This is a genomic window from Amycolatopsis mediterranei, from assembly GCF_026017845.1.
GTDB lineage: Bacteria > Actinomycetota > Actinomycetes > Mycobacteriales > Pseudonocardiaceae > Amycolatopsis > Amycolatopsis mediterranei.
In genome coordinates this window covers 4,929,176-4,984,748 of record NZ_CP100416.1, presented here as the reverse complement: position 1 = coordinate 4,984,748, position 55,573 = coordinate 4,929,176, and the positions used below count along the sequence as shown (strand labels likewise).

Below are 55,573 nucleotides of genomic sequence, written 5' to 3'. Positions count from 1 at the left end.
GGCCACCCTGCCGGCCGCCCGGGGCCCGCTCTCGGACTCGGTGCTCGCCACGTTGCTGCGGGAGCACCCGCGGGCGGACCTGGACTTCGACGGCCTCGCGGACGCCGACCCGCTCGGCGACGACCTCCAGCTGGCCCTGCACCTGTGCTACGAACTGCACTACCAGGGCCTGCCGGGCGTGTCCCCCGATTGGGAATGGGACCCGGAACTGCTGCGCCTGCGCGGCGCGCTCGAGGCGCGGTTCCTCGCCGCGCTCCGCGACAACGTGACCGGCGGCGACGACGTGCCGGCCGCACTCGACGCCCTGCTGGTCGAACCGATCGACGTCGAAGGTGTTTCGCACTACCTGCGCGACCACGGCGACTGGACGCAGCTGCGCGAGTACTTCACGCACCGCTCGATCTACCACCACAAGGAAGCCGACCCGCACGCGTGGGTGATCCCCCGGCTGCGCGGCCGTGCCAAGGCCGCGCTGGTGGCGGTGGAGTTCGACGAGTTCGGCGGCGGCCGCGCGGAGCTGATGCACGCGCGCCTCTACGCCGACCTGCTGCGCGCGGCCGGCCTGCCCGACGGCTACCTCGAGCTCATCGACCAGGTTCCCGGCGCGATGCTGGCGGTGGTCAACACGATGTCGATGTTCGGCCTGCACCGGTCGCTGCGGGGCGCGCTGTGCGGGCACTTCGCGGCGGCGGAGATCACGACGGCACCGTCGGCGCAGCGGATGGACCAGGCCCTGCGGCGCCTGGACGCGCCGGAGGCGTGCCGGTTCTTCTACACCGAGCACATCGAGGCGGACGCGGTCCACGAGCAGGTCATGCGCCACGACGTGCTCGGCGACCTGCTGCAGCAGGAGCCCGAGCTGGCCGCCGACGTCGTGTTCGGCATCCAGGCGACCGAGTTCCTCGAGGGCCGCTTCGGCGAGCAGGTGCTGAGCCGCTGGAAGGCCGGGAAGTCCTCGCTGCGCACCTGACGCGTTGACGAGGGTGGCCTCCCGGATCGTTCCGGGAGGCCACCCTCGTCAGTCGTCTGCCTGGGTGCGGACGCGTTTGCGGTGACTGGTGTCGCAGAACGGGAACCGCTTGCTGCGGCGGCACGCGCACACCGCGACCAGGAAGCGGTCGGACCGCACGAGCTCACCCTCGGGGGTGCACAGCTCGACCGGTCCCTCCACCAGCACCGGGCCGCCCGGGACAACGGTCACCCGGCGGGGACCCCGCTCAGCGGTCGGCACGCAGCACCACCAGCTCTTCCACCCGCTGGCCCGGCTCGATCAGCCCGGCCGCCTCGAGGAACTCCGTCCGTCCGGACAGGACCGGGCCGAACGGGATCCGGGTGCGCCGCACCACCGACACCCGCAATCCTCGGGCAGCAAGCATTTCCCGCGACTTGTCCACATCGGACAGTGTGGAGTGGACGAGCAGCATGGTCCCGCCCGGGCGCAGCAGCGTGCCCGCGGCGGCGCACAGCGGGTCCAGCAGCGCGCGGCCGTCCGGGCCGGCGTCCCAGCCCCGGGTGGACCGGACCGTCGGCGCCGGGGACGGCACGTACGGCGGGTTGGCGACGACGACGTCGAACGGGCCCTCGCGCAGGGCTCTGGCGAGGCCTCCCCGGCACGGGCGCACGGCGAGCTGCCGGACCAGCGCGTTGAGCCGCGCCGAAGCCAGCGCCCGGCGCGAAAGGTCCACCGCCAGCACGGTTCCCGCACCACGGCGGGCCAGCGTGATCGCCTGCGCACCGGTGCCGGTGCACAGGTCGAGCGCACGCGCGCCGGCCGGGATCGCCAGTTCGGCGATCGCCGACGCGAGCAGGGCGGTGTCTTCCTGCGGGCGGTAGACGCCGGGCAGCCGCAGCATCCGCGGAGCGGCAGGCACGGGCTGGTGGATGACGGACCGGGCGGCCAAGGGGCCCGTGCGGACGGGTTCCGCCGACGTGGTCATCTGGGTCTCCTTCACTCGCCGCGGTCCCGGCGCGATCGCCGGCGGACAACCGCGTCGACCCGGCTTACCCGGCGATCATCACGGCAAACGCCCACGGTTGAGCCGGGCGTGGCCGGGTACCCGGTACGGAAAGGACCGTGGAAGGAGAGGCACGAAATGACATCCGAAGAGCGCACTCAGCACCCGACCGACCCCGCCGAAGGCCCCCGCGGCGACGACCCGCACGGCGACACGCCGGAAGCCCAGCGCGAGACGCTGCGCGGCGAGCAGGGCACGTCGAGCGGCGACGAGCACGACGACAGCGACCCGCAGTCGGGCTGAGCGGACGCCAAAGCGGGGGTCGTGTTCGGACTGTCCGAACGCGACCCCCGCTTTTCGCGTGCCGGCGTCAGGCTTCGGCGAACTCGAACGGCAGCGCGTCCACGCACGCCTGGTACTTCTGGATCATCTCGTGTTCGGTGTGCGCCGCGACGAACAGGTGCGCCAGCTCGAAGCTGTAGCTGTCCTGTTCGGGCAGGTCCGACAGCCGCTGCCCCGCCTCCGGCACGATCTGGATCTGGGTGCCGTCGATGCGGTCCTGCACCGCGGCGATCTCCTCGGGCGTCGGCACCCGCGTCACCACGCCGTCCTCGAACCGGCGCAGGTACCACTTGCCGGCGATCTGGTAGGTGCCCTTGGTGGGGCGGCGGCCGGGATCCTGGCCGAGGCCCAGGCGCACCATGATCTCGTGGTTGGCGATGCCGTCCACGAACTCGAACAGCTCCGCGTGCGACTGCGAGTGCCGCGGGTTGATCTCCAGCAGGGCGACCTGGCCGGACTCGGGGTCGCAGAAGAACTCGATGCTGAAGGTCCCGTTGTCGAAGCCGATCTGCTTCATCACCCGCTCGGCGACGTCCCGCATCCGCTGGACGGGCTCCTCCCCCAGCTGCGCCGGGTACTGGTGGCGCAGGAAGGACGAGCTGTCCGGGTAGTTGATCGAGTCGAGGGCGCCGTAGACGGTGACCTCGCCCTGGTAGACGTACCCTTCGATGGCCGCCTGGACGCCGTGCAGCGCTTCTTCGGCCAGGCACGCGGCGCCCCCGACCCGGGCGATCTCCGGCGGGAGCTCGACCTGTTCGAGCACGTAGCCGAACGGCTCGCCCACGCGGCCGACCCCGGCGCGGATCTCGGCCACGGCGTCGGCGAATTCGGCGGCGTTCTCGGCCTTGAAGGCGAGTTCGGAGGAAAAGGACTTCACCGGCTTGAGCCACATCGGGTAGCCGACGCCCTCGGGCGGAGCGGGCTGTTCGTCGTCGAGGTCGACGATGCCGAAGTTCGGCAGCTCGTCGATCACCGTTCTCTGCTCGAGCCGGCTCCAGTACTTGTGCTCGCACTTCAGCACCGCTTCCAGCGAGACGCTGGGCAGGCCGTAGCGGGCGCACAGGATGGGCACGAGCGAGGCGGCGGGGAAGTCCCAATAGCTGACGATCGCGCCGATCTCGCCGTCGAACGCGTCCAGTTCGTGCTGGGCCGTCTTCAACAGCGCTTCGAAGTCGATTTCCCCGTGCTGCAGCTCTCCGGGGGTCAGCAGGCCGTGGAACCGGTAGCCGCCGGCCCACGGCAGGCGCTCCAGTACGCGCTGGTTCTCCTCGTCCAGGCCGATCACGAAGATGTCGGTACTCATGCGCAGGGGCTACCCGACGTGCTGAGCGCGCCAAACGGGCCGGATGGCCCGTTTGATCGGGTCCTGAGCGGGCATTCGCAGGCATGACAGCTCTGCCCGAACCGCTCTCGCTGTGGGTGGAAACCGCCCCTTCCCCGGACCGCACCGGCGTGCCGGTGCCGGAGTCCGCCGACGTCGTGGTGCTCGGCGCGGGCATCGCCGGGCTCACCACCGCGCTGCTGCTCGCGCGCGCCGGCCGGTCGGTCGTCGTGCTGGAGGCCGAGCGGGTCGCGGCCGGGGTGTCCGGCCACACCACCGCGAAGGTCAGCGCCCAGCACGGGGCCAAGTACGCGGATCTGATGTCCCGCCACGGCGCCGGCGCCGCGAAGGCCTACGCCGGAACCCAGACGGCGGCGCTCGAATGGATCGCGGCCACCGCGGCGGAACTGGGCATCGACTGCGGTTTCACCCGCGCGGACAGCTTCGTCTACACGACGCGGGAAAGCACCGTGAACGCCCTCAAGCGGGAAGCGGACGCGGCCGCCGCGGCGGGCCTGCCGGCGTCGTTCACCGAGGAAGTCGCGCTCGACGTGCCCGCGCTCGGGGCCGTGCGGACCACCGGGCAGGCGCACTTCCACCCGCGCCGGTGGCTGCTCGGCCTGGCCGCCGAGATCGAGCGGGCGGGCGGCACCATTGTCGAGCACGCCCGGGCGACCGCACTCCACGGCCAGACCGTCCGCACTTCGCGGGGCGACGTCGTGGCCGGCGAAGTCGTCGTCGCGACCCACTACCCCGTGCTGGACCGCGGCCTGTACTTCGCCCGGCTCGACCCGGTGCGCGACCTCGTCGTCGCCGGCCCGGCGGCGGGCGGCACCGCGCCCGAGGGCATGTTCCTCGACGCCGACACGCACCACTCCGTGCGCGGGTACACCGAACGGGGCACGCCGATGGTGATCGCCGGCGGCGAGCACTACCGGGTGGGCGCGCACGTCAACGTCGAACGCCGGTACCGGCGGCTCGCGGACTGGGCGGACGCGCACGCGGGCGTGCACCGGGTGACCCACCGCTGGTCCGCCCACGACATGTCCACGCCCGACCTGCTGCCCTACGTCGGCCGCTACCTGCCGGGGACGAAGGACCTGTGGGTGGCCACCGGGTTCGGCCAGTGGGGCATGACCGGCGGCACGGCCGCGGGCCACGTGCTGGCGGCGCGGATCCTCGGCGAGCCGCACCCGGCCGCGGACCTGTTCGACCCCAACCGCTTCGACGCCCGTTCCGTGCTCGAAGTGGCCCAGGACAACCTCACCGTCGCGAAGTACCTGGTCGGCGACCACCTCGCCGCGCTGTGGCGGTCCGAGAAGCTCGACGACCTCCAGCCCGGTGAGGCCGAAGTCGTCCGCGTGGGGGGCGAGCTCGTCGCGGCCCACCGCGACGACGCAGGCAAGCTGCACACGGTCGGCGCGCACTGCACCCACCTGGGGTGCCTGGTTTCGTTCAACGACGCGGAGAAGACCTGGGACTGCCCCTGCCACGGCTCGCGCTTCGGCGTCGACGGCGAAGTGGTGCAGGGCCCGGCGGTCCGCCCGCTGCGCCGCGGCCCCGCCTGAGCCGGCGGAGGACGTTCCTCCCCTCTGCACCGAGGAACGTCCCCCGCCGGGCCTGGGTCACCCGGAGGCCAGTTTCTTGCCGGCGTCGTACAGCAGGTGCAGGGCGTCGGCCACGCCGACGGCCGTCAGCACCGTCGCCGCCAGCCGGGTCGCGCGCGGCGCGATCACCAGGCCGGCGGCCAGCCCGGTGCCGACCCAGACGTTCAGGCAGAACGGGCACGAAACCAGCTCGCCGACGGCGTGCTCGACGTGTCCCTTCGCGGGGACGGATTCGTTCAGCTCGTCGTCGCCGGCCGGCTCTTCGTACCGGGTGAACGGGGCGCGCAGCGGGCTGGTGACCGCGTCCTTGGCCAGCAGGCGGCTGGCCTTGAACGTCGCCGCGCCCAGCAGGAGCGTGTCGCCGGCGCCGAACCGCTGCGGCAGCCGGGCGCCGAGGGCGCGGCCGAGCAGCGTCAGCCCGCCCACCAGCCCGCTGTAGGCGCCCATCGCGAGGACGTACCCGCCCAGCGGGCGGTCCTCGTCGCCGGCGTAGCTGCGCTGAACGCGCTTCGCCTTCTCGGTGACTTCCTCGACCATGCCGGTCATCCGTGCTCCTTCCGGTGCTCCTGCGCTGGCTACCCACCGCCGCGGGCGGCAATCATGGTTTCCCCGTACGCCGGGCGGGTATTTCGCGGCGGTGGGACGCATCAGACTCCGGCGCAGTGACCTGCGCGGCCCGGGCATCAAGCGCATCCGCCGCGGCCGCGGGTTCTCCTACGCCATGCCCGACGGCTCGCCGGTGACCGACGCCGAGCTGCTGGCCCGGATCAAGGACCTCGTCATCCCGCCCGCGTGGAAGAACGTGTGGATCTGCCCGTACCCGAACGGGCACGTCCAGGCGGTCGGCACCGACGACGCCGGGCGGCGCCAGTACCTCTACCACGAGCAGTGGCGGCGTGACCGGGACGAGGAGAAGCACGACCGCGTGCTGCAGATGGCCCGCCGGCTGCCGCAGTGGCGCGCCTCGGTGGCGGAAGACCTCACCGGACCCGGCCTGACGCGCAAGCGGGTGCTGGCGGCGGCGCTGCGCATGCTCGACCGGGGCATCTTCCGCACCGGCGGCGAGGAGTACGCGGAGGAGAACGGCACCCACGGCGTCGCGACGCTGCTGCGCTCGCACGCCGCGGTCCGGGGCGACGAGTGCCGGTTCTGCTACGTCGCCAAGGGCGGCCTGGACCGCGAGGTGGCCATCTGCGACGCCGAGCTGGCCGCGGTGATGAAGTCGCTGCTGCGCAGCCGGTCCGGCAGCGACCGCCTGCTGGTCTACCGCGAGGGCGGCACGTGGCACGAGGTGCACGCCGCGGACATCAACGAGCGGTTCAAGGAGCTGGCGGGCGAGGACTGCACGGCGAAGGACATGCGGACGTGGAACGCGACGGTCCTGGCGGCAGCGGCGTTCGCCGCGGCGGACCCCCCGACGTCCGAAACGGCCCGCAAGCGCGCGGAGGCGAAGGTGATGAAGGAGGTCTCGACGGCGCTCGGGAACACCCCCGCGGTCTGCCGATCGTCCTATGTGGACCCCCGGCTGGTGGAGGCTTACCGCGCCGAACGGACGATCGCGCCCGCGCTCAAGCGCGCGGCGAAGCTCGACGGGGACGACGCACGGGCGGTGCTGGAGAAGGCGTGCGCGCGGCTGCTGAAGGCGTCGTGACGGTGCGTCGTGACGGTGTGGAGTGGGAGGCCCGGTGGGATCCATCCGAACGTGTACTGGCCCGCGGCCGCGGTCGTCGGGGAACCTGGAGAGGATGACTTCCTCTCGAGTGCGCTGGCGCGCGTCGATCAGCCTCACCGTGGGCGACGGCGGGCCGGTCTCGAGCATCGTCGAGTCCGACCACGGGAGTGAGGGGTCGGCACGGGAGTGGATCGAGCGGAAACTGCCTCGCACGCGGTTCCCGGCGTGGATCCCGGCCGCCCGGCGGCGGGACGGGGTGGAGTTGTTCGGCCGGGTGGCCCGGGGCCGGATCGTGCCGGACCAGCTGATCCCGACCTGGGAGCCGGAGGCGGCACCGGTGTGGCACGCCGACCGAGCCGGCGACCAGGTCCAGTGGCGCCGCTGCGCGGCCGACGATCGCTGAAGTCCGGTTCTGGCCGCTGAGGCGCTCGCCCGCAGCGGCAGTCGGCTTCAGGCCTCGCCCACGTCCGTGCGCAGCAAGCAGAACTCGTTGCCCTCCGGGTCCTGGAGCACCACCCACGACTCCTCCCCCGTCTGGCCCACGTCCGCCGGGCGGGCGCCCAGCGCCGTCAAGCGCGCCAGCTCCGTCTCCTGGTCGACCCCCGCCGGGCTCACGTCGAGGTGCAACGGGAGCTTGCCCCGGCGGGGGTTCTCCGTCCGGGCCAGGATCAGGGTCAGCGGGCCTTCGCCGAACCGGGCGCCCGCCGGGCCCAGAGCGAGACCGTCCGGCTCGTGGCCGATCACCTCGTAGCCGAGGACCGCGCACCAGAACTCCGCGAGGCGGTCGGGGTCGTGGCAGTCCAGCACCAGTTCGGTGATCCGGCAGGCCATCCGCTCACTTCCGTTCGGACTCCGCCACCGCCGCGGCTTCGTCGTCGTCCATCGCCTTCGTGTCCCGCGGCGGCAGGAACGGCTCCGCCTGGTCCTCCACGCGGCCCGCCTCGATCGTGCGGCCGCGGGCCAGCTCCGCGTCCAGCTCGGCCCCCAGCAGGATCGCGAGGTTGGAGATCCACAACCATACAAGGAACGCGATCACCCCGGCCAGCGAACCGTAGGTCTTGTTGTAGGAACCGAAATTCGCGACGTACAGCGCGAACCCGGCCGACGCCAGCACCCACAGCACCACGGCCAGCAGCCCGCCCGGCGTCAGCCACCTGAACCCCGGCTGCCGCACGTTCGGCCCCACCCAATACAGCAGCGCGAACGCCACGCTCACCAGCAGCGCGATCACCGGCCACTTCGCGATCTCCCACACCAGGACCCCGGTCGACCCCAGCCCGATCAGGTCGCCGAGCCGGCGGGCCACCGAGCCGGTCGCGACCACGCCCAGCGCGCAGAGCGCCAGCAGCACCACGATGGCGATCGTCAGCGCCACCCGCAGCGGGACGACCTTGTAGATCGGCCGTCCCTCGGGCATGCCGTAGATCGCGTTCGACGCCCGCATGAACGCGCCGATGTAGCCCGACGCCGACCACAGCGCGCCCAGCAGGCCCAGGATCGCCAGCGGGCCGGCCAGGCTGCGCGAGCCCGTCAGCTCCTTGATCGCGCCGACGAGGATGTCCTTGCCCTGGCCGGGGACGAGCTGGTTGACGTTGTCGATCACCGTCTGGATCTTGTCCGGGCCGAGCAGGCCCAGGATGGCGGTGAGCACGATGATGCCCGGGAACAGCGACAGCGCGCCGTAGTAGGTGAGCGCCGCCGCCCAGTCGGTGAGGTTGTCCCGGTTGAACTGCTTGAACGTCCGTTTGAGCGCCGCACCCCACGACCGCTTCGACAGGTCCCCGGGTCCTTCGGGTTCTTTTCCGTGTCTGGCCACCATCGCCACCTCCTGCTCGGTCCGGGCGGGCATACCCCGTCCGGGAGTGGGTATGCCTGTTTCGTCACCCCGAACCAGGAGGAAGCCGTGTCCGAGGTCAGCCGCGTGATCGACGTACCGCCCGACGCCGTGTTCGCGGTGCTCGCCGACGGCTGGCTCTACGCCGGCTGGGTGGTCGGCAGCTCCCACATCCGCGACGTCGACGAGGACTGGCCCGCGGTGGGCTCCCGGATCCACCACAGCGTGGGGCCGTGGCCGGTGCACATCCAGGACGTGACGGTGGTCCGGGCGGTCGAGCCGGGCCTGTCGCTGTCGTTGGAGGCGCACGGCTGGCCACTGGGCGCGGCCGCGGTCGGCCTGACGCTGGTCCCCCACGGCGACGGGCAGACGCTGGTCCGGATGACCGAGCACATCGTCCGCGGGCCCGGCAAGGTGCTCCCGGCGGCGGTGCAGGCGCTGATCGCGAAGCCGCGCAACACGGAGTCCTTGGCCCGGCTGGCGGACTTGGCGACGGGCAAGTACGCCCGCGCCGAGCACGGCCACCCGGCCCCCTGAGCTCGCGCTGGGGTGGGCCGGCCGGAACCGTCCCGGCGCGGGACGCCGGAGCAGCGGCAACGCCGTTTTTGTCGGTGTGCGCCGATACGCTGGATCCGGGGGGCGCCCCCGCGCGGGAGGTGAGGTTCAGCCGGGCCCACCGAACCCGGCGGGGATCGAGATTTGGCGGCGGGGGACTGAAGCCCGGTGGGAAGCAGGGTTCGACTGCGCAAGGCTGAATCCAGCTGGAGGCGAGTTCGGCCGCGCCGGAACGGAGCCCCTCGACTGTGCCGGGCAACCGCCGATCACCGGCGCCCCGGCCTCAGCCGTAGACCGGCGCGGCCAGCCACTCCACCGCTCAAACGCTCCCGGCCTGAGCCATGGACCGCGCACCCGGGCACCCGAGCCCCGCAAGCGTCGCCCGGTCTCAGCTGTAGATCGCCCGGTGGGCCGCCCGGATCACCGCCGCATAGCCGCCGCCCAGCATTCCCGCCCGGGCCATTGCCGCGCGGGCCGCGTTCGCTCCCGGGCCGCCGTGGACCGCTCCTCCCGGGTGGGCCGATGCTCCCGCCAGGTACAACCGGTCCACCGGCGTGTCCGCGCGGCCCGTGCTCGGCACCGGGCGGAAGAACAGCTGCTGGTGGATCGCCGTCGTCCCCCCGTTGATCGCACCGCCGACCAGGCCCGGGTTGTGGCCCGCCAGCTCCGCCGGTCCCTGGGGGTACCGGGCCTTGATCAGCTCCGTGAACCCCGGCGCGTTCGCTTCGACCATCTCCTCGATCCGCTTGACCCGCCGGTCCAGCGTCGCCCGGTTCTCCACCGTGCCGCGCGGCACGTGCGTGTACGCCCACGCTGCTTCCGTGCCCGCCGGCGAGCGCGTCGGGTCGCTCGTGGTCATCTGGCCGAGCAGCAGGAACGGCCGGCGCGGGGTCCGGCCGCGGGCGAGCTCGCCCCCGAACGCCGAGAGCCCGTCGAGGTCCGTTCCGAGGTGGATCGTGCCCGCGCCGCGCGCCGCCGCGGCCGTCCACGGGATCGGGCCGGACAGCGCCCAGTCGACCTTCACCGTCGCACTGTCCCACTCGAACTTGCCGAGGTCCTCGAGCAGCCGGGACGGCAGCCACTCCTCCCCCACCAGTTCGCCGTACAGCACCGGGGCCGGCACGTCGGCGAGCACGGCCTTGTGCGCCCGCACCGGGTCGCCGGCCGCGTCCCGCACCCCCAGCGCCCGCCCGCCGCCGACGAGAATTTCCCGCGCCGGACGTCCGAAGTGGACTTTGCCGCCCCGCGACTCCAGCCGGCGGACCAGCGCCGCGGCGAGTTCGCCCGCTCCCCCTTCGGGCACGGGGAAACCCTCGTCCTGGCCGATCATCGCGAGCAGCCAGCCGAACACCGCGCTGCCGGCGTTGTCCACGGAAAGGTCGCTGTGCGCGGAATTCCCGGCCAGCAGCAGCTTCGCGCCTTCGCCGGCGAACAGTTCGTCGCCGAAGCGGCGCGCGGGCAGCGTCAGCATCCGGGCCAGCCGCAGGGCGTCCCCGGTCCCGGTGCGGCGCAGCAGCTTCAGCGCCGGGCGGACCGGCGGGAACGGCGTGAACATCGCGTCCAGCAGCGGCTCGCGGATTTCGCGCCACTGCTCGAACAACCGCCGCCACGCGTCGCCGTCGCCCGGGGCGAACTCGTCGGCCGACGCCGCCGTGCGGTCGATGTCCCGGGAAAGGACCGCGCACCGGTCGTCGGGCAGCACGTGCGCCAGCACGTCGGGCGCGTGCCGCCAGCGCAGGCCGTGTTCGTCCAGCCGCAGGCCGCGGATCACCGGCGACACCGCGCTCATCGGGTAGAAGGCGCTGAACAGGTCGTTGCGGAAGCCCGGCTCGGTGACCTCGGCGGTCTGGATGGCACCGCCGGCGTGCTCGGTCGCCTCCAGGACCAGCACCGACCAGCCCGCGTCGGCCAGGAGGTTCGCCGCCACCAGGCCGTTGTGCCCGGCGCCGATCACCACGGCGTCGACGGCTTCCGTACTCACTGCGGCCTCCCGGCTGCTCAGGCTTGCGACTGGTGGCTCGGCCCGACCCGGGTGAGCGAGCGGAGCCGGGCCAGGACCCCGTCGCGGCGCGGCGGAGCCAGGGGCGGGCTCGCCGCCCCCGCGCCCGACCGGAGCCCGGCGACCAGGTCGGCGAGCGCGGCCGCGGCGTCATACCGAGGTTGCCAGCCCAGCGCGGTCTCCGCCAGCGTGGTGTCCCCGAGCGCGGCGCGGTCGGCCAGCTCGAGCCAGCCCGGGTGCACCGGCAGCACCCCGCCCAGCCAGGCCGCCCGGGTCGCGAGCCGCACCACCGGCTTCGGCACCGGGAGGCGGGTTCCGCCGAGGACACCGGCCAGCGCGTCGGCGTCGAGCACCTCCGGCGCGGCCAGGTTGACCGCGCCGGTGAAGCCGGTGTCCAGGATCAGCCGGATCGCCTCGGCGACGTCGGTGGTGTGCACCACCTGCGCGCGCAGGTCCGTCCACAGCGGAACCGGCAGCCGCCGTCCGCCGACGAGGTGGGCGGGTACCGCCGGGCCGAGCAGCCAGCGCGCGAACTCGCCGGCCGCGCTCCGGTGCAGGATCGCGCACGGCCGGATCCGCGCCACCTCGACCTGCGGGTACTCCTCTTCGAACCGGTCCAGCAGGGTTTCCAGCGCCGCCTTGCCCCGGCTGTAGGCGCTCCCGGGGACGCCGTCGCACGGCCAGTCCTCGGTCACCTTCTCCCAGCGGGGCGCCGGCCCGTAGGCGGCCACCGACGACGCGATGACCACGTGCGGCACCCCGGCGCCCGCCGCCGCGGCGAGCACGTGCCGGGTGCCGTGGTCGTTGGTCCGCCACATCGGCGGGTCGCCGCGCACCGGCGAGATCGCCCACGCCAGGTGGACGACAGCGTCCGCACCCGCGAACACCTCCGCCAGCTCCTCCTCCGCACCGGGAAGGCCGACGTCGACGGCCCGCCAGCTCGCCCGGCGGTACGGCTCGGCCGTCGTGTCGGGCAGCCGCCGCGCGAGCCCGGCCACGTCGTGGCCGGGCTCGAGCGCGTCCAGCAGGGCCGTTCCGACGTTCCCGGTCGCCCCGGTGATCACGATGCGCACACCCGGTGCGTACCCCGTCACGCGTTGGTGAAACTCAGACGAGGTCCCGGGGAATCCGCCGGTGCCAGTTCCGCGAGACGATCCGCCGCGCCCCGTCGTAGCCGTCGAGCTGCGCATCGACGACGAACTCGGTATCGGTGCAGGACACCCGCGTGCGGGTCTCGCTGCGCGCCACCCAGTCGCCGCGCGCGAAGGTGACGTCCCACGCGGTTTCCGCCACCGGGGAGCAGAAGTCGTCGGCGACCCAGCTGTACCGCTCGCGGACGTCCCGGGTGACCTCCAGGTCGAGCTCGTCGTACCGGACGGTCCCCGCGTTCTTCACGATGTCCAGCGCCGACCGGTAGCCGACGAGGTCCCGCGAGACCGTCCAGCGCTGCTCCCCCGGCGTCAGGGCCGTCACGGACATCGGCGGCGCGCCTTCGGGTTCCCCGAACGGCCGGGCCGGCAGTTCGTCCGGCTCGGCGACCGGGCGCACCGGCAGCTCCAGCGCACTCTGTCCGGTGTGGACACTCAGGAGCACGGGCGTCGGCGGCGGCCAGGCCAGCGGCCAGTAGGACGTCGACAGCGAGAGCCGGATCCGGTGCCCCGCCGGGAAAACCTGCGCCACGGCGTTCAGCTCGATCTCGACCGAGCAGCGCTCACCCGGCTCCATCGGCGCGGGCTCGTCGTGGCCGTCGCGGTGGGTCAGGTTGAGCAGCCCGTAGGTGACGCGGGTGGCCCGCCCGTCCGGCGCGACGTCGGACAGCCGAGCCGCCACCATCGCGACCGGCCGGTCGGCCGAGACCACCAGCCGCACCTTCGGGGAGCCGAGGATCTCGCAGCGCTCGGTGAGCACGTCGGTGTCGAAGACCAGCGACCCGCCGTCCTCTTCGCGCTGGTCGTAGGGCAGGTCCGGCGGGGCGCTGTAGGACGCCCACTTCCCGGAGAACTGCCCGACCGACAGCGGCGACGACACGGTCAGCGTCTCGTCGGGCACCGCCTCCCCCGGCCGCGCGAGGCGGTGCGGGGCCAGCGGCAGCTCCTGCGGTTTGACGTGCGGCGACGGCCAGGTGGCCTCCCCGACCCAGCGGCCGGGGCGGTCTTCGTAGGACGTCGACGGCGGCACGCTCTCCTGCATCCAGGTCCGCAGCATCGGCCCGTCCATCGCGCCGTTCTCTTCCCCGCGCAGCCAGTGGTCCCACCACCGGACGACCTCCTGGAGGTAGCCGATCGCCGGGCCGGGCTCGCCGAGGTGCGGGTACTTGTGCGACCACGGGCCGATCAGGCCGCGCCGCGGCACGTCGAGGTGGGCCAGGAGCCGGATCACCGCGTTGGAGTAGCCGTCGGCCCAGCCGCTCGAGGCCAGCACCGGCACCTGGACGTCGCTGTAGTTCTCCGACACCGACGCGTGCCGCCAGTAGTCGTCACGCCGCTGGTGGCCGAGCCAGTTCTCGATCCACAGGCTGCAGTTCTCCAGCCGCTCCAGCCACATCTCCCGCCACCGCTGCCCGACGATCGCCGGATCGGGCGGCAGGGTCGCGTAGGCGAACATCGTGCCGGACTCGGCGACGTTGTCCGAGAGCAGGCAGCCGCCCATGTAGTGCATGTCGTCGGCGAAGCGGTCGTCGGTGAACGACGAAATCACGATCGCACGCAGGCTCGGCGGTTTCCGCGCCGCGACCTGCAACGCGGCGAAGGCACCCCAGGAGATCCCCATCATCCCGGTGTCGCCGGTGCACCACGGCTGCCCGGCGATCCACTCGAGGACCTCTTCGGCGTCGAGCTGCTCGCGTTCGAGGTACTCGTCGGCCAGGAGGCCCTCGGACTCACCGGTGCCGCGGATGTCCACGCGCACGCAGGCGTACCCGTGCCCGGCGAGGTAGGGGTGGTGGATGGAGTCGCGGGGCGCGGTGAGGTCGCGCTTGCGGTAGGGGATGTATTCGAGGATCGCCGGCACCGGGTCGGTGTCCGACGAGACCGGCCGCCAGATGCGGGCGGACAGGACGGTCCCGTCGGACATCGGGATCCGGACGTGGTCTTCCTCGGTGATTTCGGACGGCAGCGAGGTGACGGCTCGCAAGAGCAACTTCCTCCCGGGGTTACTTGGCGGGCTGCAGCAGGATCTTCTGGGCGCCGTCGAGCTTCTTCTGGAAGATCTCGTACGCACGCGGCGCTTCTTCCAGCGGCAGCTTGTGCGTGGCGAAGCCCTCGACGCCGAGCGGGTCGCCGTCGCCGGTGAGCACCGGCATGATGTCGTCCAGCCAGTGCCGGACGTTGGCCTGGCCCATCCGCAGCTGGATCTGCTTGTCGAACAACTCCATCATCGGCATCGGGTCGACCATCCCGCCGTAGACGCCGGACAGCGAGATCGTGCCGCCGCGGCGGACGCTGTCGATGGCGGCGTAGAGCACGCTGAGCCGGTCGATCCCGGCCTTCTCGGTGATCTTCTCGCCCAGCGGCTGCGGCAGCAGGCCGACGAGGGTGTGCGCCAGCTTGCCGACCGGGGCGCCGTGCGCCTCCATGCCGACCGCGTCGATCACCGAGTCCGCGCCCCGCCCGTTCGTCAGCTGCCGGATCGAGTCGCCGATTTCCTTGTGGTCCCGCGTGTCGAGCGCGGTGGCGCCGTGTTCACGGGCCCGGGCGAGGCGCTCGGGCACGAGGTCGACGCCGATCACCTGGCCGGCGCCGCGGTGCCGCGCGATCCGGCAGGACATCTGCCCGATCGGGCCGAGGCCGAAGACGACGACCGTGCCGCCGTCCGGAACGTTCGCGTACTCGACGGCCTGCCAGGCGGTCGGGACGACGTCGGAGAGGTAGACGAACCGCTCGTCCGGCGGGCCGTCCGGCACCTTGATCGGCCCGTAGTGGGCCTGCGGCACCCGCAGGTATTCGGCCTGGCCGCCGGGGACCTGACCGTAGAGCTTGGTGTAGCCGAGCAGCGAGGCACCCTTGCCGTGCTCCCTGACCTGGGTCGTTTCGCACTGCGACTGCAGGCCGCGCTCGCACATCCAGCAGTGGCCGCAGGAGATGTTGAACGGGACCACCACGCGGTCGCCGGGCTTGAGGTTCGTCACCTCCGGCCCGACCTCCTCGACCACGCCCATCGGCTCGTGACCGAGGATGTCGCCCTCGGTCATGAACGCGCCCAGCACCTCGTACAGGTGCAGGTCGGAGCCGCAGATGCCGGTCGAGGTGATCCGCACGACCGCGTCCGTGGCCTCCTCGATCTTCGGATCCGGCACCTCTTCGACGCGGACGTCGCGTTTGCCGTGCCAGGTCACTGCCTTCATGGCTCTCCCTTTCCGCGGACGGGTGTCTCCGCCCCGGCTTCCCGCGGGTGGCGGCCGACAAACTCAGGTGATCAGGTCGGCCACCAGATACACGGCCGCGGCCACCGCCGCGGCGGCCGGGAAGGTCAGCACCCAGCCCAGCACGATGTCGCGCGCGATCCCCCACCGCACCGCCGACAGCCGCCGCGTCGCGCCGACACCCATGATCGCCGCCGTGATGACGTGCGTCGTCGAGATCGGTGCCTTCACCGCGAACGCCGTCACGTACAACACCGACGACGCCACCGATTCCGCGACGAAGCCGTGCGGCGGGTCGAGCGGGAAGACCCGCCTGCCGAGCGTCCGCATGATCCGCAGACCACCCGAATAGGTGCCCAGCGACAAGGCCGCGGCGCACGCCAGGGTCACCCACAACGGGACCGCGAACGTCGACTGCTGCCCGGCCGCGACCAGCGCCAGCACGATCACGCCCATGCCCTTCTGGGCGTCTTGCAGGCCGTGGCCAAGCGCGAGCGCCGAGGCGGAGACGAGCTGGAACCGGCGGAACACCCGGCCGCTGCGGTGCGGGTTCGCGCGGCGCAGCAGCCACAGCGCCGCGACCATGGCGAAGTAGCCCAGCGCCAGGCCGAGCAGCGGCGACGCCACCATCGGGATCAGCACCTTCTCGGCGATCCCGGCCCAGTGCACGGTGCTCGCGGCGGCCAGCGCCGCACCGACCATGCCGCCGATCAGCGAGTGCGAGGACGACGACGGGAGCCCGAAGTACCAGGTGATGAGGTTCCAGGTGATGGCGCCGGCCAGTGCCGCGAAGACCACGGTGAGCGCGTCCGGCCCCACCGGGACGTCGATGATCCCCTTGGCCACCGTCGCGGCGATGCCGGTCGACAGCAGCGCGCCCGCCAGGTTCATCACCGCCGCCAGCACGAGGGCGGCCCGCAGGGTCAGCGCCCGCGTCGACACCGCGCTGGCGATGGCGTTGGCCGCGTCGTGGAACCCGTTGGTGTAGTCGAAGACGAGCGTCAGCACGATCACGGTGACCAGGGCGGCGGTCCCCGTCACTCAGGACTCCTTGACCGCGATGGTCTGCACCACGTCGGCCAGGTGTTCGAACGCGTCGGCGGCCAGCTCGAACTGCTCGACGACCTCCTTGGTCTTCAGCACCTCGAGGGCGTCCCCGCCCGGCTCGAACAGGTGGGCAAGGATCCGCCGGTAGACGCGGTCGGCCTCGTTCTCGAGCTCGTTGATCTCGATCCAGAACGGCTCGAGCTCACCCACCTTGGCCAGGCCGGGCATCGACGAAGCCGTCAGCTCGGCGGCCCGGCAGAGCACCCGGACCAGGACGTCGGTCCCCGGCGGGAAGGTGCCGATGCGGTACAGCACGGCCAGGTCCGCCGCGGTGTCCATGAAGTCGAGGACGTCGTCGATCTTCGCGGCGAGGGCCTGGATGTCCTCGCGGTCGAACGGTGTCACGAACGAGCTGTTGAGCTCCACCATGATCGTGTGCGTCAGCTCGTCGCCCTGGTGCTCGACCTCGTGCAGGCGCTTCGCGATCGATTCCCGCCCGGCGGGATCGGCGGCGACGAGGTCCCCGAGCAACGCGGTCGCGGTGACGAGGTTCTTCGCCGCGTCGGCGAGCAGGTCGAAAAAGCGGGTGCCCCGTGGGGTGAAGCGCATGGATGGCAGTCCCTTCGTCGCGCACACCGGACGCGCGCCGAGTACCCCGTCCGGCCGGACGTTTAACGGCCGATCTCCGGGAAATCAGGAGTCATGACCGATCCCGGATCCCGGCGCCTGAGAGTACTGCTCTGGCACGTCCACGGCTCGTGGACGGACGCTTTCGTCCGCGGCCGCCACGACTACCTCCTGCCGGTGTCACCCGATGGTGCACCCTGGGGTCTCGGCAAGGCGGGGCGGAACTGGCCGTCGGTGACCGAGGTGCCGCTCGACCGGCTGGCGGAGGCCGAGCCCGACGTCGTCGTCCTGCAACGCCCGGAGGAGCTCGACTTCGCCGCGCGGCTGGGCGTTCCGGCCGTCTACGTGGAACACAACGCGCCCCGGCCGTACGCCGCGTCCAGCGAACACCCGCTCGCCGGCCGGTCCGACACCACCGTCGCGCACGTGACGCACTTCAACGCGGCGATGTGGGACTGCGGCCGCGCGCCGGTGACCGTGGTGCCGCACGGCATCCCCGATCCGGGACCGCGCTACACCGGTGAGCTCGCCGCCGGCGTGTCGATGATCAACGAACCGGTGCGGCGCCGTCGCGTCACCGGCGCCGACCTGCTCGGCACGCTCGCCGGGGAGGGCCCCGTCGACGTGTTCGGTATGGGGACCGAGGAGCTCGGCGCGCCGCTGCGCGGGCTGGGTGACGTCCCGGCGCCGAAGCTGCACGACGAGATCGCCCGCCGCCGCGTCTACCTGCACACCGCCCGGTGGACCTCGCTGGGGCTGTCCCTTTTGGAGGCCATGCACCTGGCGATGCCGGTCGTCGTCTTCGCCGCCACCGAAGCGGTCGAGGCGGTGCCGGACGACGCCGGTGTGCTCTCCACGGACGTCTCGGTGCTGGCCCGCGGTTTCCGCGAGCTGCTGCACGAACCCGACTTCGCCGCGCTGGCCGGCAAGAACGCCCGCGAACACGCCCTGAAGCACTACGGGCTGGACGCCTTCCTGACCGCTTGGGACCACCTCCTCGCCGAGACGGCCCGTTGACCTGTGAAGGGAACGCCTCACCGATGAAGATCGCGATGGTGTCCGAGCACGCCAACCCGTTGGCCGTGCTGGGCGAAGCCGACGCCGGTGGCCAGAACGTGCACGTCGCCGAGCTGTCGGCCGCACTGACCCGCGCCGGCCACGACGTCACTGTCTACACGCGCCGGGAAAGCCGCGACGAACCGCCGGAGGTCCGCGCGCCGCAGGGCTTCCGCGTCGTGCACGTGCCGGCCGGGCCGCCGCGCCGGGTGCCGAAGGACCAGCTCCTGCCCTACATGGGCGAGTTCGGCAGCTTCCTGCGGGACCGGTGGGCGCTCGAGCGGCCGGACGTGGCGCACGCGCACTTCTGGATGTCCGGCCTCGCGACCTCGTTGGCGGCGAGCGCGACCGGCACCCCGGTGGCGCAGACCTTCCACGCCCTCGGCGTGGTCAAGAAGCGCTACCAGGGCGACCAGGACACCAGCCCCGCCGACCGCATCCGGCTGGAGCGGATCATCGGCCGCCAGGCCGGGCGCGTGATCGCGACCTGCTCCGACGAGGTCTTCGAGCTGTCCCGCCTCGGCGTCCCGCGGTCGCGGATCTCGATCGTGCCCTGCGGCGTCGACCTCGCCCGGTTCTCCCCCGACGGGCCGGTGGCCCGCCGGCGGCTGCCGCACCGGCTGGTCGCCGTCGGCCGGCTGGTGCCGCGCAAGGGGTTCGACATCGCGATCACCGCCCTCGCCCAGCTGCCGGACACCGAGCTCGTCATCGCGGGCGGCCCGGAGCGGGGCAAGCTGTCCCAGGACCCCGAGGCGGCCCGGCTGCGGCAGCTGGCCGACCGGCTCGGCGTCGGCGACCGCGTCCGCTGGCCCGGCCAGGTGTCGCGCGACGACATGCCGGCCCTGCTGCGCTCGGCCGACGCCGTCGTGTGCACGCCGTGGTACGAGCCGTTCGGGATCGTGCCCCTGGAGGCGATGGCCTGCGGTGTCCCGGTGGTCGCGGCCGCGGTGGGCGGCTTGACCGACACCGTCGTCGACGGCGTCACGGGGCTGCTGGTCCGCCCGCACCAGCCGAAGGAGCTCGCGTCCCGGGCACGCCGGCTGATCGACGACCCGGCGCTCTGCCACGCCTACGGCACCGCGGGCCACGACCGCGCGGTCGCCCGCTACTCGTGGGACCGCGTCGCCGCCGACACCCTGCGCGCCTACCACAAGCTGGTCCCGGAGACGGCGATGACGGCCGAGGCCCGCTGATCGCGACGCCCTGAATGACTCATTCCTGACGTCTGGCGTCAGGAATGAGTCATTCATGACATGCGGTCAGCCCACTCAGCCCACTCAGCCCACGTAGCGGCGGGCCTTCGACTCGCGCTGGGGTGCTTCCAGCAGGCGCAGGCCGTGTTCGACGTGGTGCGGGACCACCCGGCGGTCCCGCAGGACCGACGGCAGGCCGCGGGCCACGTCCAGGAGCGCCGCCGCGGTGGCCCCGTCGAGCGGCGCGGACCGCAGCACGTCCCGGGCGCGGCGGAAGACCGCCGGCCAGGGGCGGCGCAGCAGGAGCGTCCACAACGTGTTGCGGATGCCGAGGCGACGACGGTGGCGGGGGTCGCGCAGCTTCGACGGCGCGTGGTGGATCACGACGTCCTCGGCCCAGCACATCCACCACCCACGCGCGGCGAGGTCCAGGGCGAACAGCTCCTCCTCGCCGCCGAGCCACATCCGCGTCGAGAAGCCGCCGACCTCGCGGAACGCGCTGACGCGCACCGCTGTCAGGCCGGCCATGATGCCGAGCAGCGCCGGTCCCGGCAGCCAGTCGGGGCCGGGCACCGGCGACTCGCGCAGTTCCGGGGTGATCGGGTCCTCGGCCAGGCCGGGCTCGACCAGGCAGCGCCCGGTCACCGAGCCGAGCCCCGGAAACTCGTCCAGCAGGTCGGCGGCGCGGGTCAGCGCGCCGGGCTGCCACGTCGTGTCGTCGTCGCAGAAGGCCACGTACGGCGTCGTCACCTCCTCGACGGCGAGGTTGCGTGCCACCGCGCCGAGATTTTCCGGCAGCCGGAACAGGCGGACGCCGGGGAACTCCCGGGCGACCATGTCGGCCGTGCCGTCCGCGGACCCGTTGTCCGCGACGAAGACCGGCGCGGCGTCCGGCAGGGACGTCATGTGCGCCAGCGTCTCGCGCAACTGCTCGCGGCGGTTGCAGGTGATGATCACGACCGAGATTCGCGCCATTCGGCGGTCCTTTCCAGAGTCCGGGCCTGGTGTTCGACGTGGGCGGGCAGGACGCGCCGCGAGCTCAGCGCGCGCGGCAGCCGCGGCACCGCGCCGAGAACGGCCCCGGGGGCCCGCACGAGCGTGCGCGCCACCTCGCGGCGACAGACCCGCGGTGGGCGGCGCAGCACGGCGATGAGCAGCCGGTTGCGCAGTTCGGCCCGCCGTCGCCACGACGACGGCGGCCGCGACGGCGACGGGTGGTGGTGGGCGCGCAGGCGCCCGACGTAGCAGACCTCCCAGCCGCGCGCGGCCAGGTCGTAGGCCAGCAGCTGTTCCTCCGCACCGAAGTGCAGCAGCGGGCTGAACCCGCCCACCTGCAGGTACGCCGTGCGGCGCACGATCGCGGAGCAGGCGAGGAAGCCGAGCACCAGCGGCCCGGGCGCGCCGGCCGGGTGCCCCAGCGGGCTGCGCTCCATTTCGGGCGTCACCGGATCGTCCCGGCATTCCGGCCCGACGAGGGTGCGCGCCGCGAGCAGGCCGGTCCGCGGGTGCTCGTCGAAGATCCGCTCCGCCTCGGCCAGCGCGTCCGGCGCCCACCACGAGTCGTCGTCGCTGAAGGCGACGTACGGTGTGTCGGCCGCGATGACGCCGAGGGTGCGCGCGGCCGCACCGAGGTTCTGCGGCAGGCGGATCACGCGCACGTTCTCGTGCCGTCCGGCGACGTCGGCCGTGTCGTCCTCGGAAGCGTTGTCCAGCACGACGACCGGCGGCCGGGGGTCCAACGCGGACAGCCGCGCGAGGGTGCGCGCCAGCTCGCCGGCCCGGTTGCGGGTGGCGATGACGACGGTCGTGCGCGCGCTCACCGCGACCCCACCAATTCGTCCACGAGCGCGGCCAGGGAGGCCGGGTGCGCGGGTGGCCGCACCGACGCGGGCAGGCACCACTTCAGGCGGGCGTCGAGCAGCGCGGTGTCGCAGGCGTCTTCGGCGGCCACCACCGGCCAGTCCAGCGCCTTCCCCTGCGCGGTCACCTTCCCGCCGCCGGCCACCGGGTCGACGGCGAGCACCGGCACCCCGGCCTTGAGCCCGAAGACCAGCCCGTGCAACCGGGTGGTCACCAGAGCGTCCATTTTGGACACCAGGGCGGCGAACTGGTCCGGGGTCGCGCACCGCTCCCAGTCCGCGTGCGCAAGCCGGGTGTCCAGTGGCACGCGGGCGCAGTCCAGGCCGGCGAGCCAGCCGGTCAGTGCCTCGTGGACGTCGCCGTGGCGCCCCGCGCTGCCGTATTCCGGCTGGTGCGGCGCCAGGACCACCCCGAGCACCGGCGTGGGCGACACCGGCGCGCCCAGCGCCAGGTCGAGCTCGGCGGTACCGCCGTCGTCGCGCGGGAAGACCCGGTGGAACCCGGTGACCGCCGGGTCTTCGGCGTCCGGCACGGACACCCCGACCGCGATCCGGCGGCAGGACGCGTACCGCTCGTGCAGCGAACGCACCTGCGGCCCGTGCACCGGGCCGCAGGCGAAGACGACGTGCGTGTAGTCGCCGGGTGCCGCGTCGGGCAGGTGCAGGGTGCCGGGCCGGAAGCCGGGGCTCCACGCGACCCGATGGTCGATCCCCGCCTCCGCCAGCGCGTTCCCGGCCGCGCGCAGGCTGAGGACGTCACCCGCGGTGGCTTCTCCGTGCAGAAAACTGGCCCAACCGGTGAGCAGAACTCGCATGGTCCCGGCGCTTACCCGCTCTTCACCCCCTTACACGGTTTTGCGGCCGCCGGGGCCGGGTAGCCGCCACGGCATGACGGATCCGGGAGTGACCAGGCGGTTCGGGCGTGCGGTGGTGACCGGGGGTGCCGGCTTCGTCGGCGCGCACCTGTGCGAGCTGCTGCTCGAAGAGGACATCGAAGTCATCGCCGTCGACAACCTCGCGACGTCCTCGGCGGACAGCCTGGACCACCTGCGCCGCTACGCGGGGTTCCGGTTCGTGCGCCACGACGTCACGCAGCCGATGCCGCCGAGCTGCGAAGCCGACGTCGTCTTCCACCTCGCTTCGGCAGCGTCGCCCCGCGACTACCTGGCCCTGCCCCTGGAAACCCTGCGCGCGGGCTCGCACGGTACCGAGAACGCGCTCGAGCTGGCCCGCCGCGCTCGTGCCCGGTTCGTGCTCGCCTCGACCAGCGAGGTCTACGGCGATCCCCTGGAACACCCGCAGCAGGAGGGGTACTGGGGCAACGTCAACCCGATCGGGCCGCGCAGCGTCTACGACGAAGCCAAGCGCTACGCCGAAGCGCTGACGTCGGCCTACCGCCGCGAATTCGGCGTCGACACGGCGATCGCGCGGATCTTCAACACCTACGGCCCCGGCATGCGCGCCCACGACGGCCGGATGATCCCGGCCTTCCTCGACCAGGCGCTCAAGAACGAGCCCATCACGGTCACCGGCACCGGCGAGCAGACCCGCTCGATCTGCTACGTCGAGGACACCGCCCGCGGCCTGCTGGCCCTCGCCCGGGCGGACCACCCGGGGCCGGTCAACATCGGCAACCCGGAGGAACTGACCGTTCGCCAAGTGGCCGAGCGCATCAAGCACCTCACCGGGTCCCGCTCGCCGATCGAGTACATCGACGCCGTCGTCGACGACCCGCAGCGGCGGTGTCCCGACATCTCCCTCGCGCGTGACGTCCTCGGCTGGGAACCGAAGGTCGACTCCGAAGACGGTCTCCGTCGCACTGCGGCGTGGTTCCGCCGGGCTCCGTCACACTGAGTAGCGACGCCCAGGGCTTTTGCGCGCGACCGTTTATCAACGACTTCGCCGGGTAGCGCTATAGGCGAGAGCGGGCCTCACGAGTCCGCACCGGAACGCCAGAGGCAGGTCGATGCGCATACTCGGGATCAATGCCGTCTTCCACGACCCGGCCGCCGCACTGGTGGTGGACGGGGAGATCGTCGCCGCGGCGGAAGAGGAACGATTCAGCCGCCGCAAGCACGGCAAGCAGGCGGTGCCGTTCTCCACGTGGGAACAGCCCGCCCAGGCCGCCGCCTGGTGCCTGGCCCAGGCGGGGCTGTCCGCGAAGGACCTCGACGCCGTCGGATACTCCTACGACCCCGCCCTGGTCGAGCCGGGCCTGCCCGGGCACGACCCGAGCGGCGAGGAGCTGCGGACGGAATTCGCGAAGCGGGCGCCCCTGTTCCTGAAGTCCGCTTTGCCCGGACTCGACCCGGGCATCGTCAAGTTCGTCCGGCACCACGTCGCGCACGCGGCGTCGGCCGCGCTCGCCGCACCGTTCGGCGACTGCGCCGTGCTCGTCGCCGACGGCCGCGGCGAGAGCACGTCCTACCTGGCCGGTGAGTACCGCGACGGCCGGTTCAAGGAACTGGCGGCGCAGAAGCTGCCGGACTCCCTCGGCCTGCTCTACGAGGACCTGACCGAGCACCTCGGCTTCGCGCGGTCCAGCGACGAGTACAAGGTCATGGCGCTCGCCTCCTACGGCAAGCCCGAATTCCTCGACGAACTCTGCGAGCACGTCCACGTCACCGGCGACGGCGGGTTCCACGCCTCCGGCGTCGACCTGGCCTCGCTGGCCCCACGCCGCAAAGCCGGCGAGCAGCTCAGCCGGCAGCACGCCGATCTCGCCGCGAGTGTCCAGAAAGTCCTCGAAGACATCCTGCTGGAGCTGGCGGACTGGCTGCACGACGCCACCGGCCAACGCGACCTGGCGATGGCGGGCGGGATCGCGCTCAACTGCGTCGCCAACAGCCGGCTGCACGCCGAAGGCCCGTTCGACCGGATCTGGGTGCAGCCCGCCGCCGGGGACGCGGGCACCGCGCTCGGCGCCGCCCTGCAGCTCGCGGCCGAAGCCGGGGAGCCCCGCACGTCCATGGGAGACGCCGGGCTCGGTCGCGGGTGGACCGACGACGAACTCGAAGAAATCCTGATCAAGGCCAAACTCCCCTACGAGCGACCGGACGACCTCGCCGAGACCGTCGCCGAAGCGCTGGCGAACGACGAGGTGATCGCCTGGTTCCAGGGCCGCGCCGAGTTCGGCCCGCGGGCGCTCGGGCACCGGTCGCTGCTGGCCCACCCGGGCCGCCAGGCCAACCTCGAGCGGCTCAACGACGTCAAGGGCCGCGAGCAGTTCCGCCCGGTGGCGCCGATGGTGCGGGCCGAGCGGGCGGCCGAGATCTTCGCCCGCGGCCCGCTGCCCAGCCCGTACATGCTGTTCGTGCACGACGTCGCCGAAGAATGGCGCGACCGCATCCCGGCCATCACGCACGTGGACGGCACCGCCCGCGTGCAGACCGTCGAAGAACGCGAAAACCCGGTGCTGGCCCGGATGCTGGCCGGCTTCGAGCGCCGGACCGGCCTGCCGGTCGTGATCAACACCAGCCTCAACACCGCGGGCCGCCCGATGGTCGACTCGCCGCGGGACGCGCTGGAGTGCTTCGGCTCGGCCCCGATCGACCTGCTCGCGCTGGGGCCGTTCGTGCTCCGGCGTCCCCGATCCACTCGAACCGGCGCGGCGTCGCCGGAGGAGAAGGAGGTGCCGTGATGGAAGACCATCTCGCCGCGTTGGCCGAAGCCGCCGAGCGGACCCGCGAATCCGCCCCCAAGATAACCGCGTGGGGACGGCACCTGGTCGGCGTGTTCGAAGCCGGCGGCCGGCTGCTCGCCTGCGGCAACGGCGGCAGCGCGGCCGAAGCCCAGCACCTGACCGGCGAGCTCGTCGGCCGGTTCCGCCACGAACGCCGTCCCCTCTCGGCCATCGCGCTGCACGCGGACACGTCCGCGACCACGGCGATCGTCAACGACTACGGCGACCACGAGGTCTTCGCTCGCCAGGTGCACGCGCACGGGCGGCCGGGCGACGTGCTGGTGTGCCTGTCCACCAGCGGTGGCAGCCAGAACGTCGTCGCCGCCGCGAAGGCCGCGCACGAGCTGGGCGTGACGACCTGGGCGCTGACCGGGCCCGCCCCGAACCCCCTCGCCGCCCTGTGCGACGACGCCGTGACGGTCGAAGCGCCGACCGTCGCGACCGTGCAGGAAATGCACCTGGTGCTGGTGCACGGCCTGTGCGCGGCCCTCGACACCGCGCTCGGGGTGACCGCGTGAGGCCACTGGTCGTCCTCGGCGACACGCTGCTGGACGTCGACGCCGAAGGCACCGCCGAGCGGCTGTGCCCGGAGGCGCCGGTGCCGGTGGTCGACCTGACGGACCGGCGCCGCCGCCCGGGCGGGGCCGGCTTGGCCGCGCTGCTGGCCGCGCGGTCGGCGGCCGAGGTCGTCCTGGTCACGCCGCTGGGTGACGACGAAGGCGGCCACGCCCTCACCGGGCTGCTGGAACCGGACGTCACCGTGCTGCCGCTGCCGCTGCGCGGCACGACGGTGTGCAAGACCCGGATCCGCGCGGGCGGGCAGTCGTTGCTGCGCCTGGATTCCGGCGACGGCACGGCGACCGCCGACCCGCTGCCCACCCGGGTGCACGACGTCCTGGCGGAGGCCGGCGCGATCCTCGTGGCCGACTACGGCCGCGGCCTGACGCGCAACCCGGACGTCCGGCGGGTCCTGCGGGAGCTGGCCGAGCGGATCCCGGTGGTCTGGGACCCGCACCCCCGCGGCGCCCAGCCGGTGCCCGGCACGCGGCTGGTCACCCCGAACCTCGCCGAGGCGCGCGCGGTGCTCGCCGGGCACGAGGAACCGGCCGAGCTCGCCAAGCTGCTGCGCGGCCATTGGCACGCCGACGCGGTCGCGGTGACCACCGGGGCCCGCGGCGCGGTGCTGGCCGACGGCCTCGGCGAAACGACCGTCCCGATCCCCGCCGCGGCACGGATGCCGGGCCACGCCGCGCCCGACACGTGCGGCGCGGGCGACCGGTTCGCCGCCGCGGCCGCCGCGGCCCTGCTCGGCGGCGCGGACACGACCGAAGCCGTGGTGACCGCGGTCGAGGCGGCCGCCCGGTTCGTCGCCGCCGGCGGCGCGACCGCGCTGTCCACGAACGACGGCCCGGTGCCCGACCCGCAGCCGGCGACCGACGCCTTCGGCCTCGCCGAGCGGATCCGCGCAACCGGCGGCCGACTGATCGCCACCGGCGGCTGCTTCGACCTGCTGCACCCCGGGCACGTGAGCCTGCTGCGGCAGGCCCGCGCCCTCGGCGACGCGCTCGTCGTCTGCCTCAATTCCGACGCGTCGGTGCGGGGTCTGAAGGGCCCCGGCCGCCCGCTGGTCCGCGACCGCGACCGCGCCCGACTCCTCTGCGCTCTGTCCTTTGTGGACGCCGTCGCCGTCTTCGACGAGCCTTCGCCCACCGCCGTCCTGGAGAAGCTGCGCCCGGACGTGTGGGTGAAGGGCGGCGACTACGCGGAAGCGGTCCTGCCCGAACGCGAAGTGGTCGAACGGCACGGCGGCGAAGTCGTGCTCGTCCCGACCGTGCCCGGTTACTCGACGTCCCGGCTGGTCGCCGCGGCGGCCAGTGCCTGAACCCCCTCGCCCGCGAAGGAGAGCGATGCGACCCCTCGGCAACGTCCTGATCACCGGCGGTGCGTCCGGACTCGGCGCCGCCACCGTCGACGCCGTCCGCAAGGCCGGTGGCACCCCGTACGTCCTCGACCGCGTCCGCCCGCAAGATCCGGCCGAATACGTCGAAGCCGACCTGACCGACACCGCCGCGACCGAGGCGGCGGTGCGTGAGCTCGCCGAGCGAGCGGGCGGCCTGGACGGCGTCTTCACCGCCGCCGGCACCGACGCCTGCGGCCCGCTCGGCGAAGTGTCCACAGAGGACTGGGAGCGGGTCGTCAAGGTGAACCTGCTCGGCACGGCCGCGGTGATCCGCGCCGCGCTCCCCTACCTGGAACGCTCCCACGGCACAGTCGTCACGGTCGCGTCCACCCTGGGCATCAAGGCGGTGAGCGACGCGACCGCCTACTGCGCCTCGAAGTTCGGTGTCGTCGGGTTCACCCGCGCGCTCGCCGCCGAGCTGGCCGGGCGCGTCGGCGTCACGCTGCTCATCCCGGGCGGGATGTGGACGCACTTCTTCGACGACCGCACCGACCAGTACAAGCCGCCGCCGGACGCGAAGCTCAACCAGCCCGAGCACGTCGCGAACACCGTCGTGTTCGCGCTGCAGCAGCCGCCGGGCGCCGAGGTCCGCGAGCTGGTCGTGTGCGCTTCGGAGGAGGGGTCGTGGCCGTGAGTGCCGCGGTCCTCGTCCTGCGCGCGCTCGGCGTCGGGGACCTGCTGACGGCGGTACCCGCGCTGCGCGCCTTGCGCGCAGGGTACCCCGGCGACCGGCTGGTGCTGGCCGCGCCGGAAAGCCTGCGGGACCTCGTCGAGCTGATCGACGCGGTCGACGAGCTGCTGCCGACCCCGAAGCTCGGCGAGCTCGCCTGGCCCGGCCCGCCGCCGCGGCTCGCGGTGAACCTGCACGGCAGCGGCCCGGAGAGCATCCACGACCTGCTCGTCGCCGATCCCGCCGAGCTGCTGACCCACCGCCACCCCGACTTCCCCGACGTCGCGGGCCTCGAGTGGCGCGACGACCTGCACGAGGTCGACCGCTGGTGCCGGCTCGTCGAATACCACCACCTGGCGGCGGACCGGTCGGCGCTGACCCTGCCCGTGCCGCCGGGCCCGAGCCCGGCCCCGGACGCCGTCGTGGTGCACCCCGGCGCGGCGTTCCCGGCCCGGCGGTGGCCGCCCGGGCGGTTCGCGACCGTCGTGCGGGACCTCGCCGCGCGCGGGCACCGCGTGGTGCTCACCGGCAGCGCCGCCGAACGCGACCTCGCGGTTTCGATCGCCGAGGCGGCCGGGCTCGGCGAGGACGCCGTGCTGGCCGGGCGCACCGGCTTGGCGGAACTGGCCGCGCTGGTGGCCGGGGCGGCACTCGTCGTCTGCGGCGACACCGGTGTCGGACACCTCGCCACGGCGTTCGGCACGCCGTCGGTGCTGCTGTTCGGCCCGACGCCGCCGCGGCTGTGGGGCCCGCCGCCGTCCGCGCGGCAGCACGTCGTGCTGTGGGCGGGCAATGTCGGCGACCCGCACGGCGAGGAGCCCGACGGCGGCTTGCTGCTGCTCGGCGAGGAGCGCGTGCTGGCCGCGACGCGTTCGGCCCTGGAAGTGCGGGTGGCGCATGGCTGAGCACATCGGGATCGTCGGCGCGGGCTACGTCGGGCTGACCAGTGCCGGCTGCTTCGCGCGGCTCGGGCACCGGGTCACCTGCGTGGACGCCGACGCGTCCAAAGTGGACGAACTGGGCCGTGGCGTCGTGTCGATCGCGGAGCCCGGTCTGGCCGAGCTCGTCGGCCAGGGCCTCGCCGACCGGACGCTGAGCTTCACCACCGCCCAGTCGGAGCTCTACGGCGCGGACCTCGTCTTCCTGTGCCTGCCGACGCCGCCGGCCGAGGACGGGCGCCCCGACCTCGGCGTGCTCGAACACGTCGTGCCGCAGCTCGGGCGGCTGCTGCGGCCCGGCTGCGTGCTGGTCACCAAGTCGACGGTGCCGGTCGGCACCGCGGCGCGGCTGCCCCGCCTGCTGGGCCGCGACGACCTGCCGGTGGTGGCCAACCCGGAGTTCCTCCGCGAAGGGCACGCCGTCGAAGACTTCCTGCACCCGGACCGGGTCGTCGTCGGCACGGACCCGGCGGACTCGCCGGCGGCGCGGCGGGTCGCCCGGCTGTACGAGCCGACCGGCGCCCCGGTGGTGGCGACCGATTCGGCCAGCGCCGAACTCGCGAAGTACGCGAGCAACGCGTTCCTCGCCGTGAAACTGTCCTACGTGAACGTCCTGGCCGAACTGTGCGAGCGGTTCGGCGCGGACGTCCGCGAGGTCTCGCGCACCATGGGCCTCGACGCGCGGATCGGCCCGGAGTTCCTCGCCCCCGGCCCCGGCTGGGGTGGTTCGTGCCTGCCGAAGGACACCTCCGCCCTGCTGCACGCGGCCGAGGCGGCGGGCGTCGACTTCGGCATCCTGCGCGACGCGGTCCGCGTCAACGCCCGGCAGCGCGCCCGGGTGGTGCGGGCCGTGCGGCAGGCCGTGACCGGTTCTCCGGCCGGGTCCCTCGCCGGAGCCCGCATCGGCCTGCTGGGCCTGGCCTTCAAGGCGGGCACCGGCGACCTGCGCGACTCCCCCGCCCTGGCCGTGGCCGACGACCTGGCCCGCGCGGGTGCCGAGCTGACCGCGCACGACCCGGCCGTCGCGTGCGTGCCCGGCACGGGGGCGGTCCAGGTCGTCGACGACCCGTACCTGGTGGCCAAGGACGCCGCGGCGCTCGTCGTGCTCACCGAGTGGCCCGAGTTCCGGGACCTCGACTGGGCCCGGCTGGCCGTCGCGGCCGACCGGGCGGTCGTCGTCGACAGCCGCAACCTGCTCGATCCCGACGTCCTCGCCGAGGCCGGGTTCGCCCACGTCGGCGTCGGCACCCATCCCAGGAGGCAGTCATGACCCTGCGCGTTCTCGCGCTGACCTGCACGCTCAAGCCGTCGCCCGCGAAGTCGAGCAGCGACCTCATGGCGCGGCAGCTGCTCGACCTCTTCGCCGAACGCGGCGCCACCGGCGAGCTGGTCCGCGTGGTCGACCACGACGTCCGCCCGGGCGTCGAGGCCGACATGGGCAACGGGGACGCGTGGCCGGACATCCGGCGCAAGATCGCCGCCGCCGACGTCCTGCTGATCGCCACCCCGACGTGGGTCGGCCACATGTCGAGCGTCGCGCAGCGGGTGCTGGAACGCCTCGACGCGGAACTGTCCGAAACGGACGACGAGGGCCGCCCGGCGATGTTCGGCAAGGTCGGGGTGGCCGCGGTGGTCGGCAACGAGGACGGCGCCCACAAGATCATCGCGGACCTGTTCCAAGCGCTGAACGACGTCGGTTTCACGGTCCCGGCCCAGGGCGCGACGTACTGGAACGGCGAAGCCATGCAGGGCGGTGACTACCAGGACCTCGACGAGACGCCGGAGGCCGTGGCCTCGACGAACGCGACCCTGGTCCGCAACGCCGTCCACCTGGCCACGCTGCTGCAAGAACAGCAGTACCCGGCCAAGTGACTACGCCATTCGAGTGACATCGCTGCGCCGGACGAGTGTGGCGCAGGCCACGTGGGTAACCCCCCGAGACCGTCCATCCGCGTCAGGGGGCTCCACCATGCCGAACCGTGTCATGATCAGCCGCGACAGCAAGCCGATCCCCTGCGAAGAGTGCGGCCTGCCGACGCTGCACGTCGCGCGGCTGGTGTCCGGTGACGGCACTTTGCTGGGCCAGACGATGGTGTGCACGGCCTGCAGCCGGCACCGGTCCGAAACCGAAGCGGTCGCCGTCCAGTAACTCTCGGTGCCTGAAGGCCGCCGCCTCGCCGCGGCGGCCTTCAGCGTTTCTCCAGCTGCTCCAGGAGCAGCCGGGCGGGCAGCGTCATGGTTCCCAGGCCCAGCCGGGCCGGGACGCCGTCTTCGTCCGCCGTCACCAGCCGCTTTTCGAGCTTTTCGAGCAGGGCGCGGCATTCGTCCAGCTCGACCGGTTCCCCCGCCATCGCCACCGACTGCACGGCTCCGGCCAAGTGGTGCATCAGGTCGGCCAACGACTCGCGCGCGTCCGGCCAGGGGTACTCGAACGGGTGCTCGCGCCGGCCCGCCGTCGTGCGCACCGCGGCGAGCAGCTGCGACATCGCGGGCCAGAGCCCGATCAGCGTCCGAAGTGGACGTTCGTGGTTCGTCCCGGCGGAGGGGCGCGCGCGGCGGAGGTTCAGCATCCGCCCTTCCCGCGTCAGGCCGACGGCTTCTTCGGCCGCCAGCACCTGGCTGCGCGTGTCCTGCTCGTGGGACAGCAGGCCGTCGAGGTCTTCGGGCGGCTCGTCCCGGCGGATCACGTCGGACAACGACTCCAGCAGGTCCGCCAGGGCTTTCCCGAGCCGCCCGGCGGCCGCGGCAAGCCGTTCGCCGTAGAGGGGCGGGAAGATCAGCGTGTTGACCGCGACGCCGATGGCCGCGCCCAGCGCCGTTTCGAGCAGGCGGTCGCCGAGCAGCACGGGCTCGCGGGCGGTGCCGTAGGAGATCACGAGCATGCCGGTGACGCCGACCCAGACGCCGGAGTCCCCGAACCGCCGCCAGCTGCCGGCGAGCAGGCCCAGGAAGACAACGGTGGCCAGGGCGACGGCCTGCCACGGGATGAGCTGCCCGGCCACGGCGGCGAGGAGGACCCCGGAGGCGACCGAGCCGACCTGCTGGAGCCACCCCCGAAGCGACCGGTAAACGGTGGCTTCGACGAGGAAGACGGCGGCGTAGGGAGCGAGAAAGGGTTGCGGCAGCCGGAGGACGAGGGTGGCCAGCAGCCAGGCAGCGGTCGCGGCGAGGGTGGCTTTGGCGCTCTGGACGAGGATCCGGCGTTCCCGGCCGGGGACGCGGAGAGCACGGGCCAACCAGCTGACGGGGTTGCGCTCGTGTTGTTCTTCGTCCGATGAGGAGTGGTCGGCGGTCTGCAGCCGGAGCACCTGGGCGAACCGGCCCGCCAAGGGCCGGCCACGTGGTTCTGCGCCGGAAGAGCCTGGGCCTCGCGCTGGGCGAGGGTCCGGGCCCGCGGGGGTGCGGTCGTGCCGCTGGCCGTCCGGCGAGGAGCCCGCGCCCCTCTCCGGCCGGCCTGTCCGGTCCGCCTCCCCCGGCTCCCCCGGCCGGCGCCCTCCCCGTCTTTCGCGCTGTCCGGTCATGCGGGCGGAGCGATGTGCACGAGCTTCGTCTGGGTCATCTCGTCGAGCAGCTCCGGCCCGTAGCCGTACCCGTTGCCGCTGCGGGCGCGGGGGTGTGCCGCTCCGCCCGGGGCTCCGCCGAACACGTTGTTCACCTTGACCGTCCCCGCCGGCAGCTCGCGCCACGCTCGCTGCGCGTGGGCCATCGAGGCCGTCAGCACCGTCGCCGCCAGTCCGTAGTCACCCCTGGCCGCTTCGGTCAGGCCCTCGTCGAAACTCTCCACCACCCGGACCGGCGCCACCGGGCCGAACGTCTCTTCCGTCATCACCCGCAAATCGGGCGCGCAGCCGGTCAAGACCGTCGCCGGGTAGTGCGCTCCGGGGCCGTCCGGGACCGCACCTCCGGTCAGCAGCCGGGCGCCACGAGCGATCGCGTCCGACACGTGGGAGTGCACGTGGTCGCGGTGCCGCCGGTCCACCAGCGGGGCCAGCGTCCGCGACTCGGCCTCCTTCACGAGCGCCGCCAGGAACGGCTCGGCGACCGCCGCGCACACGTAGATCCGCTCGACCGCCACGCAGATCTGGCCCGAGTTGGCGAACGCCCCCAGTGCCGCCTGGCCGGCCGCCCACGCCGGGTCGACGTCTTCGTCGATCACCAGCGGGTCGTTGCCCCCGTTCTCCAGCAACGTCTTCGCGCCCGTCGCGGCCGCGCTCGCGGCGATCGACCGGCCGGTCGCCGTGCTGCCGACGTGGGCGATGACGTCGACGTCGTCACGCATGGCCAGGATCGCGCCGACCCCGCCGTCGCCGTGCAGGGTCTGCAGCACGCCCTCCGGGAAGACGCCGCCGAGCACCTCGCCGAGCAGCTGCCCGGTGTGCGGTGCGCGCTCGCTCGGCTTGTGCACCACCGGGTTCCCGGTGGCCAGCGCCGCCCCCACCAGCCCGCAGGCGACCGCGACCGGGTCGTTCCACGGGGTGAGCGCCACGACCACGCCGCGCGGCTCGGGCACCATCAGATCCGTCGCACCGACGTCGCCGAGCAGGCTGCGGCCGCGGTGGACCGGCCCGAGCTCGGCGTACTGGGCCAACGTGCCCGCACCGGCGAGCACGCCTTCGCGGGCTTCGTCCCGGGGCTTGCCGGTCTCCGCTTCGTTCGTCTTCGCCAGCTCGTCGGCGTGGGCCCGCAGGCGTTCCGCCGCGGTGTGCAGCAGCGCTCCGCGTTCGGCGGCCGGGGTCCGGGCCCACTGCACCCGGGTCCGGCGGGCCAGCGCGAGCGCCGTGTCGATCTCGGCCTCGCCCGCGGCCGGCACAGTGCCCACCACGCTGCCGTCGGCCGGGTTCCGGATTTCGATCGTCCCCGCGGTCATCCGCACCTCCTTCTCGTCGCTCGCCGGTTACCCGCGGGCGACGGCTTCGACACGCCGTTTGATCACCTCCGCCTCGGGTATCCGGTTCCCGTGACTGCTTCGCTCGACTACACCGTGGTGATCCCCACGACGGGCCGCGAGACGCTTCGGCCACTCCTGGAAACCCTCCTCGGCGGGCCGGAGCCGCGGCCGGCGGAAATCCTGGTCGTCGACGACCGCCCGGGTGGGTCCGGGCTGGACGTCCCCGCCGGCGTGCGCGTGCTCCGCTCGGGCGGGCGTGGGCCGGCGGCGGCGCGGAACCTCGGCTGGCGCACCGCGAAGAGCGAGTGGATCGCGTTCGTGGACGACGACGTCGTGCTCGCTCCGGACTGGCCGCGGCAGCTGGCCGCCGACCTCGGCTCGCTGCCGCCGGAGGTGGCCGCCTCCCAGGGCCGGATCACCGTCCCGCTGCCCGCGGACCGGCGGCCCACCGACGACGAGCGCAGCACGGCGGGCCTCGAGCACGCCCGGTGGATCACCGCCGACATGGCCTACCGCCGCCACGCGCTCGTCGAAGCGGGCGGCTTCGACGAGCGGTTCCCGCGCGCGTTCCGCGAAGACTCCGACTTGGCCCTGCGGGTCGCCGAAGCCGGGCACCGGATCGACCAGGGCGAACGGCTGACCACGCACCCGGCCCGGCGGGCCGGGTTCTTCTACAGCCTGAAAGCCCAGCGCGGCAACGCCGACAACGCGCTGATGCGGGCCAAGCACGGCGTCCTCTGGCGGCAGCGCACCGGCGCCGGGCACGGCAGGCTCGGCTTGCACGCACTGTCCACAGTGGCCGGTCTGGCCGCGCTCGCGCTGCCTCTGCTGCGGCAGCGCGGCAAGGCACTGCTCGCGGCCGGTGTGTGGGCCGGGCTGACGGCGGAGTTCGCCACCCGCCGGATCGTGCCGGGCCCGCGGACGCCCGGCGAAGTGGCGCGCATGGTCGTCACCAGCGCCCTGATCCCGCCCGCCGCGTGCTACCACCGGCTGCGCGGGGAGCTCGCGGCCCGGCGGCCGCGGCCCGAGGTCGCGGTGCTGTTCGACCGGGACGACACGCTGATCGTCGACGTCCCCTACCTCAACGACCCGGACGGCGTCCGCCCGGTGCCCGGCGCGGTCGAGCTGGTGCGCGGGCTGCGGGAGCGCGGCATCCCGGTCGGGGTGGTGAGCAACCAGTCCGGTGTCGCGAAAGGACTCATCACCCCCGAGCAGCTCGACGCGGTGAACGCCCGCGTCCAGGAACTCTTCGGCCCGTTCGGCACCTGGCAGGTCTGCGTCCACGACGACGGCGACGGCTGCGCGTGCCGCAAACCCGCCCCCGGCATGGTGTTGCGGGCCGCCGGCGAGCTCGGCGTCGATCCCGCGTCCTGCGTGGTCATCGGCGACACCGGCGCCGACGTCGACGCCGCGCTCGCCGCCGGCGCCCGCGCGGTGCTGGTCCCGACGCACCGCACGCTCGAGCCCGAGATCGCCCGGGCCCGACAGCACGCCGCCGTCGCCCGCGACCTGTCCGAGGCGCTGCGCGTCGCCGGGGTCGCCGGATGACCCGGGTGCTCGTCGCCCGCCAGGACAACCTCGGGGACGTCCTGCTCGCCGGGCCCTGCGTCCGCGCGGTCGCGGCGTCCGGGGCGCAGGTGACGCTGTTGACCGGACCGCACGGCCGTGCCGCCGGCGAACTGTTGCCGGGCGTGGCCGACGTGCTCACCTGGACCGCTCCCTGGATCGACCCCGAGCCGCCGCCGGTGACCGCCGAGGACACCGGTGCGTTCGTGGCGCTGATCCGGGCGAAGTCGTTCGACCGCGCGCTGATCCTGACGTCGTTCCACCAGTCCCCGCTGCCGCTGGCGCTGCTGCTGCGCCAGGCCGGCGTGCCGTGGATCGGCGCGATCTCCGAGGACTACCCGGGCAGCCTGCTCGACCTGCGCCACCGCGTCGACGGCGATCCGCCGGAGCCGGTCCGCATGCTGTCGCTCGCCGAAGCGGCCGGGTTTTCGCTGCCGCCGGACGACCACGGCGCTCTGGCGCTGCGGCGCCCGTTGCCGAACACCGCCCGGCTGACCGGCGGCGGGGCGTACGTCGTGGTGCACCCCGCGGCGTCGGTGCCCGCCCGCCAGCCCTCGGCGGCCTGGAGCCGCGAGACGGTGCGGGCCCTGGCCGCCGACGGGCATCGGGTGCTCGTGACGGGGGCGCCGTCGGAGCGCGCGCTGACCCAGGAGGTGGCCGGGACGTCGGCGGTCGACCTCGGGGGCCGGACGTCCCTGCCGGAGCTGGCGGCGGTGCTGTCCGGCGCCCGCGTGGTGGTGGCGCCCAACACCGGCCCCTCGCACCTGGCCGCGGCAGCCGGCACGCCGGTGGTTTCGCTGTTCGCCCCGGTCGTGCCGCAGGAGCGGTGGGCCCCCTACGGTGTCCCCACGGTGGTGCTCGGCGACCAGCACGCCCCCTGCCGCGCCACCCGCGCCCGCGTCTGCCCGGTCCCTGGCCACCCCTGCCTCGACACGATCGACCCCGCCGACGTCTGCCGCGCGGTGACGGCCCTCGCCCTGCCGGGAGTCGTCTCGCCGATCCCGGCCGCCGCAACGCAATGAATGACTCATTCCTGGCGTCGGACGCCAGGAATGAGTCATTCAAGACGACCGGCGTCAGCCGCCGATCTCCTTGCTCACGCCGCTGGGCCCCTCGTAGGTCCGGTCCGGCAGGCCGCGCACGACGTCCAACGTGCCGGAGTCGGCACCGTTCTTCTCGGCGGCCCGCACCAGGTCGTCTCGCTTCGCCGGGTAGTCCACGCCGGACAGGTACTTCTGCAGCTCGATCGGGTTCGGCTTGCTCACGGGAGCTCTCCTTCCGTTCGGGAACAGCTCGGTTACCCCGCCTTCCGGCCGGCACACGCCGGCGCCGCGTTTAGTCCCCGGCGGGGGTGGTAGCCGACGGTTGACGAAAGGAGATGCCCGTGTCGCTCCCGGCCCCCTTGCCCGCGGAAGCGGCCTCGCCCCGGCGCGCCGTCGTCACCGGTGCCGATTCCGGCATCGGCCGCGCGGTCGCCGTTGCCCTCGCCGGTGGTGGCCTGGACGTCGGCATCACCTACCACTCCGACGCCGACGGCGCGGAGGAAACCGCCGCGGAGGTCCGTTCGCACGGCGTGACCGCGCACGTCCGGCAGCTCGACCTGACCGAGCTGCCCGGCGCCGCCGACGTCATCGACGCCTTCGCGGAAGACCTCGGCGGTATCGACGTCCTGGTCAACTGCTCCGGCACCGGCAGCAGCGAGCTCGCCATGGACCTCGACTACGAGAAGTGGCGCCAGGTCCTCGACGTCGACCTGGACGGCGTCTTCCTGCTTTCGCAGCGCGCGGCCCGACACATGATCGACGCCGGGCACGGCGGCCGGATCATCACGATCACCAGCGTCCACGAGCACGTGCCCCGGGTCGGCGCCGCGCCCTACTGCGCCGCGAAGGCCGGGGCGGGCGCGCTGACCCAGGTGCTCGCCTTGGAGCTGGCCGAGCACGGCATCACCGTGAACTCCGTGGCACCCGGCGAAATCTCGACGCCGATGACCGGCCAGACCGACGCCGACCCGCGCGGACAGGACCGGCCCGGCATCCCGCTGGGTCGCCCCGGCCACGCGGCCGAGGTGGCGGCCGCGGTCGCGTTCCTGGCGACCCCGGCGGCCGGCTACATCACCGGCACGTCGCTCGTCGTCGACGGCGGCCTGCTGCTGATGGGTGCCCAGCACGGCACCGCCTACCGCGGTCACGACTGGCGTTCCCCCTGAGACCGGGGGCCCGCGTCCCGGCTGCAGGGACCGGCGCGGGTCCCGGCCGTGGGCCGGGCGGCGGTCCCCCCAGCCCGCCGTCCGGCCCTTCCCCTTGTCCGTTTCCGCCCCCATGCGACGGGTATCCGGCCGCGGAGGGAAGGAGAACACCCCATGTCGTCCGCCGAAACCCGCTCCCGGACCGCAGCGTCCTGGCTCCGCCCGGTCGTCGCCGTCCTCGGGCTGCTCTACCTCGCGCTGGGCATCGCCGGGTTCCTGACCCCGGAAACCGCCGCGGTCGGCCACGAAACCAGCCGCGCGGTCTGGATCTTCAGCGTGACCCCGCTGCTCAACCTCGTCCACACGGCGGTCGGGGTGCTCGGGCTGCTCGCCGCGACCCGGCGCACCGGCGCGATCATCTACTGCTGGGTGCTGTTCATCGGTTTCACCGGGATGACCGCCTACGGCATCCTCGCCACCGCGATCGTCAACCCCGAGGACCCGATCAACCTGAACTGGGCGGACAACTGGCTGCACGGGCTGACCGCGGCCGCCGCGCTGGTGCTCGGCATCCTCGCGGCGCGCGCGGTCAACCGCAATGCCGCGCGCTCCCGATGATCCCGGTCGTTTCGGCTTGCGATCACCGGGTAGCCGGGGAAGGACACCGTGTGAAGGAGGTCCCCATGCACCGCGAAGAAGACGTCCCGCCGTGGGGCGGCGGCGCATGAGCACGACCGAGCCGGCCGTCGTCGTGCACTACCGGCTCCACGCCGACTTCGCCGTCGGATCCCCGTGGGTGCGCCGGATCCTGGGCCCGCGAGCCGGGCTGGAACTGGACGCCACCGGCCTGCGCGTCCGGTTCGGGCCGTGGCTGGTCGAAACGCCGCTGAGCAACCTCGCCGGGGCGGAAGCCACTGGCCCGTACCGTGCTCTCCGCGTCTTCGGTGTCCGGCTTTCGCTCGCCGACCGTGGCCTGACTTTCGGAACGACGACCCGGGGCGGCGTGTGCCTCCGGTTCCGGGAGCCCGTCCGCGGCATCGATCCGTGGGGGCTGGTCCGCCACCCGGGGCTGACGGTGACGGTGTCCGAACCGGAGCTGGTCGCCGAAGCCATCAACCGGATCGTGGCGGAGTCATGACGGCGGCGCGCATCCTGGCCGTGGCGATCGACTGCCGTCAGCCGGACCTGCTGGCCGAGTTCTGGGCCGCGGCGCTGGGTAGCGGAAAGACCCGCACGTGGACCGACTCCCACGGCTTGACGTACCGCCAGGTCGACTTCGCCGACGGACCGGCGCTGCTGTTTCAGCCGGTACCCGGGGAAAAGACCGTCAAGAACCGGCTGCACCTCGACCTGGCGCCGGTGGCTGGTGACCAGCGGGCGGAGGTCGAACGCCTGGTGATGCTCGGGGCGAAGGTCCTCGACGATCCGGACGACGACCCGTGGATCGTGCTCGCCGACCCCGAGGGGAACGAATTCTGCGTGCTGCCGGCCCGCTGACGCTGAGTTGAGTCTCCCTCAGGGGGAGACGGCAGGCTTGGGGACATGGACGACGAGAACCTCCTCACGATCGGGGCTCTGGCCGCGCGGACCGGGCTGTCCGTCAAGACGATCCGGTTCTACTCCGACAAGGGGATCGTTCCGGCGACCTGGCACAACGCGGCCGGCTACCGCCTGTACGACGCGGCTGCCCTGGCTCGGCTGGAACTGGTCCGCACGCTTCGTGAGCTGGACATCGACCTGGCCACGGTCCGGCGCGTGCTGGCCGGCGAAACTTCGCTGGCCGAGGTCGCCGCGGCGCACGCAGCCGCCCTCGACGTGCAGATCCGGGCGCTGCGCCTGCGGCGGGCGGTGTTGACCGCGGTCGCGAAGCGGGAATCGACCCCTCGGGAGATGGATCTGATGCACAAACTGGTGAACCTGTCCGATGCCGAACGGCGCCGCTTCATCCACGATTTCGTCGACGACACCTTCGGCGGTGTCGACGCCAATCCGGCCATGGTGGAACTGCTGCGTTCGACCATGCCCGAATTACCCGAAGACGCCACCCCCGAACAGGTCGAGGCGTGGATGGAGCTCGTGGAACTGGTCCAGGACACCGGCTTCCGGGCCGCTGTGCGGCGGATGGCCGAGTACCAGGCGGCCCAGCGCGCCGACGGAGACACGACCGGCCTGCACCACGACCTGACCGAGGCCGTGCGCGAAGACGTCGGCCGAGCGCTCGCCGCGGGGATCGCCCCGGACTCCGAGCAGGCCGGCGACATCGTCGCTTCGCTCACTGCGCGCTACGCCGAGACCTTCGGCAAGGCCGACGACGACCAGCTGAAGCGGTGGATCCTCGAACGGCTCGATGTCGCCGACGATCGTCGCGTCACGCGGTACTGGCAGTTGGTGGCCGCCGTCAACGGCTGGCCTCCGGTCCCGGATCCGGGACCGGTGTTCACCTGGTTCGGCCGGGCAGTGCGTGCTCGGCTCGACAGCCGGAGCCGGCCGGGTCAGGCTTGGCCGACCGGGTCGCCGGCGTAGGCGGCCAAGCGTTCGTCGAAGCCGTCCGCGGTGCCGGGTCTGCGGAAATCCGGGGGATCCGGCCGGCCCGGGTACTTCTCGCCGTACAGGCCGGTCACGAACTCCACGACGGTTTCGGGCGGGGGCAGCACGTCCTCGCCCAGGTAGGCCAGCACGATGAGGTCGTCGCCGGTGGCCGACTCGACCGCCGCGGCCCAGCCGTCGCGTTCGTCCCACAGCAGCGCGGTCTCGTGGTCCGGGAACCGCGCGAGCCGCCGCTCGAGCGCGACGTACGCACCGGCCGGGACGTCCACTTCACAGAACCAGGCGGGTGCGTCCAGCTTGGCCGCGACGGCCAGCAGGTACTGCCGCAGCCCGCGCGCCGCCGCGCCGAGCCCGTCCCGTTCGCTCATCCCGCTCCCGCCCCTTCGGTCGGTGCCCCATCGGGTGATACCCCGTCACCCACAGGGTCAACCCGGGGCACCCCGAGTGGAGCAGCACGTCACCGGCGGTCCTCTGTGGAACCCGCCGGGTCACGAAGTGAGCAGGTCCAGCACCTCGTCGTCGCCCAGCTGGCGGAAATCGGCGTACCACTGGCCGACCGCGCGAAACTCCGGCGGTTCCGCGACGCAGACGACGTCGTCGGCTTCGCCCAGCAACCGCGTGACCGCGCCCGGGGCGGCGACGGGTGCCGCGAAGACGAGCGTGCGCGGCCGGGCCGCACGGAGGTCGCGCAGCGCGGCCGTCGCGGTGACGCCGGTCGCGAGCCCGTCGTCCACGAGGAGGACGTCACGGCCGGTGAGACCGGCGGGCGCGCGGCCGGCGCGGTAACGCTCGAGCCGGCGGCGCGCCTCCGCCCGTTCCCGGGCTTCGGCCCGGGCCATCCGCGCGGCGGTCAGTTCGAGCGCGCGCAGACCGGCCTCGTCGTAGATCGCCGGGCCGTCCGGGGTGACCGCGCCGACGCCGTACTCGCGGTGGCCCGGCGCCCCGATCTTGCGGGCGACCGCGACGTCCAGTTCGGCACCGAGCCGCCGCGCGACGACGGCGGCCACCGGCACGCCGCCGCGGGCGAGCCCGAGCACGACCGGGTCGGCCCAGGCCCGGCGCCGCAGCTCGCTCGCCAGCCGGCGGCCGCCGTCCTCCCGGTCGGCGAAGATCCGCGGACCGGCCTGCCGCGCGGGCATCAGGTCACGGGCGCCACTCGTCGCGCCAGTCGGGGTGGGCTTCGTACACCGACGCGATGAGCTTGACGGAGTTGTCGTCGTGGACGTCGCGGATCTCGCGGCGCAGGAACTCGGCCTTCTCGGCGAACGGCACCGGGTGCCGGTCCTCCATCGCCTCGACCGGCCCGCCGGCCAGCAGCAGGCCGTCGCCGTCGTCGGCGTACATGATCCGCAGCCGCCCGCGCCGCTCGGCCTCGTCGATCAGCGACAGTTCACCCGCCCGGACGCGCTCTTCGTCCTCCGCGAGCCGGGCGAGCACGAATTCGTCGAGCTTCGCGGTCGTGGTGTCGTCGAGATTCGTCATGGGCGCGGGATACCCGCCCGGTCACGGCCTCAAGCGTCCGCGCGGCTCAGCCGCCTGGCCACCGCGAACCCGGTGCCGAGCAGGACGGCACCGCCGGTGAGCCACGGCCACAGCGGCATCGGGCCGTCCCCGTCCGGGCGCGCCACCGCCGCGACGGCCGGCACCGCCGCCGCCGGGCCCGCCACGGTGAGCCGGAATCCGACGGTGCCGGAGACCGGGTGGCCGTCGGCGGAGGTGACCCGGTACCGGATGGTGTAGGCCCCGGCCGGGCCGAGCGGACGCAGCGGCGCGGAGACCCGGGCGTCCACAACGGACGCCGGGCCGGCCTCCCAGTGCGAAGTCCCGTCGGGCCCGAGCACCGCGAGTTCGGTGAACCGGTTTTCCACCGGCTCGTTGAACTCGAGCACGGCCTCGGCCGGGCCTGCGGCAACCGACGCATCCGCGGCCGGCGAACTGGACACCAGGACGCTGTGCGCGTCCGCCGCGGGGGCGCACAGCAGCGCCGCGCCGCCGGCCGCCGCCAGGGCGGCGGCCATCCGGACCGTGAAAGACCAGCGGGAAGTCATGTTTTCTCGCCTTCTCGGGAATTCGAGCGATGCCGGAACCGTAGCGAGCGGATCCGGGGTCATGACGGGAGGCCGTGAAACGGCTGTGTTAACCAATTCTCACCGCCGCGGCGCGTCGCCATCCCCGGATCGGGCAAACCGGGCAGCTACTCCGACAGTTTGCCCGTCTGGCCACCCGAACAGCCCAGCAGAACCGGCTTTCGGCCCAGCAACTCACCGCGCAACGCCGTTCGCGGGCCGCTCGACTTAACCTGGCCTTCACGTGAAGATCACCCCGCGAAACGTGCCGGCTGGTTTATTGCTCCCACATCCCGTTCTTTCCCCGCCGCTCCGGAATTGCCGTTTCCCCGCGAGCGAATTCCCGTTTTCTGGAGGACGAAACCGTGCGAGGACCCGCCCTGCGCCGTGACCACGTCATCGCCGCCGGCCTGGCCGGCGCGGTCGTGGTCGTCGTCGGCTACGCCTCCGGCCTCGGCCTGCGGCCGGGCACCGCCGCGGCCACTCCACCCGTGGTCGCGGACGGCGGCCACCCCGTCACACCGCAAACCCCGGGCGCGCAACCACTTCCGGCCGGGCAGCTGCCCACGGGCGGTCCGGTGTCCCCGCTGCCCGCGATCCCGGTGGGCAACCAGCCGGCGGACCCGATCCCGTCGATCCCGTCGATGCCGTCGATGCCCGGCGACAGCGGCGTGGTCCCGGCCCCGGATCCGGGATCCCCCGAGCCCGGCACCGCACCTCCCCCGCCGGTCCCCCCACCGACGACGCCGATCCCCCCGCCGCCGGGACCCGACGTGCCGGCGTGCCAAGCCGGTGTGCCGCAACAGGTCCTGGACACCGTCGGCGGCCTTCCGCTGCTCGGCGCGGTCACCACCGGGCTCGGGGTGACCGGGCCGACCGGGGTCGGCGCGCTCGTCCTCGGCTACTGCCGCACGGGCGACGGCGGCCTGGAGCCGGCAATGGTGCCCGCCGCCACCACCGTCCCGACCGTCCCCAGTGGACGGTGAGGCGGTGGAGCCCGTCAAGGCGTGGTACGTGCTCGCCCGCACCGTCGACTACGCCGGTCTCACGCTGTTCGCCGGCGGCCTGCTGTTCCTGGCCGTGCTCTGGCCCGCCGGCGCCGGCCACCGCGGGGCCCGTTCGGTGCTGGTCACCGGCTGGGTCCTCGGCCTGGCCGGCACGCTCGCCGGCCTGGGCCTGCAGGCGGCGTGGGCCGCGCAACGCCCGCCCGGCGACTTCCTGGCCTGGGACCTGCTCGGCCAGGCGCTGGACAGCCAGTTCGGGCGCATCTGGTTCGCCAGGGCGCTGCTGTGGCTGCTCGGCGGGGTGGTGCTGGCCTGGCTGCTGCAACGCGGCCGGGACGCGGCCACGGCGTTGCCCTGGCGGGTCGGGGCCGGGGCGATCCTGCTCGGGCTGCTCCGCACGACCGGGCTCACCGGCCACGCGGTGGAGAGCACCCGGCCCTGGCTGACGCAGCTGGCGGACTTCGCTCACCTCGCGGGCGCTTCGGCGTGGATCGGCGGGCTGGCCGTGCTGCTGTTCGGCGTCCTGGCCCGCCGTGACCCCGAAGAGCTCGCCTCGGTGATCCCCCGCTACTCGAAGCTGGCGATGACGTCGGTCGCCGTCGTGGTCGCCGCGGGCATCGTGCTCGCGTGGCAGACCGTCGGCAGCGTCGGCCGCGTGTTCGGCACGGCCTACGGGCGGACGCTGCTGGTCAAGCTGGGCGTGCTCGCCGTCGTGCTGCTGGCCGCGCAGGTCAGCCGCAGCTGGGTGGGCCGTCGCCTCGACTTCGCGGTCGTGCTGCGCGGGGACGCCGCCACCGTCCGCCCCTTCGTCCATTCCGTCGCCGCCGAGACCACGCTCGTGCTCGTGGTCCTCCTCGCGGCGAGCTTCCTCGTCACGGCCAGCCCCGGCCGCTGATGGCCCTGTGAAAGGAGTCCTCGATGGACAACCCCACCCCCACCGCCCCCGAGCAGCCGGAGGTGGTGCGGCGACGGCGGAGCTGGCCGGTCGCCGTGGCGATCCTCGCCCTGGCGACGGCGTTGTTCAGTCTCGCCACGCTGCGCGGCGGCCAGACCGAGCAGGCCGCGCCGAGCCAGGCCGCGAACGTCGACCTCGCCGCACTGGCCCAGCAGGGTCCCCTCGCCGTCCCGCTGTACCAGGGACTCGCGCAGGAACAGGCGGGCGGGGCCGCCGCCCCGGCCGCGGCGCCGTCCACCAAGTCGGTCGACGCCATGGGCTACAAGTTCTCGCCTGCCGACCTCACGATCGACGTCGGGGACACGGTGACGTGGACCAACCACGACACCGCGCCGCACAACATCGTGGTCACCGACGGGCCGGAGAAGTTCACCTCGCCGACCCTGCAGACCGGTCAGACCTTCAGCCACACCTTCACCAAGGCGGGCAAGTACTCGTACTACTGCTCGATCCACCCGGACATGAAGGCCACGGTCACCGTCACCGGATCCGTGCCCACCACGGCTCCGCCGACGTCGGCCCCGACCTCCGCACCCACGTCCGCACCGACCTCGGCGCCGACCCACTCGATGCCGATGCCGTCCACCCCGGCCGGCGGCGGCTCCTGCGTGCCGAAGGCGGTCCTGCAGCCGATCCTCGACCACATCAAGAGCGCGCACCTGGAGACCTCACCCGGTCAGCAGGTGCAGGACATCCTCAACCTGGACCAGTACCTCAAGACCCACACGGTCTGGCTGGAAACCGTGCTCGCCCCGGTGTTCGACGGATCGGCGGGCCAGGTCGCGACCGACACGCTCGCGCCGATCATCGCGCACATCAAGAGCGCACACCTCGAGGAGTCGCTGGGCCAGCAGGTGACCGACCTGCTGAACCTCGACCAGTACATCAAGACGCACACGGTGTGGCTCGAGAACGTGCTCACTCCGTTGCTGAACCAGGCGAGCTGCTGACGCTCGCCGTCGTCACGGGTGGCCCGGTTCCCGGCCGGGCCACCCGCTCCCATCCCCGGAGGCCACTCTTCATGTCCGACACCGCCGTCCTGCCCCGGACCGGCTACACCCTGCGCCGCGACCGCTGCGTCATCGAGATTTCCCCGCGTCCGCCCCTGGTCCGCGGCCGGCTCACCGCGACCGGCGGGCACTGGACGCCCGGCTCGGCGCTCACGGTCACCTTCGACCCCGGCTCGCTGCGGACCGGGATCCCCTTCCTCCGCAGGGCGTGCCGCGGCGACGAACTCACCTTCACCGCCGACGAGGTCGCCGAGGACCCGTTCGTCGTCGAAGGCAGTGTGGCCGGGCGCGCGGTGCGCCTGCGCGGCGACGTGCGGCACCGGGACGAGCACGGCCTCGTCGTCTGGGCCGCCGGGGTCGTTCTCCCGGCCCGCCGGAAGCCGCGGCACGCGGGCCCGCTCGTGCGGCTGCTGGCCCGGCGCCGGCTGCGCGTCGAGATCGCGATCGAGTTCGTCCGATGAGGCGCGCCGCCCTGGCCGTGGCCGGCCTGCTCGTGTTCCTGAACCTGCCGCTCGGGAGCCCGGCCGCCGCGGCGACGCAGCAGGTCATGATGCAGGGCTACGCCTTCTCCCCCGCCGCGCTGACCGTCCGGGTCGGCGACACGGTCACCTGGATGCAGCACGACGAAGCCCCGCACGACGTCGTCACGACGAGCGCGCCGGTCGCGTTCCGCAGCCCGCAGCTTTCGGCCGGGCAGAGCTGGAGCTACACGTTCCGGCAGGCGGGCACGTACCAGTACTACTGCTCGGTGCACCCCGACATGCGGGCCTCGGTGACGGTGCTGCCGGCGCCCACGACCGCGCCGCCGAGCACGGCTTCCCGGCCGCTGCCGTCACGGACCGCGGCCGGCGCGGTGCCGGTGGCCACCACACCGCCCGCGAGCACTCCGCCGCCGAACGCTCCTTCGGCGGGCACCGCCCCGGCGGCCACGTCCGCGGCCGCCGTCGCCCCGGCCGCTCCGGTCACCGAACAGCCGCCCGCGGTCCAGCAGGCGACCGCGGCGACGCCGGCGACCCTGAACCCGATGCTGCTGGTCGCCGGGTTCGTCACCGCGATCGCGGTGCTGTGCCTGCTGCTGCTGAGCTCGCGGCGGGCGTGAATTCCTGTCCGGAACCTGTCCCGGTAAGGGACTGGACCAATAATATCGGCTCGGCACAATGGGAGCATCGCCCTTCAGCGCGGAAGGTGACCGATGCACTTCCTCGTCTCCCTGATGGCCTTGGCCCTTGCGGCCACGCCGACACCGGCGCCGTCCGTCGCGCCGCTCGCGACGATCTGCAACAAGTACTGCGACGCGAGGGATCCCGCATCGTCGCCAGGCGACCGCGAAGGCTCCTCGGCCGGCGTCGGCGGCCGCCGGATCTCCCTGCACCTCGACGACGGCGACGCCATGGGCTGGGCGGCGATCACCGGTGGCGGCGCCGGCGACCACGTCTGGCTGGACCGCTCGTTCGACGCCGGGCGCACGTGGGCGTCGGGCAGCAAGCTCGGCGACACCGCGACACCGTCCGGGGCGACGGGCTGGCGGACGCTGATGTACAACGCCGACGACTGGGCGAACAAGGGGGTCGGGCTGCTGCGCGCGTGCGGGCAGCCCGCGGGGTCGGGGACCATCGCCTGCACCGGCTGGGCCCGTCCGACCTGGAACGCGTGGGACCGCCGCACCGCGGCCGCGACGGCGCTGATGGAGCGCTACAACCTCGGCACCGGCCTGTTCGACACGACCGGGTGGTGGAACTCGGCGAACGCGATCACCGCGGTGATCGACAACGCCCGGATCAGCGGCATGGGCAGCTACCGCTATGCGATCGACACGACGTACACGAAGAACCTCGCGACCCAGGGCGGCCAGTTCCGCAACGACTACCTCGACGACACGGGCTGGTGGGGCCTGGCGTGGGTGGACGCCTACGACCTGACGGGCGACGGCAAGTACCTGAACACCGCCCGAGCGGACGCGGACCACATGTACGCGTACTGGGACGGCGTCTGCGGCGGCGGGGTCTGGTGGAGCACGAGCCGCACCTACAAGAACGCCATTCCGAACTCGCTGTACATCCAGCTGAACGCGGCGCTGCACAACCGGATCCCGGGCGACTCGGTGTACCTGTCGCGAGCCCGGGCGGGCTGGAGCTGGTTCGCCGGCAGCGGGATGATCAACGGCTCGAACCTGGTCAACGACGGCCTGACCACGTCCACGTGCGCGAACAACGGCCAGGCGGTGTGGTCGTACAATCAGGGCGTGCCGTTGACGGCGCTGACCGAGCTCTCCCGCGCCACCGGCGACGCGAGCCTGCTGACGAAGGCCCGCGCGATGGCGAACGCGTCGACGACGAACGCGTCACTCAACCCGGGCGGGATCCTGCGCGACCCGGGCGAGACGGCCGGCGGGGGCGGGGGCGACGGCCCGACGTTCAAGGGCGTGTACGTCCGGGACCTCGCGGCGCTGAACGCGGCCTTGGCGGATCATCCGTACACGGCCTACCTGCAGCGGCAGGCGAATTCGGCGTACGCGAACGACCGGAACAGCGCGGACGCGTACGGGCTGATGTGGGCGGGCCCGTTCGACCAGCCCGACGCGGCCCGGCAGCAGAGCGCACTGGACCTGATGAACGCGGCCCCGTGAGCCCGGGCGGATTCGCACCCGCCCGGGCCGCACCTCAGAGCGTCTTCTCCAGCCGGCCGGCCAGCAGCTTGATGAACCGCGACGGGTCGGCCAGTTCGCCGCCTTCGGCCAGCAGTGCCATGCCGTAGAGCAGCTCGGCCGTTTCGGCCAGGCCCTCGTCGTCCGGCCGGGAAGCGTGCGCCTCGCGCAGCCCCCTGACCAGTCCGTGCTCCGGGTTGAGCTCGAGGATGCGCTTGATCGGGGGCAGCTCCTGCCCCATCGCGCGGTACATCTTCTCCAGCGTCGGGGTCAGGTCGTGTGTGTCGCCGACGATGCAGGCCGGCGACGTCGTCAGCCGCGACGACAGGCGGACCTCCTTGACGGTCTCGCCCAGCGCCGTCCCCAGCCACGTCAGCAGGCTCTCGAAGTCCTTGTTCTGCTGTTCGCGGGCGACCTCGGTGGCCTTCTTGTCTTCCTCCGACTCGAGGTCGACCTGGCCCTTGGCGATCGACTGGAACTGCTTGCCGTCGAAGCCCGGCACCGAGTCGACCCACATCTCGTCGATCGGGTCGGTCAGCACCAGCACCTCGAAGCCCTTGGCCCGGAACGCCTCCATGTGCGGCGAGTTCTCGATCGCCGAGCGCGATTCGCCGGTCATGTAGTAGATGTGCTGCTGGCCGTCCTTCATCCGCTCGACGTAGTCGCGCAGCGAAGTCGGCTTCTCGGCGTCGTGCGTCGAGGCGAACGACGAGATCTCGAGAATGACTTCGCGGTTCTCGAAGTCGTCGAGCAGGCCTTCCTTGACCGCGCGGCCGAATTCACGCCAGAACGTCGCGTACTTCTCGGCGTCGGCGGTCATCATCGTCTTGACCGTCGAAAGCACCTTCTTCACCAGGCGACGGCGGATCAGCTGGATCTGCCGGTCCTGCTGCAGGATCTCCCGCGAGACGTTGAGCGAGAGGTCCTGGGCGTCGACGACGCCCTTGACGAACCGCAGGTACTCGGGAACGAGCGACTCGCAGTCGTCCATGATGAACACGCGCTTCACGTACAGCTGCACGCCGCGCTTGCGCTCCCGCAGGAACAGGTCCATCGGCGCGTGCGAGGGCAGGAACAGCAGCGCCTGGTACTCGAAGGTGCCCTCGGCCTGCAGCCGGATCGTCTCGAGCGGGTCCTGCCAGTCGTGGCTGACGTGCTTGTAGAACTCGTGGTACTCGTCTTCGCTGACCTCGCTCGACGAGCGCGCCCACAGCGCCTTCATCGAGTTGACGGTCTCGACCTCGGCGTCTTCGCCGTCGCCCCGCATCCGGATGGGCCAGGTGATGAAGTCGGAGTACTTCTTGACGATCTCGCGGATCTTCGCCGCGGACGTGTAGTCGTAGAGGTGGTCCTCGGTGTCCTCGGGCTTGAGGTGCAGCGTGACCGCGGTGCCCTGGGGCGCGTCTTCGACCGGCTGGATCGTGTACGTGCCTTCGCCGGTCGACTCCCAGCGGACGCCCTCGGCGGTGCCGGCGCGGCGCGTCACGAGGGTGACCTTGTCCGCGACCATGAAGCTCGCGTAGAACCCGACGCCGAACTGCCCGATCAGGTCCTGCGACGCCGCGGCGTCCTTCGCCTCCTTGAGCTTGGTCAGGAAATCGGCGGTGCCGGACTTGGCGATCGTCCCGATCAGGGCGACGACCTCCTCGCGGGTCATGCCGATGCCGTTGTCGCGCACCGTCAGGGTCCGCGCCTCCGGATCGGTCTCGATCGCGATGTGCAGGTCGGCCGTGTCCGCCTCGAGGTCCTTGTCGCGGTACGACTCCAGCCGCAGCTTGTCGAGGGCGTCGGAGGCGTTGGACACGAGCTCCCGCAGGAACGTGTCCTTGTTCGAATAGATCGAATGGATCATCAGCTGGAGCAGCTGACGCGCTTCCGACTGGAACTCCAGCGTCTCGATCGGGGCAGTCACTTCCATTCCTTTCCGCATGTCCGGCGGCCGGTGGCGGGTCGATCCTACCGAGCGGGTCCGACAGTTCCGACCGCGCCACGCTCGCTGCCGATCAGGGCGGCTCGAGGGCCCGGACGCATGGGCTGCGGCGTGATTCCGCGACGCCCACGGCGCTCGGCGATTTCGCGGTTCTTCCGCGCGCATCCCCTGCGGTGAAACACGATTGACGCAGGTCAAGCCGCTCGGCGACGATGATTCGAAACAAGCGGGAAGCCGACTTCCCGCGTCCCCATCGTCGAAAGAGGTGCACTGTGAAGGTGCTCGTCCTGAACGCCGGCTACGAGCCGCTGCAGACCGTTTCGGTCCCGCACGCGATCCGCATGCTCGTGCGCCACGTCGCGGAGATCCACGAAGCCGAGGAGGGCCTCGCCTACGGGCTGTTCCCGCGCCCGAAGATCGTGCGGTTGCTGCGGTACGTCGTCATGAAGTGGCGATATACGCAGCCGCCGCGCTGGTCCCGGCGCGGCGTGCTGGTCCGTGACGGCCACCGCTGCGCCTACTGCGGGCAGCGCGCCACCACGATCGACCACGTGACGCCGCTGAGCCGCGGCGGCGCCCGGACCGACTGGCTCAACACGGTCGCCGCGTGCGGGGGCACGGCCCGCAGCTGCAACGCCCGCAAGGCGGACAAGCTGCCGGGCGAAGCCGGGATGAAGCTGCGCTTCACCCCGTACGTCCCGGCTTGGGACCAGCTGCACCGGCCCGGCGCTTGACGCGGCCTGCTCGCCTGCACACCGGCGGGCAGGCCGTTAGGCTCGAACCGATCGCCACCCGCATCCGTGTGCTCTGGGGAAGGCCGGGGAGGTCGCCGTGACCGACGCAGGAGAGCTGATCGCCGGGCGCTACCGGCTGGCCGAACGGATCGGCCAGGGATCGATGGGCGTGATCTGGCGCGCCCGCGACGAGCGGCTCGACCGCGTCGTCGCGGTCAAGCAGCTGGACTACGACGCGGCCATCGGGCCGGCGGCCAGTCAGCAGGCGAGCCGGCGTGCCCTGCGCGAAGCGCGGCTGACCGCGCGCCTGCGGCACCCGCACGCGATCACGGTGCACGACGTCGTCGAGGCGCCCGGCGGGCCCTACCTGGTGATGGAGTACCTGCCGTCGCGCAGCCTGGCGGAGATCCTGCTCGACCGGGAGACCCTACCCGCCGAGGAGGTGGCGCGCATCGGCCTGCCGGTCGCGTCGGCGCTCGCGGCCGCCCACGCCGAGGGTGTCGTCCACCGCGATGTCACGCCCGGCAACGTCCTGCTCGGGGAGTCCGGCGTCGTCAAGATCGCCGACTTCGGCATCTCCCGCGCCACCGGGGAAGGCACCGTGACCGGCGGCGGATTCATCGCGGGCACGCCGGCCTACCTGGCCCCCGAAGTCGCCGGCGGCCACGAAGCCGGCTTCCCGGCCGACGTCTTTTCCCTCGGGGCGACGCTCTACCGCGCGCTCGAAGGCGCTCCCCCGTTCGGCAACGACGACAACACGATCACGCTCCTGCTGCGCATCGCTAAGGAGGAGACCGTCCCGCCGCGGCACAGCGGGCCGCTCGCCGAGGTGCTCACCCGCATGCTGCAGCGGGATCCCGAAGCGCGCCCGTCGATGGCGGAGGTCCAGGAGCTGTTCGAAGCGGTCACCGGCGGCCGTCCGCTGCCGCCGCCCCGGCCGCGGCCGCGGGCCGGGACCCGGCTGCTGCGCGTCCGCCGCCCGCGGCGCCGGCTCGTCCTGGCGTCGGCCGCCGGCGCGGTCCTGCTGGCCCTCGGCGTGGTGATCGGCACGGTGCTCGTCCCCGGCGGCACGACGACCGTCGCCGCACCGGTCTCGTCCGTTCCCCCGGCCTCTCCCCCGGCTTCGACGCCCGCGAGCCCGGCCCCGACGACGCCGGCCGACCTGGGCTGCGCGGCCCGCTACGAGGTGACGAACTCCTGGCCCGGCGGCTACCAGGTGCAGGTGACGGTGCGCAACGACCGGGCCGCGGGCCTGTCCGGCTGGCGCGTCCGCTGGCAGCTGCCCGCCGGTCACCGCATCAGCGGCTTGTGGAACGGCACCTTCACGGTCGATGGTTCGACGGTGACGGTCGAAAACGCCGACTGGAACGCCAAGCTCGACGCGGACGCGACCACGACGTTCGGCCTGATCGCCCTGACGCAGAACGGAAGTGACGCCGCCCGGCCGGCGCTCACCTGCCGGACGCTCTGACCACCGGGAGGCCCCGTGAAGCCCCACCACGTCCGGGACCGGCGCCGATCGATCCACTTCGACGGCCGGACCGTCACGCTCATGGTGGCCACGAAGTACTGGGGATTCATGCCCAAGGACACCCCCCATGAGTTCCGGTCTCGAAGCTCACCGACGTCAAGCACACGGAGGCCACCAAGAGGGACCCCGGCGAGGTCGTTTTCGTGGCTCCGAACGCGTCCACGGAGATCGTCGCGAACGTGCCGTCCGGGTGCGACGCACTGCCGGGCAACACGTTCCGCTACGGCTACCCCAAGCTCGCCAAGGTGAAAGCCTTCGTGGAAGCCGTCGAGAAGGCGCGAAAGAAGTAGCGCACTGGGCCGATCGGCGGTAATTCGCGGGAGATCGTGATCCGGCTCAACAGTCCTGGCGCTCTGCCCGTCCGTAATGGTGATCACTCACCACACGGAGGTGCCAGTGCGAAGAAAATTTTCGGTGTTCGCGGTCTTGCTCGCCGGCGCGGCGGGCGTGGCCGGGCTCGCCCCGCCGTCCGCGGCCGCCGCGGTGCCGTCCCCGACCGTCACGCTTCCCACCGGGGACCGGGTGACCGTCGGGACCACCCCGGACGGCCGGGACACGTTCGAGGTGCAACCGGCCGCGGCCAAGGGCATGGCGCGGGCGCTGGTGCACCTGCGGCTCGGCGGCCGGGACTACGAGGTGCCCGGCACCGCGCTGCCCTACCTGGGGCGCGGACTCGACCTGAGCCTGTTCGACGTCAAGGCGTTGCTGGCCGGCGCCCGGGTGCCGGTCGACACCGCGACGTTCGGCGCCGCACTGGCCGAACAGTTCAAAGAGGACAGTGCGCGCGGTCGCTTCGGCGGCCAGGGCCTGTTCGCGGGAGGAGTCCGGTACGCCCTCCAGGGAGCGCCGAAGCGTCAGGCGGTGCGGCCGCGGTCGGTGATGCGGACCGTGTCGCTCGACGCCACGGACATCGCGGGCAAGCCCGCCGACACCGGCATCGCGTTCCTCTACAACACCGACGACGGCGACACCCTCGCCCCCGACGAGAACTTCAACTACTTCTTCGGCGGGACGGCCAAGTTCAGCGTGCCGGACGGCAACTACAGCGCGCTCGGCGTGTTCTGGACGTCCGACACCGACGGCAACCCGACCGAGCTGCGGTTCAGCGCGCAGCCGGAGTTCGCGGTGCGGGGGGACGCGACCGTCCGCGTCGACGCGAAGCGGGCGACCAGCAAGCTGACCTGGGTGACCCCGCGACCGGCGTTGCTCGACGACACCGGCTTCCTGTTCCGCCGGGCCGCCAAGACCGGCCCGGCGCTGCTCGTCGACTTCGACGCCGGGCCCGGCGTGCCGATCTCGGTTTCGCCCACCGGCGCCCCGGTGCGCACCGGGGCGCTGCAGACCTACCCCTACAGCAGGCTCGTGTCCCCGCCCGGGCCGGGCACGCCGTACGAATACGTGCTGCAGAAGGCGAGCGTCGGCGTGATTCCGCAGCAGCGGTACGTGGTCACGGCGAAGGACGTCGCCGCGGTCGACGCGACCTACTTCAGCGAGTACTCCTCGCTGGGCCTGCGCCAGCGCAGCGGGATGTTCACGTTCGAGGACGTCAGCGGCCATCCGTCGCACCCGATCCAGCTGCCGCGGAAGCAGACGGAATACGTCTCGGCCGCGCCGGACCTGGCGTGGTTCGGCGGGTTCTCGAAGTACGTACTGCCGGGGCCGTTCCCCGGCTGGGCCGGCGGCCAGTACGAGTCCTTCCACACCTACCAGGGCGGCTCTTCGGTCACCGAGGACTGGAACCGCTTCCCGCTGCACCCGGCGGGCGCGGTGGCGCTGCTGCCGCTGACCGACGGCCGGGCGTACACGCTGCCCGGCGCGACGCGGGCGGGCGATCTGGTGCGGATCGCGATCACGCCGTTCAGCGACAACCAGCCCGGCCACACCGGTTTCGGCTTCTACGGCGAGCCCCGGGACACCATCACCGGGTCCTACCGGTTCACCCAGGACGGCACCACCCTGGCCGAAGGCAGTCCGCGGGGTGCCTTCGCGGCCGAATTCGACCAGGAGGTCGCACCCGGCCCGTCGACGCTGGGGCTGACGATCGACGCCGGGCGCACCGGGCCGATGTACCGGCAGAGCACCGCGACCCACACCGAGTGGACGTGGCCGTCGCGGCACGTCGAAGGCGTCACCCTGCCACCGACGCTGTACTGCGCCCGCGGCGCGGACGGGCCGGATCGGGAGTGTGCGGTCGAACCGCTGCTGACGCTCGGCTACGCGGTCGGCGGGCTGCGGCCGGACGGGTCCACAGTGTCCGGTCCGCAGGGCCTGGACCTCACGGTGGGGCACCTGCAGCGGAGCACCCGTTCGCCGGTGACGGCCGCGACGGTGCAGTACTCGACCGACGGCACGACCTGGCAGGACGCGACCGTCACCGCCCGCGGCGACGGCGTCTTCCACGCGGGCTTCACCGCGACCACCGAGACGTTCCGTGGCACGGACGTCTCCGTGCGCGTCACGGCGGCCGACGCCGCCGGGGCGACGATCGCCGAAACGATCACCGCCGCCTACCACGTCTACGTGTCATGAGGGGACTGTCCACAGTGAACAGAAGATGGCCGGTGGTGCTGGCCGCCGTCGTGGCGGCGATCGGCGCGGTCACGCCGGCCGCGAGCGCGGCTCCGGCGCCGCGGGCGGCGTGCCCAGAACAGCCGGGCGTGCTGCGCTGCCTCACCACCTACACGCCGGGCGCGGCGCGCGCCTTGGGCCCAGCCGGCTGGGGTGGCGACGACCTGGCGTCGGCCTACGGGCTGCCCGCCTCGGCCGGGTCGGACACCGTCGTCGGCATCTCGATCGCCTTCGACGCCCCGAACCTGGAGGCCGACCTGGCCGCGTACCGCGCGCAGTACGGCCTGCCGCCGTGCACGACGGCGAACGGCTGCTTCCGCAAGGTGAACCAGCAGGGTGCGGCCGCGCCGGTGCCGGAGGCGAACTTCGGCTGGACCCTGGAGTCCACATTGGACGTATCAATGGTTTCGGCGGCGTGCCCGTCGTGCCGGATCCTGGTCGTGGAGGGCAACTCGCCCGGGTTCGCCGACCTGGCGGAGACGGCGGACACGGCGGTGCGGCTGGGTGCGAAGGTGGTGTCGAACAGCTACGGCGCCCGGGAAAACGGCGCGGCACTGGCCTACGCGAGCCACTACCGGCACCCGGGCGTGACGGTGGTGGCCTCCTCCGGCGACACCGGCTTCACGGCGGCGAGCTACCCGGCGGTCCTGGCCTCGACGATCGCGGTCGGCGGGACGTCGCTGGCCCGCGACCCGGACTCCCCGCGCGGCTGGGCGGAGCGGGCCTGGACCTACGGCGGCAGCGGCTGTTCGGCGTACATCGCGAAGCCGAAGTGGCAGCGGGACGCCCACTGCGGCAAGCGAACGGTCGCGGACGTCTCGGCGGCGGCCGAGGACATCGCGATCCACTACGCGGACGCGGGCGGCTGGCTCCCGGTCAACGGCACGAGCGCTTCGGCGCCGTTCATCGCGGGGCTGATCGGCCGGTCCGGGCACGCGGGGGCCATCGGGCCGGCGGACGTGTACGCCAAGGCTGGCTCGTTCACCGACGTGACGGCGGGCCACAACGACCCGGCCGGAGCGGGCAAGAAGTGCGGCGGCGACTACCTGTGCGTCGCGGGCCCGGGTTATGACGCCCCAACGGGTGTCGGGGTGCCGAACGGCCTGGCGGGCTTCTGAGGGAACCGGTGGCGGGGGGCGGGCCCCCCCCCCCCCCGGGCCGCCCGGGTGTGGGGGGGGGGGGCCCCCCCCGGCGGGCCCCGCCCCCCCCCCCTGACGGCCCCCCCGCCCCCGGCGCCCCCCCGGCCGCCGGCCCCCCCCGGGGCC

The 55,573-nt window shown here is 73.0% G+C and carries 58 protein-coding genes (1 of these 58 only partly in view); 35 read left to right on the top strand and 23 right to left on the bottom strand.

Annotated elements, in window-relative coordinates; translation table 11 throughout:
* Positions 1 to 970, top strand: the 3' portion of a protein-coding gene (locus tag ISP_RS23015; protein WP_013226143.1) for an iron-containing redox enzyme family protein. The gene continues 26 nt to the left of window position 1, outside the view; the window shows 970 of its 996 coding nt (coding positions 27-996); its start codon lies off the left edge, out of view; its stop codon occupies positions 968 to 970.
* A 48-nt stretch (positions 971 to 1,018) separates the two neighbouring features.
* Here the strand turns inward: ISP_RS23015 and ISP_RS23010 are convergent, their stop codons facing one another.
* Positions 1,019 to 1,231, bottom strand: a complete 213-nt coding sequence (locus tag ISP_RS23010; protein ID WP_013226142.1) for a CDGSH iron-sulfur domain-containing protein — start codon at positions 1,229 to 1,231, stop codon at positions 1,019 to 1,021.
* Positions 1,218 to 1,937: a methyltransferase gene (locus ISP_RS23005; RefSeq protein ID WP_013226141.1), complete on the bottom strand. Its 720-nt coding sequence runs from the start codon at positions 1,935 to 1,937 to the stop codon at positions 1,218 to 1,220. Before ISP_RS23005 ends, ISP_RS23010 begins: the two co-directional genes overlap by 14 nt.
* Positions 1,938 to 2,093: 156 nt before the next feature.
* On the opposite strand from ISP_RS23005, the gene ISP_RS23000 reads away from it, so the two are divergent.
* Positions 2,094 to 2,258, top strand: coding sequence for a hypothetical protein (locus ISP_RS23000; RefSeq protein ID WP_014467084.1), 165 nt, complete (start codon positions 2,094 to 2,096; stop codon positions 2,256 to 2,258).
* 67 nt (positions 2,259 to 2,325) lie between these two features.
* Here the strand turns inward: ISP_RS23000 and ISP_RS22995 are convergent, their stop codons facing one another.
* Positions 2,326 to 3,600: an ATP-grasp domain-containing protein gene (locus tag ISP_RS22995; RefSeq protein ID WP_013226140.1), complete on the bottom strand. Its 1,275-nt coding sequence runs from the start codon at positions 3,598 to 3,600 to the stop codon at positions 2,326 to 2,328.
* Positions 3,601 to 3,683: 83 nt separating this feature from the next.
* Here ISP_RS22995 and ISP_RS22990 point away from each other — a divergent pair, with 83 nt between their 5' ends.
* Positions 3,684 to 5,186, top strand: a complete 1,503-nt coding sequence (locus ISP_RS22990) for an FAD-dependent oxidoreductase (protein ID WP_013226139.1) — start codon at positions 3,684 to 3,686, stop codon at positions 5,184 to 5,186.
* A 57-nt stretch (positions 5,187 to 5,243) separates the two neighbouring features.
* Here ISP_RS22990 and ISP_RS22985 read toward each other — a convergent pair whose 3' ends face one another.
* Positions 5,244 to 5,771, bottom strand: coding sequence for a DUF1360 domain-containing protein (locus ISP_RS22985; protein WP_013226138.1), 528 nt, complete (start codon positions 5,769 to 5,771; stop codon positions 5,244 to 5,246).
* Positions 5,772 to 5,862: 91 nt separating this feature from the next.
* Between ISP_RS22985 and ISP_RS22980 the strand changes: the two genes are divergently transcribed.
* Together ISP_RS22980 and ISP_RS22975 are read left to right on the top strand one after the other, a co-directional pair.
* Positions 5,863 to 6,876, top strand: coding sequence for a DNA topoisomerase IB (locus ISP_RS22980; RefSeq protein ID WP_013226137.1), 1,014 nt, complete (start codon positions 5,863 to 5,865; stop codon positions 6,874 to 6,876).
* A 94-nt stretch (positions 6,877 to 6,970) separates the two neighbouring features.
* Complete coding sequence (locus tag ISP_RS22975) at positions 6,971 to 7,300, top strand: hypothetical protein (RefSeq protein WP_230468900.1); 330 nt, start codon at positions 6,971 to 6,973, stop codon at positions 7,298 to 7,300.
* Positions 7,301 to 7,347: 47 nt separating this feature from the next.
* Here ISP_RS22975 and ISP_RS22970 read toward each other — a convergent pair whose 3' ends face one another.
* Positions 7,348 to 7,728, bottom strand: coding sequence for a VOC family protein (locus ISP_RS22970; RefSeq protein ID WP_013226135.1), 381 nt, complete (start codon positions 7,726 to 7,728; stop codon positions 7,348 to 7,350).
* Positions 7,729 to 7,732: 4 nt separating this feature from the next.
* Positions 7,733 to 8,746: a YihY/virulence factor BrkB family protein gene (locus ISP_RS22965; RefSeq protein ID WP_013226134.1), complete on the bottom strand. Its 1,014-nt coding sequence runs from the start codon at positions 8,744 to 8,746 to the stop codon at positions 7,733 to 7,735.
* A gap of 54 nt (positions 8,747 to 8,800) precedes the next feature.
* Between ISP_RS22965 and ISP_RS22960 the strand changes: the two genes are divergently transcribed.
* Positions 8,801 to 9,268, top strand: a complete 468-nt coding sequence (locus tag ISP_RS22960) for an SRPBCC family protein (RefSeq protein WP_013226133.1) — start codon at positions 8,801 to 8,803, stop codon at positions 9,266 to 9,268.
* Positions 9,269 to 9,674: 406 nt separating this feature from the next.
* Here the strand turns inward: ISP_RS22960 and ISP_RS22955 are convergent, their stop codons facing one another.
* The 6 genes from ISP_RS22955 to ISP_RS22930 form a co-directional block, all read right to left on the bottom strand.
* Positions 9,675 to 11,267 (bottom strand): phytoene desaturase family protein, encoded by a 1,593-nt coding sequence (locus ISP_RS22955; protein ID WP_013226132.1) that lies wholly within the window; start codon positions 11,265 to 11,267, stop codon positions 9,675 to 9,677.
* A 17-nt stretch (positions 11,268 to 11,284) separates the two neighbouring features.
* Positions 11,285 to 12,358 carry an NAD-dependent epimerase/dehydratase family protein gene (locus ISP_RS22950; RefSeq protein ID WP_013226131.1) on the bottom strand — a complete coding sequence of 358 codons (1,074 nt, stop codon included), beginning with the start codon at positions 12,356 to 12,358 and terminating at the stop codon, positions 11,285 to 11,287.
* A gap of 34 nt (positions 12,359 to 12,392) precedes the next feature.
* The gene (locus ISP_RS22945) at positions 12,393 to 14,417 is read right to left on the bottom strand and encodes a CocE/NonD family hydrolase (RefSeq protein WP_013226130.1); all 2,025 of its coding nucleotides are present in this window, start codon (positions 14,415 to 14,417) and stop codon (positions 12,393 to 12,395) included.
* A gap of 19 nt (positions 14,418 to 14,436) precedes the next feature.
* Positions 14,437 to 15,627, bottom strand: a complete 1,191-nt coding sequence (locus ISP_RS22940; RefSeq protein ID WP_013226129.1) for a zinc-dependent alcohol dehydrogenase — start codon at positions 15,625 to 15,627, stop codon at positions 14,437 to 14,439.
* 63 nt (positions 15,628 to 15,690) lie between these two features.
* Positions 15,691 to 16,686 carry an inorganic phosphate transporter gene (locus ISP_RS22935; protein ID WP_013226128.1) on the bottom strand — a complete coding sequence of 332 codons (996 nt, stop codon included), beginning with the start codon at positions 16,684 to 16,686 and terminating at the stop codon, positions 15,691 to 15,693.
* Positions 16,687 to 17,301 carry a DUF47 domain-containing protein gene (locus tag ISP_RS22930; RefSeq protein ID WP_013226127.1) on the bottom strand — a complete coding sequence of 205 codons (615 nt, stop codon included), beginning with the start codon at positions 17,299 to 17,301 and terminating at the stop codon, positions 16,687 to 16,689. It abuts the gene before it with no gap.
* Positions 17,302 to 17,394: 93 nt separating this feature from the next.
* Between ISP_RS22930 and ISP_RS22925 the strand changes: the two genes are divergently transcribed.
* Positions 17,395 to 18,336, top strand: coding sequence for a glycosyltransferase (locus ISP_RS22925; RefSeq protein WP_013226126.1), 942 nt, complete (start codon positions 17,395 to 17,397; stop codon positions 18,334 to 18,336).
* Positions 18,337 to 18,359: 23 nt separating this feature from the next.
* On the top strand, positions 18,360 to 19,568 hold the full coding sequence (locus tag ISP_RS22920) for a glycosyltransferase family 4 protein (RefSeq protein ID WP_013226125.1): 1,209 nt from the start codon (positions 18,360 to 18,362) through the stop codon (positions 19,566 to 19,568).
* Positions 19,569 to 19,652: 84 nt separating this feature from the next.
* Here the strand turns inward: ISP_RS22920 and ISP_RS22915 are convergent, their stop codons facing one another.
* Genes ISP_RS22915 through ISP_RS22905 form a run of 3 tightly spaced genes read right to left on the bottom strand, consistent with a single transcriptional unit; the run spans position 19,653 to position 22,242 of the window.
* The gene (locus ISP_RS22915) at positions 19,653 to 20,543 is read right to left on the bottom strand and encodes a glycosyltransferase family 2 protein (protein WP_013226124.1); all 891 of its coding nucleotides are present in this window, start codon (positions 20,541 to 20,543) and stop codon (positions 19,653 to 19,655) included.
* Positions 20,522 to 21,388: a glycosyltransferase family 2 protein gene (locus ISP_RS22910; RefSeq protein WP_013226123.1), complete on the bottom strand. Its 867-nt coding sequence runs from the start codon at positions 21,386 to 21,388 to the stop codon at positions 20,522 to 20,524. The genes ISP_RS22915 and ISP_RS22910 overlap by 22 nt, the downstream gene beginning before the upstream one ends.
* Entirely contained in the window at positions 21,385 to 22,242 is an 858-nt protein-coding gene (locus ISP_RS22905; RefSeq protein WP_013226122.1) for a polysaccharide pyruvyl transferase family protein, read from the bottom strand. Before ISP_RS22905 ends, ISP_RS22910 begins: the two co-directional genes overlap by 4 nt.
* 73 nt (positions 22,243 to 22,315) lie before the next feature.
* On the opposite strand from ISP_RS22905, the gene ISP_RS22900 reads away from it, so the two are divergent.
* From ISP_RS22900 to ISP_RS22860, 9 genes are all read left to right on the top strand, one after another.
* Entirely contained in the window at positions 22,316 to 23,281 is a 966-nt protein-coding gene (locus ISP_RS22900; RefSeq protein WP_176742236.1) for a UDP-glucuronic acid decarboxylase family protein, read from the top strand.
* A gap of 112 nt (positions 23,282 to 23,393) precedes the next feature.
* Positions 23,394 to 25,067, top strand: a complete 1,674-nt coding sequence (locus tag ISP_RS22895; RefSeq protein WP_013226120.1) for a carbamoyltransferase family protein — start codon at positions 23,394 to 23,396, stop codon at positions 25,065 to 25,067.
* Positions 25,067 to 25,627, top strand: coding sequence for a D-sedoheptulose-7-phosphate isomerase (locus ISP_RS22890; protein WP_013226119.1), 561 nt, complete (start codon positions 25,067 to 25,069; stop codon positions 25,625 to 25,627). Before ISP_RS22895 ends, ISP_RS22890 begins: the two co-directional genes overlap by 1 nt.
* Positions 25,624 to 26,991, top strand: coding sequence for a PfkB family carbohydrate kinase (locus ISP_RS22885; RefSeq protein ID WP_013226118.1), 1,368 nt, complete (start codon positions 25,624 to 25,626; stop codon positions 26,989 to 26,991). The genes ISP_RS22890 and ISP_RS22885 overlap by 4 nt, the downstream gene beginning before the upstream one ends.
* A gap of 25 nt (positions 26,992 to 27,016) precedes the next feature.
* Complete coding sequence (locus ISP_RS22880; RefSeq protein ID WP_013226117.1) at positions 27,017 to 27,703, top strand: SDR family oxidoreductase; 687 nt, start codon at positions 27,017 to 27,019, stop codon at positions 27,701 to 27,703.
* Positions 27,694 to 28,644 (top strand): glycosyltransferase family 9 protein, encoded by a 951-nt coding sequence (locus ISP_RS22875; RefSeq protein WP_013226116.1) that lies wholly within the window; start codon positions 27,694 to 27,696, stop codon positions 28,642 to 28,644. The genes ISP_RS22880 and ISP_RS22875 overlap by 10 nt, the downstream gene beginning before the upstream one ends.
* Complete coding sequence (locus ISP_RS22870; protein WP_013226115.1) at positions 28,637 to 29,947, top strand: UDP-glucose dehydrogenase family protein; 1,311 nt, start codon at positions 28,637 to 28,639, stop codon at positions 29,945 to 29,947. Before ISP_RS22875 ends, ISP_RS22870 begins: the two co-directional genes overlap by 8 nt.
* On the top strand, positions 29,944 to 30,549 hold the full coding sequence (locus ISP_RS22865; RefSeq protein ID WP_013226114.1) for a flavodoxin family protein: 606 nt from the start codon (positions 29,944 to 29,946) through the stop codon (positions 30,547 to 30,549). The genes ISP_RS22870 and ISP_RS22865 overlap by 4 nt, the downstream gene beginning before the upstream one ends.
* Positions 30,550 to 30,646: 97 nt before the next feature.
* A complete protein-coding gene (locus tag ISP_RS22860) occupies positions 30,647 to 30,826 on the top strand; it encodes a hypothetical protein (protein ID WP_013226113.1) in 180 nt (59 codons plus the stop codon).
* 40 nt (positions 30,827 to 30,866) lie between these two features.
* On the opposite strand, the gene ISP_RS22855 is transcribed toward ISP_RS22860, so the two are convergent.
* Both ISP_RS22855 and ISP_RS22850 read right to left on the bottom strand, forming a co-directional pair.
* The gene (locus ISP_RS22855; protein WP_013226112.1) at positions 30,867 to 32,006 is read right to left on the bottom strand and encodes an FUSC family protein; all 1,140 of its coding nucleotides are present in this window, start codon (positions 32,004 to 32,006) and stop codon (positions 30,867 to 30,869) included.
* 188 nt (positions 32,007 to 32,194) lie between these two features.
* Positions 32,195 to 33,544 carry an aldehyde dehydrogenase family protein gene (locus ISP_RS22850; protein ID WP_013226111.1) on the bottom strand — a complete coding sequence of 450 codons (1,350 nt, stop codon included), beginning with the start codon at positions 33,542 to 33,544 and terminating at the stop codon, positions 32,195 to 32,197.
* A gap of 90 nt (positions 33,545 to 33,634) precedes the next feature.
* Between ISP_RS22850 and ISP_RS22845 the strand changes: the two genes are divergently transcribed.
* Entirely contained in the window at positions 33,635 to 35,113 is a 1,479-nt protein-coding gene (locus ISP_RS22845) for an HAD-IIIA family hydrolase (RefSeq protein ID WP_013226110.1), read from the top strand.
* Positions 35,110 to 36,153 carry a glycosyltransferase family 9 protein gene (locus ISP_RS22840; RefSeq protein ID WP_013226109.1) on the top strand — a complete coding sequence of 348 codons (1,044 nt, stop codon included), beginning with the start codon at positions 35,110 to 35,112 and terminating at the stop codon, positions 36,151 to 36,153. Before ISP_RS22845 ends, ISP_RS22840 begins: the two co-directional genes overlap by 4 nt.
* Before the next feature lie 54 nt (positions 36,154 to 36,207).
* Here ISP_RS22840 and ISP_RS22835 read toward each other — a convergent pair whose 3' ends face one another.
* Positions 36,208 to 36,396: a DUF2795 domain-containing protein gene (locus tag ISP_RS22835; protein ID WP_013226108.1), complete on the bottom strand. Its 189-nt coding sequence runs from the start codon at positions 36,394 to 36,396 to the stop codon at positions 36,208 to 36,210.
* Positions 36,397 to 36,515: 119 nt separating this feature from the next.
* Here ISP_RS22835 and ISP_RS22830 point away from each other — a divergent pair, with 119 nt between their 5' ends.
* The 5 genes from ISP_RS22830 to ISP_RS22810 all read left to right on the top strand — a co-directional run bounded on the left by ISP_RS22830 (position 36,516) and on the right by ISP_RS22810 (position 39,842).
* Entirely contained in the window at positions 36,516 to 37,340 is an 825-nt protein-coding gene (locus ISP_RS22830; RefSeq protein WP_013226107.1) for an SDR family oxidoreductase, read from the top strand.
* Between the two features lie 153 nt (positions 37,341 to 37,493).
* Positions 37,494 to 37,937, top strand: coding sequence for a DUF4383 domain-containing protein (locus ISP_RS22825; RefSeq protein WP_013226106.1), 444 nt, complete (start codon positions 37,494 to 37,496; stop codon positions 37,935 to 37,937).
* 106 nt (positions 37,938 to 38,043) lie between these two features.
* Positions 38,044 to 38,457 (top strand): hypothetical protein, encoded by a 414-nt coding sequence (locus ISP_RS22820; protein ID WP_230468899.1) that lies wholly within the window; start codon positions 38,044 to 38,046, stop codon positions 38,455 to 38,457.
* Entirely contained in the window at positions 38,454 to 38,816 is a 363-nt protein-coding gene (locus tag ISP_RS22815) for a VOC family protein (RefSeq protein WP_013226104.1), read from the top strand. The genes ISP_RS22820 and ISP_RS22815 overlap by 4 nt, the downstream gene beginning before the upstream one ends.
* A 45-nt stretch (positions 38,817 to 38,861) precedes the next feature.
* The gene (locus ISP_RS22810) at positions 38,862 to 39,842 is read left to right on the top strand and encodes a MerR family transcriptional regulator (protein ID WP_013226103.1); all 981 of its coding nucleotides are present in this window, start codon (positions 38,862 to 38,864) and stop codon (positions 39,840 to 39,842) included.
* Here the strand turns inward: ISP_RS22810 and ISP_RS22805 are convergent.
* The 4 genes from ISP_RS22805 to ISP_RS22790 all read right to left on the bottom strand — a co-directional run bounded on the left by ISP_RS22805 (position 39,812) and on the right by ISP_RS22790 (position 41,914).
* The gene (locus ISP_RS22805) at positions 39,812 to 40,234 is read right to left on the bottom strand and encodes a DUF6292 family protein (protein WP_013226102.1); all 423 of its coding nucleotides are present in this window, start codon (positions 40,232 to 40,234) and stop codon (positions 39,812 to 39,814) included. The genes ISP_RS22810 and ISP_RS22805 overlap by 31 nt on opposite strands.
* 120 nt (positions 40,235 to 40,354) lie before the next feature.
* The gene (locus tag ISP_RS22800; protein ID WP_013226101.1) at positions 40,355 to 41,005 is read right to left on the bottom strand and encodes a phosphoribosyltransferase; all 651 of its coding nucleotides are present in this window, start codon (positions 41,003 to 41,005) and stop codon (positions 40,355 to 40,357) included.
* 4 nt (positions 41,006 to 41,009) lie between these two features.
* Positions 41,010 to 41,348, bottom strand: coding sequence for a DUF6221 family protein (locus ISP_RS22795; RefSeq protein WP_013226100.1), 339 nt, complete (start codon positions 41,346 to 41,348; stop codon positions 41,010 to 41,012).
* A gap of 29 nt (positions 41,349 to 41,377) precedes the next feature.
* Positions 41,378 to 41,914 carry a copper resistance CopC family protein gene (locus ISP_RS22790; protein ID WP_013226099.1) on the bottom strand — a complete coding sequence of 179 codons (537 nt, stop codon included), beginning with the start codon at positions 41,912 to 41,914 and terminating at the stop codon, positions 41,378 to 41,380.
* A gap of 383 nt (positions 41,915 to 42,297) precedes the next feature.
* Between ISP_RS22790 and ISP_RS22785 the strand changes: the two genes are divergently transcribed.
* From ISP_RS22785 to ISP_RS22760, 6 genes are all read left to right on the top strand, one after another.
* Positions 42,298 to 42,918 carry a hypothetical protein gene (locus ISP_RS22785; protein ID WP_013226098.1) on the top strand — a complete coding sequence of 207 codons (621 nt, stop codon included), beginning with the start codon at positions 42,298 to 42,300 and terminating at the stop codon, positions 42,916 to 42,918.
* A 4-nt stretch (positions 42,919 to 42,922) separates the two neighbouring features.
* Positions 42,923 to 43,831 carry a copper resistance D family protein gene (locus tag ISP_RS22780; RefSeq protein WP_013226097.1) on the top strand — a complete coding sequence of 303 codons (909 nt, stop codon included), beginning with the start codon at positions 42,923 to 42,925 and terminating at the stop codon, positions 43,829 to 43,831.
* A gap of 23 nt (positions 43,832 to 43,854) precedes the next feature.
* Positions 43,855 to 44,841 (top strand): cupredoxin domain-containing protein, encoded by a 987-nt coding sequence (locus tag ISP_RS22775; RefSeq protein ID WP_013226096.1) that lies wholly within the window; start codon positions 43,855 to 43,857, stop codon positions 44,839 to 44,841.
* Positions 44,842 to 44,912: 71 nt separating this feature from the next.
* Positions 44,913 to 45,362 carry a hypothetical protein gene (locus ISP_RS22770; protein WP_013226095.1) on the top strand — a complete coding sequence of 150 codons (450 nt, stop codon included), beginning with the start codon at positions 44,913 to 44,915 and terminating at the stop codon, positions 45,360 to 45,362.
* The gene (locus ISP_RS22765; RefSeq protein WP_013226094.1) at positions 45,359 to 46,000 is read left to right on the top strand and encodes a cupredoxin domain-containing protein; all 642 of its coding nucleotides are present in this window, start codon (positions 45,359 to 45,361) and stop codon (positions 45,998 to 46,000) included. The genes ISP_RS22770 and ISP_RS22765 overlap by 4 nt, the downstream gene beginning before the upstream one ends.
* Before the next feature lie 93 nt (positions 46,001 to 46,093).
* Positions 46,094 to 47,527 (top strand): glycoside hydrolase family 76 protein, encoded by a 1,434-nt coding sequence (locus ISP_RS22760; protein ID WP_013226093.1) that lies wholly within the window; start codon positions 46,094 to 46,096, stop codon positions 47,525 to 47,527.
* A 34-nt stretch (positions 47,528 to 47,561) separates the two neighbouring features.
* Here the strand turns inward: ISP_RS22760 and htpG are convergent, their stop codons facing one another.
* A complete protein-coding gene (htpG, locus tag ISP_RS22755; RefSeq protein WP_014467081.1) occupies positions 47,562 to 49,457 on the bottom strand; it encodes a molecular chaperone HtpG in 1,896 nt (631 codons plus the stop codon).
* Between the two features lie 290 nt (positions 49,458 to 49,747).
* Here htpG and ISP_RS22750 point away from each other — a divergent pair, with 290 nt between their 5' ends.
* The 5 genes from ISP_RS22750 (at position 49,748) to ISP_RS22730 (ending at position 55,426) form a co-directional block, all read left to right on the top strand.
* Positions 49,748 to 50,209: an HNH endonuclease gene (locus ISP_RS22750; protein ID WP_013226091.1), complete on the top strand. Its 462-nt coding sequence runs from the start codon at positions 49,748 to 49,750 to the stop codon at positions 50,207 to 50,209.
* A 97-nt stretch (positions 50,210 to 50,306) separates the two neighbouring features.
* Positions 50,307 to 51,680, top strand: a complete 1,374-nt coding sequence (locus ISP_RS22745) for a protein kinase domain-containing protein (RefSeq protein ID WP_013226090.1) — start codon at positions 50,307 to 50,309, stop codon at positions 51,678 to 51,680.
* Positions 51,681 to 51,883: 203 nt separating this feature from the next.
* Positions 51,884 to 52,030 carry a hypothetical protein gene (locus ISP_RS22740; RefSeq protein ID WP_014467080.1) on the top strand — a complete coding sequence of 49 codons (147 nt, stop codon included), beginning with the start codon at positions 51,884 to 51,886 and terminating at the stop codon, positions 52,028 to 52,030.
* Positions 52,031 to 52,154: 124 nt separating this feature from the next.
* Complete coding sequence (locus ISP_RS22735) at positions 52,155 to 54,269, top strand: hypothetical protein (RefSeq protein ID WP_013226089.1); 2,115 nt, start codon at positions 52,155 to 52,157, stop codon at positions 54,267 to 54,269.
* A gap of 14 nt (positions 54,270 to 54,283) precedes the next feature.
* Positions 54,284 to 55,426: a S53 family peptidase gene (locus ISP_RS22730; RefSeq protein ID WP_230468898.1), complete on the top strand. Its 1,143-nt coding sequence runs from the start codon at positions 54,284 to 54,286 to the stop codon at positions 55,424 to 55,426.
* Positions 55,427 to 55,573 lie beyond the last annotated feature (147 nt).

Coding starts and splice junctions, on each gene's coding strand:
- ISP_RS23005 (WP_013226141.1), bottom strand. CDS start 1,937: ATGACCACGTCGGCGGAACCCGTCCGCACGGGCCCCTTGGCCGCCCGG.
- ISP_RS23000 (WP_014467084.1), top strand. CDS start 2,094: ATGACATCCGAAGAGCGCACTCAGCACCCGACCGACCCCGCCGAAGGC.
- ISP_RS22995 (WP_013226140.1), bottom strand. CDS start 3,600: ATGAGTACCGACATCTTCGTGATCGGCCTGGACGAGGAGAACCAGCGC.
- ISP_RS22990 (WP_013226139.1), top strand. CDS start 3,684: ATGACAGCTCTGCCCGAACCGCTCTCGCTGTGGGTGGAAACCGCCCCT.
- ISP_RS22985 (WP_013226138.1), bottom strand. CDS start 5,771: ATGACCGGCATGGTCGAGGAAGTCACCGAGAAGGCGAAGCGCGTTCAG.
- ISP_RS22975 (WP_230468900.1), top strand. CDS start 6,971: ATGACTTCCTCTCGAGTGCGCTGGCGCGCGTCGATCAGCCTCACCGTG.
- ISP_RS22970 (WP_013226135.1), bottom strand. CDS start 7,728: ATGGCCTGCCGGATCACCGAACTGGTGCTGGACTGCCACGACCCCGAC.
- ISP_RS22965 (WP_013226134.1), bottom strand. CDS start 8,746: ATGCCCGCCCGGACCGAGCAGGAGGTGGCGATGGTGGCCAGACACGGA.
- ISP_RS22940 (WP_013226129.1), bottom strand. CDS start 15,627: ATGAAGGCAGTGACCTGGCACGGCAAACGCGACGTCCGCGTCGAAGAG.
- ISP_RS22930 (WP_013226127.1), bottom strand. CDS start 17,301: ATGCGCTTCACCCCACGGGGCACCCGCTTTTTCGACCTGCTCGCCGAC.
- ISP_RS22925 (WP_013226126.1), top strand. CDS start 17,395: ATGACCGATCCCGGATCCCGGCGCCTGAGAGTACTGCTCTGGCACGTC.
- ISP_RS22920 (WP_013226125.1), top strand. CDS start 18,360: ATGAAGATCGCGATGGTGTCCGAGCACGCCAACCCGTTGGCCGTGCTG.
- ISP_RS22915 (WP_013226124.1), bottom strand. CDS start 20,543: ATGGCGCGAATCTCGGTCGTGATCATCACCTGCAACCGCCGCGAGCAG.
- ISP_RS22905 (WP_013226122.1), bottom strand. CDS start 22,242: ATGCGAGTTCTGCTCACCGGTTGGGCCAGTTTTCTGCACGGAGAAGCC.
- ISP_RS22900 (WP_176742236.1), top strand. CDS start 22,316: ATGACGGATCCGGGAGTGACCAGGCGGTTCGGGCGTGCGGTGGTGACC.
- ISP_RS22895 (WP_013226120.1), top strand. CDS start 23,394: ATGCGCATACTCGGGATCAATGCCGTCTTCCACGACCCGGCCGCCGCA.
- ISP_RS22890 (WP_013226119.1), top strand. CDS start 25,067: ATGGAAGACCATCTCGCCGCGTTGGCCGAAGCCGCCGAGCGGACCCGC.
- ISP_RS22880 (WP_013226117.1), top strand. CDS start 27,017: ATGCGACCCCTCGGCAACGTCCTGATCACCGGCGGTGCGTCCGGACTC.
- ISP_RS22870 (WP_013226115.1), top strand. CDS start 28,637: ATGGCTGAGCACATCGGGATCGTCGGCGCGGGCTACGTCGGGCTGACC.
- ISP_RS22865 (WP_013226114.1), top strand. CDS start 29,944: ATGACCCTGCGCGTTCTCGCGCTGACCTGCACGCTCAAGCCGTCGCCC.
- ISP_RS22860 (WP_013226113.1), top strand. CDS start 30,647: ATGCCGAACCGTGTCATGATCAGCCGCGACAGCAAGCCGATCCCCTGC.
- ISP_RS22850 (WP_013226111.1), bottom strand. CDS start 33,544: ATGACCGCGGGGACGATCGAAATCCGGAACCCGGCCGACGGCAGCGTG.
- ISP_RS22840 (WP_013226109.1), top strand. CDS start 35,110: ATGACCCGGGTGCTCGTCGCCCGCCAGGACAACCTCGGGGACGTCCTG.
- ISP_RS22825 (WP_013226106.1), top strand. CDS start 37,494: ATGTCGTCCGCCGAAACCCGCTCCCGGACCGCAGCGTCCTGGCTCCGC.
- ISP_RS22820 (WP_230468899.1), top strand. CDS start 38,044: ATGAGCACGACCGAGCCGGCCGTCGTCGTGCACTACCGGCTCCACGCC.
- ISP_RS22815 (WP_013226104.1), top strand. CDS start 38,454: ATGACGGCGGCGCGCATCCTGGCCGTGGCGATCGACTGCCGTCAGCCG.
- ISP_RS22810 (WP_013226103.1), top strand. CDS start 38,862: ATGGACGACGAGAACCTCCTCACGATCGGGGCTCTGGCCGCGCGGACC.
- ISP_RS22805 (WP_013226102.1), bottom strand. CDS start 40,234: ATGAGCGAACGGGACGGGCTCGGCGCGGCGGCGCGCGGGCTGCGGCAG.
- ISP_RS22800 (WP_013226101.1), bottom strand. CDS start 41,005: ATGCCCGCGCGGCAGGCCGGTCCGCGGATCTTCGCCGACCGGGAGGAC.
- ISP_RS22795 (WP_013226100.1), bottom strand. CDS start 41,348: ATGACGAATCTCGACGACACCACGACCGCGAAGCTCGACGAATTCGTG.
- ISP_RS22790 (WP_013226099.1), bottom strand. CDS start 41,914: ATGACTTCCCGCTGGTCTTTCACGGTCCGGATGGCCGCCGCCCTGGCG.
- ISP_RS22775 (WP_013226096.1), top strand. CDS start 43,855: ATGGACAACCCCACCCCCACCGCCCCCGAGCAGCCGGAGGTGGTGCGG.
- ISP_RS22770 (WP_013226095.1), top strand. CDS start 44,913: ATGTCCGACACCGCCGTCCTGCCCCGGACCGGCTACACCCTGCGCCGC.
- ISP_RS22765 (WP_013226094.1), top strand. CDS start 45,359: ATGAGGCGCGCCGCCCTGGCCGTGGCCGGCCTGCTCGTGTTCCTGAAC.
- ISP_RS22760 (WP_013226093.1), top strand. CDS start 46,094: ATGCACTTCCTCGTCTCCCTGATGGCCTTGGCCCTTGCGGCCACGCCG.